At 50.9% G+C, this 57,671-nt stretch carries 54 protein-coding genes (2 of these 54 cut by a window edge); 40 read left to right on the forward strand and 14 right to left on the reverse strand.

The window, feature by feature from the left end; all coding sequences use genetic code 11:
• Nucleotides 1-312, forward strand: the final stretch of a protein-coding gene (hutU, locus tag J6J34_RS07445) for a urocanate hydratase (RefSeq protein WP_301774623.1). Its footprint begins 1,365 nt before the window's first position; the window shows 312 of its 1,677 coding nt (coding positions 1,366-1,677); its start codon lies beyond the left edge, outside the window; it ends in the stop codon at nt 310-312.
• Nucleotides 312-1,847 (forward strand): histidine ammonia-lyase, encoded by a 1,536-nt coding sequence (gene hutH, locus J6J34_RS07450; protein WP_301722117.1) that lies wholly within the window; start codon nt 312-314, stop codon nt 1,845-1,847. Before hutU ends, hutH begins: the two co-directional genes overlap by 1 nt.
• On the opposite strand, the gene J6J34_RS07455 is transcribed toward hutH, so the two are convergent.
• The 4 genes from J6J34_RS07455 to J6J34_RS07470 are packed head-to-tail and all read right to left on the reverse strand — an operon-like array spanning nt 1,844 to nt 4,310.
• Nucleotides 1,844-2,092: a TraR/DksA family transcriptional regulator gene (locus tag J6J34_RS07455; RefSeq protein WP_301722118.1), complete on the reverse strand. Its 249-nt coding sequence runs from the start codon at nt 2,090-2,092 to the stop codon at nt 1,844-1,846. The genes hutH and J6J34_RS07455 overlap by 4 nt on opposite strands.
• 12 nt (nt 2,093-2,104) lie before the next feature.
• Complete coding sequence (locus tag J6J34_RS07460; RefSeq protein WP_301722119.1) at nt 2,105-3,007, reverse strand: bifunctional GNAT family N-acetyltransferase/hotdog fold thioesterase; 903 nt, start codon at nt 3,005-3,007, stop codon at nt 2,105-2,107.
• A gap of 3 nt (nt 3,008-3,010) precedes the next feature.
• Complete coding sequence (gene dtd, locus J6J34_RS07465) at nt 3,011-3,457, reverse strand: D-aminoacyl-tRNA deacylase (RefSeq protein ID WP_301722120.1); 447 nt, start codon at nt 3,455-3,457, stop codon at nt 3,011-3,013.
• Entirely contained in the window at nt 3,417-4,310 is an 894-nt protein-coding gene (locus J6J34_RS07470; protein ID WP_301722121.1) for a virulence factor BrkB family protein, read from the reverse strand. Before J6J34_RS07470 ends, dtd begins: the two co-directional genes overlap by 41 nt.
• 111 nt (nt 4,311-4,421) lie before the next feature.
• Here J6J34_RS07470 and J6J34_RS07475 point away from each other — a divergent pair, with 111 nt between their 5' ends.
• Genes J6J34_RS07475 through J6J34_RS07490 form a run of 4 tightly spaced genes read left to right on the forward strand, consistent with a single transcriptional unit; the run spans nt 4,422 to nt 6,809 of the window.
• On the forward strand, nt 4,422-5,138 hold the full coding sequence (locus J6J34_RS07475; RefSeq protein ID WP_301774628.1) for an SDR family NAD(P)-dependent oxidoreductase: 717 nt from the start codon (nt 4,422-4,424) through the stop codon (nt 5,136-5,138).
• Between the two features lie 11 nt (nt 5,139-5,149).
• Nucleotides 5,150-5,794, forward strand: coding sequence for a DUF2959 domain-containing protein (locus J6J34_RS07480; protein ID WP_301774629.1), 645 nt, complete (start codon nt 5,150-5,152; stop codon nt 5,792-5,794).
• Entirely contained in the window at nt 5,791-6,303 is a 513-nt protein-coding gene (locus J6J34_RS07485; RefSeq protein ID WP_301722125.1) for an NADPH-dependent FMN reductase, read from the forward strand. The genes J6J34_RS07480 and J6J34_RS07485 overlap by 4 nt, the downstream gene beginning before the upstream one ends.
• Nucleotides 6,304-6,311: 8 nt before the next feature.
• Complete coding sequence (locus J6J34_RS07490) at nt 6,312-6,809, forward strand: MgtC/SapB family protein (protein ID WP_301774780.1); 498 nt, start codon at nt 6,312-6,314, stop codon at nt 6,807-6,809.
• On the opposite strand, the gene J6J34_RS07495 is transcribed toward J6J34_RS07490, so the two are convergent.
• Nucleotides 6,806-7,429: a TetR family transcriptional regulator gene (locus J6J34_RS07495; RefSeq protein ID WP_301898769.1), complete on the reverse strand. Its 624-nt coding sequence runs from the start codon at nt 7,427-7,429 to the stop codon at nt 6,806-6,808. The genes J6J34_RS07490 and J6J34_RS07495 overlap by 4 nt on opposite strands.
• Before the next feature lie 193 nt (nt 7,430-7,622).
• Here J6J34_RS07495 and J6J34_RS07500 point away from each other — a divergent pair, with 193 nt between their 5' ends.
• From J6J34_RS07500 to J6J34_RS07510, 3 genes are read left to right on the forward strand one after another with little or no spacing between them, the layout of a single operon-like run.
• Nucleotides 7,623-7,919 carry a DUF3081 family protein gene (locus J6J34_RS07500; RefSeq protein ID WP_301722129.1) on the forward strand — a complete coding sequence of 99 codons (297 nt, stop codon included), beginning with the start codon at nt 7,623-7,625 and terminating at the stop codon, nt 7,917-7,919.
• Complete coding sequence (gene trhA, locus J6J34_RS07505; protein ID WP_301722130.1) at nt 7,916-8,587, forward strand: PAQR family membrane homeostasis protein TrhA; 672 nt, start codon at nt 7,916-7,918, stop codon at nt 8,585-8,587. Before J6J34_RS07500 ends, trhA begins: the two co-directional genes overlap by 4 nt.
• A gap of 2 nt (nt 8,588-8,589) precedes the next feature.
• Nucleotides 8,590-10,158 (forward strand): sensor domain-containing diguanylate cyclase, encoded by a 1,569-nt coding sequence (locus J6J34_RS07510; RefSeq protein ID WP_301898770.1) that lies wholly within the window; start codon nt 8,590-8,592, stop codon nt 10,156-10,158.
• Here J6J34_RS07510 and typA read toward each other — a convergent pair.
• Together typA and J6J34_RS07520 are read right to left on the reverse strand one after the other, a co-directional pair.
• Nucleotides 10,155-11,999 carry a translational GTPase TypA gene (typA, locus tag J6J34_RS07515; RefSeq protein ID WP_301722133.1) on the reverse strand — a complete coding sequence of 615 codons (1,845 nt, stop codon included), beginning with the start codon at nt 11,997-11,999 and terminating at the stop codon, nt 10,155-10,157. The genes J6J34_RS07510 and typA overlap by 4 nt on opposite strands.
• Nucleotides 12,000-12,102: 103 nt before the next feature.
• A complete protein-coding gene (locus tag J6J34_RS07520; RefSeq protein ID WP_301898771.1) occupies nt 12,103-14,811 on the reverse strand; it encodes a putative bifunctional diguanylate cyclase/phosphodiesterase in 2,709 nt (902 codons plus the stop codon).
• Between the two features lie 150 nt (nt 14,812-14,961).
• Here J6J34_RS07520 and J6J34_RS07525 point away from each other — a divergent pair, with 150 nt between their 5' ends.
• The 9 genes from J6J34_RS07525 (at nt 14,962) to J6J34_RS07565 (ending at nt 27,072) form a co-directional block, all read left to right on the forward strand.
• On the forward strand, nt 14,962-15,948 hold the full coding sequence (locus J6J34_RS07525; RefSeq protein ID WP_301898772.1) for an efflux RND transporter periplasmic adaptor subunit: 987 nt from the start codon (nt 14,962-14,964) through the stop codon (nt 15,946-15,948).
• Nucleotides 15,938-19,096, forward strand: coding sequence for an efflux RND transporter permease subunit (locus J6J34_RS07530; RefSeq protein ID WP_301898773.1), 3,159 nt, complete (start codon nt 15,938-15,940; stop codon nt 19,094-19,096). Before J6J34_RS07525 ends, J6J34_RS07530 begins: the two co-directional genes overlap by 11 nt.
• Nucleotides 19,097-19,342: 246 nt before the next feature.
• Nucleotides 19,343-20,755, forward strand: coding sequence for a glutamate--ammonia ligase (gene glnA / locus J6J34_RS07535; protein WP_301722139.1), 1,413 nt, complete (start codon nt 19,343-19,345; stop codon nt 20,753-20,755).
• A gap of 47 nt (nt 20,756-20,802) precedes the next feature.
• A complete protein-coding gene (locus tag J6J34_RS07540) occupies nt 20,803-21,384 on the forward strand; it encodes a hypothetical protein (protein ID WP_301774634.1) in 582 nt (193 codons plus the stop codon).
• Complete coding sequence (glnL, locus tag J6J34_RS07545) at nt 21,371-22,486, forward strand: nitrogen regulation protein NR(II) (protein ID WP_301898774.1); 1,116 nt, start codon at nt 21,371-21,373, stop codon at nt 22,484-22,486. The genes J6J34_RS07540 and glnL overlap by 14 nt, the downstream gene beginning before the upstream one ends.
• Nucleotides 22,473-23,876: a nitrogen regulation protein NR(I) gene (gene ntrC / locus J6J34_RS07550; protein WP_301898775.1), complete on the forward strand. Its 1,404-nt coding sequence runs from the start codon at nt 22,473-22,475 to the stop codon at nt 23,874-23,876. The genes glnL and ntrC overlap by 14 nt, the downstream gene beginning before the upstream one ends.
• Nucleotides 23,877-23,951: 75 nt before the next feature.
• Nucleotides 23,952-24,629: a response regulator transcription factor gene (locus tag J6J34_RS07555; protein ID WP_301722143.1), complete on the forward strand. Its 678-nt coding sequence runs from the start codon at nt 23,952-23,954 to the stop codon at nt 24,627-24,629.
• Nucleotides 24,630-24,646: 17 nt separating this feature from the next.
• Nucleotides 24,647-26,026 (forward strand): HAMP domain-containing sensor histidine kinase, encoded by a 1,380-nt coding sequence (locus tag J6J34_RS07560; RefSeq protein ID WP_301835234.1) that lies wholly within the window; start codon nt 24,647-24,649, stop codon nt 26,024-26,026.
• 26 nt (nt 26,027-26,052) lie between these two features.
• On the forward strand, nt 26,053-27,072 hold the full coding sequence (locus J6J34_RS07565) for an alpha/beta fold hydrolase (protein WP_301774637.1): 1,020 nt from the start codon (nt 26,053-26,055) through the stop codon (nt 27,070-27,072).
• Here J6J34_RS07565 and fieF read toward each other — a convergent pair.
• From fieF to J6J34_RS07580, 3 genes are read right to left on the reverse strand one after another with little or no spacing between them, the layout of a single operon-like run.
• Nucleotides 27,008-27,949, reverse strand: coding sequence for a cation efflux pump FieF (gene fieF / locus J6J34_RS07570; protein WP_335342633.1), 942 nt, complete (start codon nt 27,947-27,949; stop codon nt 27,008-27,010). The two genes, J6J34_RS07565 and fieF, sit on opposite strands and share 65 nt — an antisense overlap.
• Nucleotides 27,950-28,414 carry a tRNA (cytidine(34)-2'-O)-methyltransferase gene (locus J6J34_RS07575; protein WP_301898776.1) on the reverse strand — a complete coding sequence of 155 codons (465 nt, stop codon included), beginning with the start codon at nt 28,412-28,414 and terminating at the stop codon, nt 27,950-27,952. It abuts the gene before it with no gap.
• A gap of 40 nt (nt 28,415-28,454) precedes the next feature.
• Nucleotides 28,455-29,909, reverse strand: a complete 1,455-nt coding sequence (locus J6J34_RS07580; RefSeq protein WP_301898777.1) for a type 2 periplasmic-binding domain-containing protein — start codon at nt 29,907-29,909, stop codon at nt 28,455-28,457.
• Between the two features lie 147 nt (nt 29,910-30,056).
• Between J6J34_RS07580 and J6J34_RS07585 the strand changes: the two genes are divergently transcribed.
• Nucleotides 30,057-31,742 (forward strand): type 1 glutamine amidotransferase family protein, encoded by a 1,686-nt coding sequence (locus J6J34_RS07585; RefSeq protein ID WP_301898779.1) that lies wholly within the window; start codon nt 30,057-30,059, stop codon nt 31,740-31,742.
• Nucleotides 31,743-31,751: 9 nt separating this feature from the next.
• Here the strand turns inward: J6J34_RS07585 and pyrE are convergent, their stop codons facing one another.
• The 3 genes from pyrE to J6J34_RS07600 are packed head-to-tail and all read right to left on the reverse strand — an operon-like array spanning nt 31,752 to nt 33,550.
• On the reverse strand, nt 31,752-32,396 hold the full coding sequence (gene pyrE, locus J6J34_RS07590; protein WP_301898780.1) for an orotate phosphoribosyltransferase: 645 nt from the start codon (nt 32,394-32,396) through the stop codon (nt 31,752-31,754).
• A gap of 38 nt (nt 32,397-32,434) precedes the next feature.
• A complete protein-coding gene (gene rph / locus J6J34_RS07595; protein ID WP_301722152.1) occupies nt 32,435-33,148 on the reverse strand; it encodes a ribonuclease PH in 714 nt (237 codons plus the stop codon).
• A gap of 54 nt (nt 33,149-33,202) precedes the next feature.
• Nucleotides 33,203-33,550, reverse strand: coding sequence for an HVO_A0114 family putative DNA-binding protein (locus J6J34_RS07600; protein ID WP_301774641.1), 348 nt, complete (start codon nt 33,548-33,550; stop codon nt 33,203-33,205).
• A 239-nt stretch (nt 33,551-33,789) separates the two neighbouring features.
• Here J6J34_RS07600 and J6J34_RS07605 point away from each other — a divergent pair, with 239 nt between their 5' ends.
• From J6J34_RS07605 to yjjJ, 16 genes are all read left to right on the forward strand, one after another.
• Nucleotides 33,790-34,653, forward strand: a complete 864-nt coding sequence (locus tag J6J34_RS07605) for a YicC/YloC family endoribonuclease (RefSeq protein ID WP_301722154.1) — start codon at nt 33,790-33,792, stop codon at nt 34,651-34,653.
• A gap of 192 nt (nt 34,654-34,845) precedes the next feature.
• Entirely contained in the window at nt 34,846-35,907 is a 1,062-nt protein-coding gene (locus J6J34_RS07610) for a DUF5906 domain-containing protein (protein ID WP_301898781.1), read from the forward strand.
• Between the two features lie 158 nt (nt 35,908-36,065).
• Nucleotides 36,066-36,302, forward strand: coding sequence for a hypothetical protein (locus J6J34_RS07615; protein ID WP_301898783.1), 237 nt, complete (start codon nt 36,066-36,068; stop codon nt 36,300-36,302).
• A gap of 25 nt (nt 36,303-36,327) precedes the next feature.
• Nucleotides 36,328-36,840: a hypothetical protein gene (locus J6J34_RS07620; RefSeq protein WP_301898784.1), complete on the forward strand. Its 513-nt coding sequence runs from the start codon at nt 36,328-36,330 to the stop codon at nt 36,838-36,840.
• A 488-nt stretch (nt 36,841-37,328) separates the two neighbouring features.
• Nucleotides 37,329-40,454 (forward strand): anti-phage-associated DUF499 domain-containing protein, encoded by a 3,126-nt coding sequence (locus J6J34_RS07625; RefSeq protein WP_301898785.1) that lies wholly within the window; start codon nt 37,329-37,331, stop codon nt 40,452-40,454.
• A gap of 18 nt (nt 40,455-40,472) precedes the next feature.
• Entirely contained in the window at nt 40,473-41,543 is a 1,071-nt protein-coding gene (locus tag J6J34_RS07630; protein WP_301898787.1) for an anti-phage-associated DUF3780 domain-containing protein, read from the forward strand.
• 87 nt (nt 41,544-41,630) lie between these two features.
• A complete protein-coding gene (locus tag J6J34_RS07635; protein ID WP_301898788.1) occupies nt 41,631-44,660 on the forward strand; it encodes an anti-phage-associated DUF1156 domain-containing protein in 3,030 nt (1,009 codons plus the stop codon).
• Nucleotides 44,661-44,693: 33 nt separating this feature from the next.
• The gene (locus tag J6J34_RS07640; protein WP_301898790.1) at nt 44,694-47,444 is read left to right on the forward strand and encodes a phospholipase D-like domain-containing anti-phage protein; all 2,751 of its coding nucleotides are present in this window, start codon (nt 44,694-44,696) and stop codon (nt 47,442-47,444) included.
• Nucleotides 47,445-47,605: 161 nt separating this feature from the next.
• Nucleotides 47,606-47,980: a hypothetical protein gene (locus J6J34_RS07645; RefSeq protein WP_301898791.1), complete on the forward strand. Its 375-nt coding sequence runs from the start codon at nt 47,606-47,608 to the stop codon at nt 47,978-47,980.
• A complete protein-coding gene (locus tag J6J34_RS07650) occupies nt 47,973-48,389 on the forward strand; it encodes a helix-turn-helix domain-containing protein (RefSeq protein WP_301898792.1) in 417 nt (138 codons plus the stop codon). The genes J6J34_RS07645 and J6J34_RS07650 overlap by 8 nt, the downstream gene beginning before the upstream one ends.
• Nucleotides 48,390-48,399: 10 nt before the next feature.
• Nucleotides 48,400-48,870: a hypothetical protein gene (locus J6J34_RS07655; RefSeq protein ID WP_301898793.1), complete on the forward strand. Its 471-nt coding sequence runs from the start codon at nt 48,400-48,402 to the stop codon at nt 48,868-48,870.
• Between the two features lie 262 nt (nt 48,871-49,132).
• The gene (locus J6J34_RS07660; RefSeq protein WP_301898794.1) at nt 49,133-49,720 is read left to right on the forward strand and encodes a hypothetical protein; all 588 of its coding nucleotides are present in this window, start codon (nt 49,133-49,135) and stop codon (nt 49,718-49,720) included.
• A 9-nt stretch (nt 49,721-49,729) separates the two neighbouring features.
• Nucleotides 49,730-50,098: a hypothetical protein gene (locus J6J34_RS07665; protein WP_301898795.1), complete on the forward strand. Its 369-nt coding sequence runs from the start codon at nt 49,730-49,732 to the stop codon at nt 50,096-50,098.
• Between the two features lie 24 nt (nt 50,099-50,122).
• Nucleotides 50,123-50,695: a hypothetical protein gene (locus J6J34_RS07670; protein WP_301898796.1), complete on the forward strand. Its 573-nt coding sequence runs from the start codon at nt 50,123-50,125 to the stop codon at nt 50,693-50,695.
• On the forward strand, nt 50,685-51,077 hold the full coding sequence (locus tag J6J34_RS07675) for a hypothetical protein (RefSeq protein WP_301898797.1): 393 nt from the start codon (nt 50,685-50,687) through the stop codon (nt 51,075-51,077). The genes J6J34_RS07670 and J6J34_RS07675 overlap by 11 nt, the downstream gene beginning before the upstream one ends.
• A gap of 576 nt (nt 51,078-51,653) precedes the next feature.
• Nucleotides 51,654-53,030 carry a type II toxin-antitoxin system HipA family toxin YjjJ gene (gene yjjJ / locus J6J34_RS07680; protein WP_301898798.1) on the forward strand — a complete coding sequence of 459 codons (1,377 nt, stop codon included), beginning with the start codon at nt 51,654-51,656 and terminating at the stop codon, nt 53,028-53,030.
• A gap of 65 nt (nt 53,031-53,095) precedes the next feature.
• On the opposite strand, the gene J6J34_RS07685 is transcribed toward yjjJ, so the two are convergent.
• Complete coding sequence (locus tag J6J34_RS07685; RefSeq protein ID WP_301898799.1) at nt 53,096-53,287, reverse strand: hypothetical protein; 192 nt, start codon at nt 53,285-53,287, stop codon at nt 53,096-53,098.
• 239 nt (nt 53,288-53,526) lie between these two features.
• On the opposite strand from J6J34_RS07685, the gene J6J34_RS07690 reads away from it, so the two are divergent.
• The 5 genes from J6J34_RS07690 to J6J34_RS07710 form a co-directional block, all read left to right on the forward strand.
• On the forward strand, nt 53,527-53,823 hold the full coding sequence (locus J6J34_RS07690) for a hypothetical protein (RefSeq protein WP_301898800.1): 297 nt from the start codon (nt 53,527-53,529) through the stop codon (nt 53,821-53,823).
• Between the two features lie 128 nt (nt 53,824-53,951).
• On the forward strand, nt 53,952-54,929 hold the full coding sequence (locus J6J34_RS07695) for a glutathione S-transferase family protein (RefSeq protein WP_301898801.1): 978 nt from the start codon (nt 53,952-53,954) through the stop codon (nt 54,927-54,929).
• A 43-nt stretch (nt 54,930-54,972) separates the two neighbouring features.
• Complete coding sequence (locus J6J34_RS07700) at nt 54,973-55,767, forward strand: SDR family NAD(P)-dependent oxidoreductase (RefSeq protein WP_301898802.1); 795 nt, start codon at nt 54,973-54,975, stop codon at nt 55,765-55,767.
• A gap of 899 nt (nt 55,768-56,666) precedes the next feature.
• Entirely contained in the window at nt 56,667-57,314 is a 648-nt protein-coding gene (locus tag J6J34_RS07705) for a nuclease-related domain-containing protein (RefSeq protein WP_301898804.1), read from the forward strand.
• A 150-nt stretch (nt 57,315-57,464) separates the two neighbouring features.
• On the forward strand, nt 57,465-57,671 hold the 5' portion of the coding sequence (locus J6J34_RS07710; protein ID WP_301898805.1) for an SOS response-associated peptidase. Its footprint extends 369 nt past the window's final position; only the first 207 of its 576 coding nucleotides appear in the window; the start codon lies at nt 57,465-57,467; the stop codon falls past the right edge of the window.

The following is a 57,671-nucleotide window of genomic DNA, read 5'->3' on the forward strand; positions in this document are numbered from 1 at the left end:
GAAACCGAAAGCATGCAGGACGGCTCTGATGCAGTATCTGACTGGCCGCTGCTGAATGCTCTGCTAAATACCGCAGGCGGCGCTACCTGGGTAAGCCTGCACCATGGCGGTGGGGTTGGCATGGGCTACTCGCAGCACGCTGGAGTGGTGATCGTGGCTGACGGTACTCCGGCGGCGGGCGAACGCATTGGCCGCGTGCTCTGGAATGACCCGGGTACAGGCGTGATGCGCCATGCGGATGCAGGCTATGACATTGCAATCAATTGCGCTCGTGAACAAGGTTTGGATTTACCGATGGTGGAGGACAAGTAATGGCAGTATTTACCTTACAACCCGGCACGTTAACACGCAGCCAGTTGCGCCAGTGGTGGCAAGCGCCACAACAGCTGGCGCTGCATGACGACGCTCTGGTCGCCATTAAGCGCTCGTCAGAAACGGTCTCAGAAGTGCTGGCCAAAGGCAAAGTGGTGTACGGCATTAACACCGGCTTTGGCCTGTTAGCCAATACCCGTATTCCGCCCGAAAAGCTGGAAGATCTGCAACGCCGCATCGTGCTCTCCCACGCCGCAGGAACCGGTGAATTGATGGATGATACTGTAGTACGGCTGATGCTGTTACTGAAAATCAATTCCCTGAGCTGTGGTTTCTCTGGCATTCGTCAGGTCGTCATTGACGCACTGATGAAGCTGCTGAACGAGCAACTCTATCCATGTGTACCCAGTAAAGGCTCAGTAGGTGCTTCAGGCGACTTAGCGCCACTGGCACATATGGTACTGCCTCTGATCGGTGAAGGTCATGTGCGTTATAAAGGCAAGATTTACCCGGCGAAGGAAGGCCTGGCAAAAGTAGGTATGGAGCCACTGGCATTGGCACCCAAAGAAGGTCTGGCGCTGCTGAATGGCACCCAGGCATCGACCGCACTGGCGCTACATGGACTGTTCCAGATCGAACGGGTGTTCCAAAGTGCCATCGTAGCCGGCGCGATGTCGGTCGAAGCGGCGATGGGTTCACGCGCACCTTTTGATGCGCGTATTCATAAAGTACGTAACCAGCCCGGGCAAATTGCGGTCGCCGAGAGCTTCCGTCAATTACTCACCGACAGTTCGGAAATCGCCCGCCACCATGAAGAGTGCGAAAAAGTTCAGGACCCCTATTCCTTGCGCTGTCAGCCGCAGGTGATGGGTGCTGTCTACGACCAGTTGCAACATGCCAGTGCGATTCTGACCCGCGAAGCCAATGGCGTCACCGACAATCCGCTGGTGTTCCACGATAATGGCGACATTATTTCTGGTGGTAACTTCCATGCCGAACCGGTGGCCATGGCGGCAGACATTCTGGCCATCGCGGCAAGTGAAATTGGTGCATTATCCGAGCGTCGCAGTGCGTTGTTAATTGATCATCACCTGAGCAATTTACCGCCGTTTCTGGTCAACGACGGCGGCGTTAATTCAGGCTTTATGCTGGCGCAGGTCACTGCCGCAGCTTTGGCTTCGGAGAATAAGACGTTGGCACATCCGGCCTCGGTCGATAGTCTGCCGACCTCAGCCAATCAGGAGGACCATGTCTCCATGGCAACCTTTGCTGCACGCCGGCTGACCGATATTGCGCAAAACATTCGTGATATTGTCGCAATTGAGCTACTTGAAGCGGCGCAGGGCATCGATTTCCGTCGCCCACTGCATGGTTCAGAGTTGATTGAACAAGCCTATGGTCGGGTGCGTGAAAAAGTGGCCTATTACGATCAGGATCGCTTCTTTGCGCCGGACATTGAAGCCGCGGCGACCTTGATTTATAGCGGTAAGTTGGGTGAGTTGATTACAACTGGAGCAGTGCTGGAGGACGTTTAAACGTCCTCGTCTTCATCCTGTAAAGCCTGGCAGTCGACACACAGAGCGACGTCAGGCTTTGCTGCTAAACGGGCGGCGGAAATCTCGTCGCCACATTCCACACAATAACCATACTCACCACTGCGAAGACGCTGTAAGGCCGCCTGGGCTGCGTCCACGGCGGGACCTTCGGACTGCCCGTTTACCACGGTCTCAAGTTTACTGCGGATGCGTAACAACTGCTGGGCGGATAAGGATTCACTCATGTTCACGTCCTTCTAACTTTTCTTGGCAAGTACCACAAACTGCCCGGTAAACTCGGCCACGGGTCGTTCCCCGTCAAAGACCTGGGATTTGAGATTCACACGCGCATTGTGCCCACTCTCCAGACTGGACAGGTCGCCGTTCATCTCGATTAAGCGCGCCACCGCTCTGGGTTCGCGGGTGATGGGTTTGTGGTAGTGGATGTTACCATCCGCCAGCACCACCGCTCCTTGCAGTTGGCGTTCGCGCAATTGTAAATGCAGTAACCCCCAGCACGTCAAGGTGGCAAGCGAATAAATACTGCCTGCAAACATGGTGCCATGCACATTAATATTGCGCGATAGCAGGGCGTGGGTCTCAAATTCGCGGCCGGTATACTGGCTGATGCGAATGCCCATGGTCTCGGAGATGGGGATGTCCTCATGCCAGGTGGCCTGCAGTTCCTGGCACCAGTCCGGGCGGTAAATGATACGGTTATGTTCGGTCAAGGTCTTACGCAGCTGATGTTCAGCGACCGGGTTGGCGACGGTGTCGGCTTCTTCTATCAGCTGATAGCCACATTTCTGATAAAACCCCAGCGTGTTGTCACGGGAATTGATGACAATATGCTTAGCGCCCTCATTGCGGGCCAGCTGCTCCAGCGCGTGGACGATGGCCACACCATGTCCTTCGCCGCGATGCTCAGGCGCTGAGGCCATAAAGCGGATCTGGCCTTCGTCAGGGTTGTTAAAGTGCACACGACCCACGGCAACGGCAGTGCCGGCGTCATTGACGACCATGCGATGGTAGCCGACCTGATCGTACTCATCCTGTTCCGAGCCACGCGGGCGCTGGAAAGGTTCACGCAAAACGCGATAACGCAGATCAAAATAGGTTTGCCAGTCGTGCTCGCTGGTCGGCGTGATCACCTTATACATAGGCTAGCTTTTCTCCGTATCAAGTAAAAAGGTGACGGGACCGTCGTTGGTCAGCGACACTTGCATGTCGGCCCCAAATTCACCGGTGGCCACGCTAATCCCTAGGGCTTTGAGCTCCTCCACGAATGCCAGATAAAGCGGTTCTGCCTGGGCAGGCGGAGCAGCACTTGAGAAGCTGGGGCGACGACCGCTATTGGTGTCGGCCGCCAGGGTAAACTGTGACACCACTAAGGCTTCGCCATTATCATCGCTGAGGCTGAGATTCATTTTATCGTCGGCATCGCTGAACATGCGATATCCGGCGACCCGGGCGGCCAGCTTGCGGGCCACCTGCTCGCTATCAGTCGGGCTGATGCCAAGCAGAATAAGCAATCCGTGTTGAATGCTGCCGACGGTATTTCCATTTATTTCAACTTGTGCTTTCGTCACCCGTTGCAGTAGCGCTTTCATCGCTGTCCTCAAAAAACTCTTCAATACTGGCGGTCAGTTCCGCTCCGATTAAAACAATGGTCCAAGATAAGAAAATCCACAGTAACAGAATCGGTATCGCCGCCAAAGCGCCATAAATTGCCTGATACGAGGGGAATGCTGCAATGTAGGCGGCAAACCCTGCTTTACTGACTTCGAACAAGATTGCCGCAAGCAAGGCGCCCCAGAAGGCATGGCGGACTTTAACGACGCGATTCGGAAGCATGACATACATCAGCATGAACGCAATCACTGAGGTCACAACGGGAATAAAGCCAAGTAAGGTGGTACGAAATCCGGACACATAAGTATCGGCGAAAGTGGCCAGAGAAATCAGATAAGAGCTGACCGCCATGCCGGAACCGATGAGGAGTGGGCCTAAGGTCAGAATCATCCAGTACACGGCCAGCGCGACTGCCACCCGGCGGCGCTTGGTATTGCGCCAGATACGGTTCATGGTGGCATCAATGGTGGAGATCAGGTTAACCGCCACCACGAACACAAACACCACACCAATGGCAGTCATGTCCGAGACGTTACTGACGAACTCGTTCAGGTAACCGGTGATCTCATCGCCGGAGGTCGGTAGCAAGTTGGCAAACAGATAGTCTTCCAGTTCCTGACGCAGGGTATCGAACATCGGAAAGGCCGAAAATACTGAGAACATGACCACCAGCAAGGGTACTAGCGCGAGCATGCTGACAAAGGTCAGATGGCCCGCGATGATGGTGACTTTGTCATCCAGACAGCGTTTTACAAAGTACTTGGCAAACTCGAACGCACAGCCAAGGCGCTTGCGCCAGCGTGGCGGTTTTACAGCAGGTTCCTGACTCATCGGTGTCCCTAATTTGCTTTCATTTGATACTACTATAATCCCAAACCGCTGCTCTTGCGTAAAGCTAGACAAGGTATTTATGTTTTCGCCGCAATGATTTAAGGAGAAAAAATGACCACAGACGAACAGTCGCATGTGCTTATCATTGGCGCTTCCGGAGGTGTGGGAAAGGCACTGGTCGAGCATTACCTCAATCAGGATTGGCGCGTCACCGCCTGGAGCCGCAACCCCATTGAGGTGACACATGATGCGCTGAGCTGCGTGCAAGTACAAGGTTATCAGCCCGCACAGATTAGCGACGCTCTGGCAGAGCTTGACGATGTGCAGGGCGTGATCAGTACCCTGGGGGTGCTGCACAATGACGACTTCATGCCGGAAAAACAACTCGATGCAGTGAATGCTGAGCAGCTTCAGGCCTCGTTTCAGGTGAATGCGATATTACCTATCCTGTTGCTGCAACAGCTGCTGCCGAAGTTGCCGCGCAAACAGCCCGCCTTTTGGGTGCAGCTGAGCGCCAAAGTGGGCAGCATTACCGATAACTATCTGGGCGGCTGGTACAGTTACCGGGCCAGCAAAGCGGCGTTGAATATGTTGCTGAAAACGGCGTCCGTTGAATTGGGCCGGAGTCACAAAAAGCTGGTGATTGCCGCCATCCATCCCGGCACGACGGATACGCAATTATCCAAGCCGTTCCAGGAGCGGCTGCCGCAAGATAAGCTCTATAGCCCGGCCAAGTCCGCCAGTCGCATCGCTGCGGTGATTGCAGATTTAACTACGGACGATAGTGGCAAACTGCTACACTGGGACGGAACCGAATTACCCTATTAGGAGGATCCGCCATGCGATGGTTAGCAGTAGCAGCGATGGTATTGACTGTGGCCGGTTGCCAGAGTGCGTATTACGGCGCAATGGAAAAAGTAGGTGTACACAAACGCGATATCTTAGTCGACCGCGTGGACGATGCGCGTGATGCCCAGGCGGATGCGCAGGAAGAATTCAAATCGGCATTGCAACGGCTGGATGAAATGCTGCAGCTTGATGGTGGCGAAATCGAAGCCCAGTACAACAAGCTTAACGACGATTATGAAGCCAGTAAGGCAGCCGCGGAACGGGTTTATGACCGCATTGAGGCCATTGACAGTGTCGCTCAGGATCTCTTTGATGAGTGGGCTGATGAGCTAGACGAATACAGTAATGATAGCTTGCGCAGGCAGAGTGAACGCTCACTGCGTGAGACGCAACGGCGCTACGCGAGCTTATTGCAAAGCATGGAGCGCGCCGCTGCCACCATGGATCCAGTATTGGACAAACTACAAGATAATGTGTTGTATTTGAAACATAATCTGAACGCTGCAGCAGTGGATGCGATTCGCGGTGAGTACCGCAGCTTGCAAACCGATGTCGCCGAACTGATCGAAGAAATGGAAGTCGCCATCGCAGAATCTGATGCCTTTATACAAGCTATGCAGGAGGGACGAGAATGAGTTTATTGATTATTGCTGGAAGCAGCCGTAAGGCTTCAATCAATCGCCGTTTACAAGAACGTTTAGCTGAAGTTGCTGAAAGTAATGGTGTGCAATGCTACATGTATCCACCAGCAGAACTCGACGCACCCATTTATAACGGTGATTACGAAGACGAGAACGGCGTGCCGAGCAATATACAGAAGCTGGCAACGGCGGTGAAAGAGGCGAGTAAAATCATCGTGGTCACCCCGGAGTATAATTCTTCAATCCCGCCGCTTCTGAAAAACGCGATCGACTGGAGCTCGCGTCTGGATACCAATCCATGGGCCGGCAAAACCGTACTGTTAGCTGGCGCTTCGCCGGGTCAGTTCGGTGCGATTCGCTCGATGAACGATTTGCGCGGCGTGTTCTGTAATCTGGACGCGTGGGTTGCCCCTGCGGTCGCCAGTATTGCGAAAACCGATGCCGATAAAATTGCCGAACTGGATACTGATTTTCTCAGTAAGTTTATGCGTCAGGGAGACTGAAAATGACCATGGATTGGGCTGCATTGCTGAACATCACGCCTTACAGCTGGGATGCCATCGGGACTGCGTTGTTTTGCGGGACCCTGGTTGGGCTTGAGCGGCAAATGCGCGGCAAGCCCGTGGGCATCCGCACCTCTTCTTTGATCACCTTAGGTACCTATTTATTCATTGTGGGTGCCAGTTCCATCATGACTGACGCCACTGATCCATCGCGTATTATCGGCCAGGTCATCACTGGTATCGGCTTCCTCGGCGCTGGTGTCATGCTGGCCCGCGACGGCATCGTGGTTGGCGTCACCTCGGCGGCAACCATTTGGGTGTTGGCCTCCGTTGGCGTGGCTATTGGCTTAGGTCATTTGGCAGTGGCGATGAAGCTGTCGGTGGTGGTGGTTGGCGTGTTATTCGGCGTCGACATACTGGAAGACTATTTTCAATCGCTCACCAGGGGTGTGCATCATAAGTACAAAGGTTGGAAAAAAAGCATTCGCAAGGACAAGCAGGGCTAAGCACCCTGCTTGCTAATCCCGCGCAGATAATTGTCGAGTCCACTGCGCGCAGCCGTCATCAAATCAAAGTACTGGGTATCCAGTAGCCAGTTATAAAACAAACCATCAATCAGTCCGAACATGCTGATCACCGTCAGACGCGGGTCAAGATCAGCAGCGACCGAACCCTGCGCTTGCGCCTGCTCGACCAGCTTCACGCACTCATCAATACACTCATTGCGACCACTCAGATGGCGCAAGTGAATAGGTAGTGTATCTTCAACGTATTCGCACTTATGGCAGAGAATATTAACCAATGCCTGCATGTGCGGATCGTTTTGCACCTGATGCACGATATTTAGACAACGCTCACGAAGCTGGTGCAATGGAGCGTTTTCGTGCTCCTTGCGCAATTCATCGCGCATCTCATCCACGGGTAAACTGACCCGCTCCATCAAGGCATGGATCAGGTCCAGTTTGTTCTCAAAATGATGGTAGATCGCCCCACGCGTAACCCCCGCGGCTTCTGCGACTTGCATCATCGAGGTATTGGAAACCCCGCGCTCACTGAATAAACGCTCAGCCGCATCAAGCAACTCGTTACGAGTCGTTAGCGCATCCGCTTTTGTACGTCGAACCACATTCCACCTCAACTTAGACAACTCGCCCACATTATACCCGATCACAATCAAACATTCATGTATGTATGTATAAGAAAGGGCAGCCCTTAAAATAGGAAGGGCTGCCCTTTCTTTGGGTGGGGATTGCGGTTGTAATTGGCGGGCAAAGGCCGCACATTATGGGTATACTGAAAAAAAACCGAGGAGTACGCTCATGAAAAACGAAATCGATCAAAGATTAGTTCTCGACGCTTATGAGAAAATCCACGAGCACGGCAAGGCCGAGCAGGGTAAGCACTCGCTGGAAGGTATCACCGCCTATACAGATCACGACGGCTACACGGTCTTCCTCGAGGGGCATAACGTGCAAATGCGTCTGGAGTTCCATAACAAATACCATTTAGATTACAGCACAACCCGTGATTACGATTTATTCATGCGCAAGCTGGAACAGATCAGCCGGGATTATCATAAGCCTGGGCGCGCTGATCCAGAGGAAGAGCATCATTGAGTACTAAGCCAGTTAGTCGCAAGAAAGCCTACAGTATTGCCGAAGAGGTCGCGCACGCCATCACCCACGGTGTTGGCGCCGTGGCCAGTATCGTCGGTCTGGTCGTGATGATCTTATGGTCAGCGGCTTACGGGGACACCTGGCACATCGTCAGTGTCAGCATCTACGGTGCTAGCCTGATTTTGCTGTACACCGCATCAACCCTTTATCACGCCTTTCCGTGGCCGCGAATTAAGTCGTTCTTCCAACACATCGATCATGCCGCAATTTATTTTCTAATTGCCGGAACCTACACGCCTTTTGCGCTCATTAATTTGCGTGGGCCCTGGGGTTGGACCCTGCTTGGGGTGGTCTGGGGCATCGCGATTGTTGGTGTTATTCTCGAACTGTCGTTAAGCGAGCGCAAAAAGTGGCTCTCATTAAGCCTGTATCTCGGCTTAGGCTGGATGGCAGTCGTCGCCATTAAACCTATGATTACCCATGTCGAAGTGGGCGGTTTAATGCTGCTTCTGGCGGGCGGACTGGCCTATAGTCTGGGCGTCATTTTCTACGTCTGGAAATCCTTGAAATACCACCACGCTATCTGGCATATGTTTGTACTCGCCGGCAGCGTGCTGCATTTCTTTTCCATCTTCTATTATGTGTTGCCCCATCCGGATCTTATCTAGTCATGCTGGTCCCGGTTAATCTGAAACTGCGCTGGTTTGCGATTTACGCGGGATTTGGCTTGCTGCTATCGTTGATCATCACCGCGGTTTTGACTCAGGTCGCGACCCGACAGATTGAGGAACAGGTAGGTACCAGTCTGGCCCACGTCGCCGAACAAATGGCGCACCAACTGGAAGAGGGAATGTTCGAGCGCCTGCGGGACTTGCAAACAGCCGCCAAACTCATCGAAGTACCGGAAACGGGCGCGCAGCAAGAGCGGCTGGAACAACTGATTCAGGCGCTCTATTCCAGTTATGAGAATTACGCATGGTTGGGTATTACCTCAGCCGACGGCGAGGTCTTGATTAGCTCAAACAACGTTCTGGAAGGCGCTGATGTTAGTGCCCGCCCCTGGTTTCAGGGCGCCATGCAGAATCCGTACTTTATTGGCGACGTCCACGGTGCGTTGCTACTGGAGAGCATTCTTAACCCTGATGGCGCGGAGCCATTGCGTTTCGTTGATGTTGCGGTGCCACTGAAACGTCCTGATGGCAGTATCTGGGGTGTCTTGGGTAGCCATTTGAATTGGGCTTGGGTACAGGAACTCGAACGTGTGGCCAAGCGTGGCTTATTCGATTTGCCAGAAGCCGAGATTATTATTGTGAGCTCTGAAGGTCAGGTGCTGCTTGGCCCAAAAGTTAACGATGACGGCCGGTTGCAACTGCGGCTCAGTGAGGCGGTAGCACGGCAGGGTCACGGCCTGCAGCAATGGCCAGACGGTGCAGAATATGTGGTCGGTTTAGCTGTTACCCGGGAGCGGCAGGCTTATAAAGGGCCAGAGTGGCAAGTCTGGGTACGCGAGCCAGCAACTGAGGCGTTTAAACCCGTGCGCGAGTTGCGTTGGCAAGCGGTTTGGATTGGCTTAGCGGTTGCTCTTTGTTTTGCTGGTATTGGTTGGCTCAGCGCCGGACGTATCGCACGACCTTACGCCGATATCAGCTCAAAGTTGGAGCACGAAGTCGCCAGTCGCACCGAGGAATTACGACGCACCAATGAGAAACTCGAACGGCTGGCAACCACCGATAGCTTAACGGGTTTGTTAAATCGACGGGCGTTGATTAAGCAAGCAAAACAGCTGCGAAAGCGCGCTGATCGGCACGGGCAAAATATTGCCGTAGTGATGATAGATCTGGATAACTTTAAGAAAGTGAATGACAGTTATGGCCACAGTGTTGGCGATAAGGTTTTAAAAAAACTGGCGAAGCTGGCAGGGAAACTGGTTCGCGAGGTGGATATCGTCGCACGATCTGGCGGGGAAGAATTTACCCTGGTGCTCGACGGCAGCGATGAGAAAAATGCCAAAGCGGTGACGCAACGGCTCGCAAAACAGTTACGGGAAGCTGAATTCAGCGCTGATGGAGAAACATTTACCGTCACCCTGAGTGCGGGCGTGGCCAGTTGGTCCTCAGACCAGGAGTTCGAAATCGTCATGGATAAGGCGGACGAGCTGCTTTACGAAGCGAAAGAAAAAGGCCGCGACTGTGTGGTCGCGGCCTTTGAATCTGAGTTGAACACCGAGGAAGCAGATTAAGCTTCTTTGCTGCGCCCAGCACGCTTACGATCGTTCTCAGTCAGCAAACGTTTACGGATACGAATCGATTTTGGCGTGATTTCGACCAGCTCATCGTCATCGATAAACTCAAGCGCTTGCTCAAGGGTCAGACGAATCGGTGGTGACAAGGTCAAGGCATCATCGGTACCTGAAGCACGTACGTTGGTCAGCTGCTTACCTTTCAAACAGTTCACCGTCAAATCGTTGCCACGGTTGTGGACACCAATGATTTGGCCTTCGTAAACTTCATCGCCGTGTGAGGCCATCAGTTTGCCGCGCTCTTGCAGGTTAAACAAAGCATAGGTCAGTGCTTTACCGGTCGCGTTGGAGATCAACACACCATTCATACGCTGGCCAATCTTGCCACCTTTATGCGGACCATAGTGGTCAAAGGTTTTGTACATCAGGCCTGAGCCTGATGTCAGTGTCATAAACTCTGTCTGGAAGCCAATCAAACCACGGCTTGGAACCATAAAGTCGATGCGCACGCGACCTTTACCATCTGGCGTCATGTTGGACATTTCAGCTTTACGGATACCCAGTTTTTCCATTACCGAACCCTGATGGATTTCTTCAATATCAACGGTCAGGTTTTCGAAAGGTTCAAGGGTAACGCCGTCTTCTTCTTTGATGATAACTTCCGGACGTGAAACGGCCAGTTCAAAACCTTCACGACGCATGTTCTCGATCAAAATACCTAAGTGTAATTCACCACGGCCCGAGACGCGGAAGCGATCCGGATTGTCGGTTTCTTCAACACGCAAGGCAACGTTGTGCATAAGCTCGTGTTGCAGGCGCTCAAGGATTTGACGCGAGGTAACGAATTTACCTTCTTTACCAGCAAACGGCGAGGTATTGACCTGGAAGGTCATGGTCACAGTTGGCTCGTCAACAGTCAGCGGAGGCAGAGCTTCAGCACTACCGGTCGCACAAATGGTGTCTGAAATTTTCAGTTCGCCTAGGCCAGTAAAGGCAACGATGTCGCCAGCGCTGGCGCCTTCAGTTTCGATACGGTCCAAACCAAGGTAACCGAAAACTTTACCTACTTTGCCGCTACGCTGTGAGCCATCAGCACCAATAATGGTAACTTGTTGGTTCACTTTCAACGTGCCGCGCTTGATACGACCGATACCGATAATGCCCAGGTAGCTGGAGTAATCGAGCTGCGAAACCTGCATCTGCAATGGACCGTCACGGTTCGCTTCAGGCGCTGCAACACGTTCGATAATCGTTTCGAACAATGGTGTCATGTCTGAGCTGGCATCCGCTGGATCCAGCGTTGCAAAGCCATTTAATGCTGACGCATAAACAATTGGGAAATCCAATTGCTCGTCGCTGGCGCCAAGGTTATCAAACAGGTCGAAAACCTGATCCACGGCCCAGTCAGGACGTGCACCCGGACGGTCAATTTTGTTGATAACAACAATGGGTTTCAAACCGTGCGAGAACGCTTTTTGCGTTACGAAACGCGTTTGCGGCATAGGACCGTCAACGGCGTCGACCAACAGCAATACTGAGTCGGCCATCGACAGTACGCGCTCAACCTCACCACCAAAGTCAGCGTGCCCTGGGGTATCAAGAATATTGATGCGGTAATCTTTGTAATCGATTGCGGTGTTCTTCGCCAAGATGGTGATGCCACGTTCTTTTTCCAGATCGTTGCTGTCCATTACGCGCTCTTCAGCGCCACCACGGCTTTCTAAAGTACCGGATTGCTGCAACAGCTTATCGACCAAAGTGGTTTTACCATGGTCAACGTGCGCGATGATCGCGATGTTGCGTAACTTACTGATTTCTGTGCTATTTAAAAACTTACTCATGAAGTAGATCTCAATGACAGGCCAAGCCTGTTGATTGGGGGGTGAAAAATGGGGTGGATTATACAGGTTTTTTGTACAAATAGCAGACGAAATATAATTCCGGCTAATTATTTAAAAGTTTGAGCAGGTCAGGCAGTGGCATGGGCCGGGCAAAGTAGAATCCCTGCAGCCGTTGCACGCCCATGCCGGCAAATATTTGCAACTGAGCTTCAGTCTCAATACCTTCTACAACAACCTTCTTACCCAGATAGGCGCAGAGATCAATAATCCCTTTGACCACGGCCTGAAGTTCAGTGTCTTGCGTCAGGCCTGCGGTAAAGGCACGATCAATTTTAATGACGTCGGCAGGCAGCCGGTTGAGGTACGACAGGCTTGAAAAGCCCGTACCGAAATCATCAATGGCGACACAACAGCCTAAGTCCCGTAAAGCCTGCAGTGATGCGATGGTGGTCTTGCCTTCACCGACAAAAATTCCTTCAGTAAGCTCAAGCGCCAGATTATCCGGTGCAATCTGATGATGGGTTAAGCGGCTTTGCAGGAGCTTAGCAAAGTTATAGCGCTGCAGCTGCGGCGCGGAAACATTGACCGAAACCTGTAAGTCGCGTAGTTGTGGGTGCTCATGAATATCGCGCAGCACCAATTCCAGTACCTGCTCACCCAATGGGATGATTTGCCCGGTATTTTCCGCAATCGGAATGAATTCGGCGGGGGAGATAAAGTTGCCATCATCCTCACGCCAACGCACCAGACTCTCCACCGCAACGATGGCACGGGTCTGGGTGTCGTAAATGGGTTGGTAATGAACTTCCAGGCCGTTGCGATCAAGGGTAAGCTGCAATGCATTTCGCAATTGCACCTGGCGTTGGTAGTCCTGTGCCATTTGTTCGACAAAGTGGCAGGATAAATTGCCGCCTAGTTGCTTGGCCTCATTCATGGCGATTTCCGCATGCTGCATCATGTTGGCCGCGTGGCGATCCTCGCCGTTACTGCGGACGGCTCCAACGCTGGCAGTCAGGTGCACCTCAATATTGTTAATATGATACGGCTTGCGCACCACCTCGATGAGTTGCTCGGCAATGACGTCGGCTTGCGGACTGGCCGAGCTTTCCAGATAAATCACAAATTCATCACCGCTAAAACGTGCTAACTGAGCGTTGCCTGGCGCAACTGTGCGGATACGGGCAGCGGTTTCCGCCAGAACCCGGTCACCCAGTCGGTGGCCGAGACTATCGTTAATGGGTTTAAAACCATCCAGATTTAGGAAGAATATCGCGCGGTGCAAGGCTGTGCTATCACGATCCCGCTGCTGCAGGTAGGCATTAAAGACATCGCGACGGAGTAAGCCGGTAATGTCATCGTGGCGTGCCAGATGACGCAGTTCATCTTGTTTTTCGCTCAGGCGCTGCGCGCTGTCTTCGGCCAGCGCATAGATAAGCACAAAGGCAAAGGTCAACCACAGCATTAACTGGTTCAACTGAGAACCGGTCTGGATCTGGGAATAATCACTTAACACACTGTAAAACCGAGCTTCACCGGCACCGGCAATCATTACGCTGTCAACAACGTGATGGGGAAAGCGTTGTATCAGCTGTTGTTCGGTTAGTATCTCATTTTTGTCATGCCCCATGGGTACCAGCAGGTCAGGCGCCAGTTGTAAATAGGTGCGCATGTCTGAGAAAGGATCCAGGTACTCGGTATGAATGACGCGATTGGCGTCGAGTAACATCACCACCCGAACAAGTTCGCCGGCAGGATGACGTACAGGAACGCCCTGCATAAAAATCGGATTGTCAGTGGTCAGCGAGGCTCCGCTGATGATGAGGTTGATGGAAAGGTCAATGGACTGTAACCACGCGTTAAAATCCGCCGATGACAGGAAGCCCCCGGCAAGGAAAGCGCTGCCGTAACCAACGGTTTCAATGGGCTGCAACTGCTCATTGTAAATGACAAAGCCACGAATAATGGCGAAGTCTTGCTGATAGGCTTCGGTGTCTTTGCGCAATACCTTCTGAAAGGTTTCGTCGTCCTCAACCTGAAGCAAGCGTTCACGCATGCGCTCTGCCAATTTACGTTGCTCGCTAAGCGTGGACTCGATCATGCTGCCGGTCATGGTAATTCGCGACCGAGCCGCATCACTGGCGGTGGCTAAGTCACTCAAGGTCAGTGCATACCAGACGCCGAAACCGGTTGCGGTCATCATAGCCAAGGTCACTATGGTGCGCTTGGACGTGCAATTACGATGCGTTGGGCCGTCACCGCGCCAATAGAGAATCGCCAGGGTCAGCGCGCCGAACAAAATCAAAATTGCGACCAGAGTTAAGGTCGGAAAACTCGCTTGCAGTGGGTCGAAGTTCGGCAGCAAGGGCAGCCCCCACAAACGTGCCTGTAAAAACACAAAAATAAGCAGGTCAAAAGCGACTACTGCGGGCCACAGGAAACGGGCGACCCGGCTGCCTGGGGGGAACAGGAACAGCGAGGCGGTGCTTGCCAGAGTTGCCAGAACCAATTCAATAGGAAGCGCCACCAGGCGTGCAGCAACAACGTAGTCGGCTATCCATAGTAAGCCCGCCAGCAGCACTAGCAACGCAGCACCCAAAATTCGTGCCATCAGCACGTTGCGGTACAGAACGGCTACCAAACCACAGCCAATTAAGGTGCTTGCCACAGACATAGCACCAGGGATCAAGGCCATTAAAAGCTGGTCTTGATAGGCTAGAAATTCGACGATACCGACGAGGCCAATAATGATGAAAAAGCTAGCGACGGCAATAGCGAATTTAGTGGCTGCTGAACGACTAAATAAGGTATACATGAGCTTTTCTTATAGGGTTGTTAAGGCAAAACTAGCACAGGATTCAGGGCTTGGGAATCGTTAGCAGCAAACAAACCTCACGCCGAGCTGGATCTTTAATTTAGAACATCCTAAAATAAGGCCATATGAAATTGGGTTGAGGATAACTAAATGAATAACTTAGCGCGCACGGGCCTGCTGGCCATCATCGCGGTCGCCGTTGGTTTGGCAGCGATAACACCCTTACAGGCTGAACCGGCACTGACCAAGGGATCAGCAACCGCCACCGAGCAACGACTTGCTGACTATCTGCAGTTGCAGGGGGTGGTCGAGGCCACGAACGCGGCCACCGTCTCGGCGCAGGTGTCCGGACGGGTTGAGCGGGTGTTGGTTGAGGTGGGTGATGAGGTTCCCGCTGGCGCGACTATTGTGACGATCACCTCCGTTGAACAGTACCAGCTGCTCAGTCAGGCTCAGTCGCAGTTCGCTGCCGCCAAAGCGAATCTTCTGGCTGCTCAGCAAGAGTATGACCGCGTGGAACGCTTGGTTACGCAAAACCTGTTACCTAAAGCCGAAGAAGATCGGGTGAAAGCCGCACTGGATACCGCTAAAGCGCAGCAAAAGAGCGCCGCCGCCGCGGTTGCCCGCGCCCAGGAGCAACTGTCCTATACGGAAGTCAAAGCGCCTTACGGGGGGCTGGTCAGTGAACGTCTGGTCGAGCCGGGTGAACTGGTGCAGCCGGGTACGCCGCTGCTGAGCGGTTTCGACCCTGAACAACTGCGTATTCATGTGGATATCCCCGCTACCTATGCGAGTGCTGCGGCAGAGTATCAGTGGGCGCGCGTGGCCGGCGTCGAACCGGTGGATTTTCAGGTGTTCCCAACGGCACATCAACAATCGGGCACCCAGCGCATTCGCCTGAACCTGCCGGCCAATACCGGCTTTTTGCCGGGCCAATGGCAGAGCGTGCAGGTGCAGGTGGCCGAACATCAGGGCATTGTTGTGCCGGCCAAAGCGCTGTACCGGCAGGGTGAGATGACATTAGTCAAACTTGCTGATGGCAGTTGGCGTGCGGTACGCACGGGCGATACCTACGGTGATCAGGTTGAAATTGTCGCTGGTTTAGCAGCCGGTGAGGTGGTCCAGTATGGCAACTAAGATGGGCATCGCCGGACGTCTCGCGGCCTGGGGTGAGCGCTCTCAAATCACGCCGTTGCTGGCGCTATTTGGCCTGCTGCTGGGACTGATGGCAGCCATGATCACGCCGCGGGAAGAAGAGCCACAAATTGACGTCACCATGGCGGATGTCATGGTGGCCTTTCCTGGCGCGCGCGCCGAACAAGTTGAGCAACAGCTGACTACACCACTGGAGCAACATTTTTCCCGCATGCAGGGCATTGAGCATATCTATTCAATGTCACAAGCCGGACAAGCACTGGTCACGGTGCAGTTTGCCGTGGGGATTCCCCGCGATCAGGCACTGGTGGAGTTGTTTGATACCCTGGCCGCCTGGCAACGAGAGCATCCGCAGACCAGCCAGCCCCTGGTGAAAGCCCGTGGTATTGATGATGTGCCTATTCTGGGGCTGACCCTGACCTCAACGGAGCTGGATTTAAAAGCCGTTGCCGATACCTTACGCGCGCCCCTGCAAAACGTTGCCGGTGTGCGTGATATCGAGGTCATTGGCGCCGAGCCCGAGCAGCTAAGTGTCACCCTGGATAATGCCGCGCTGGCGAAAGTCGGGCTCGATATTTCCCGGGTCGCGCAAGCGCTGGCCAGTCAGAATGTCAGTGCGCAGGCGGGCTACCGACTGGCGCAAAATCGTCAGGTGGCAGTGCAGGCCGGTGGTTTTATTGCCAGCGCACAAGAATTACGCGAGCTGATTGTGGCTGTGGTTGATGGTCGCCCGGTGCGCTTACAGCAGGTGGCTGAAGTCAGCAGCGGCGGCAACCGGCCCTCACGTTACGTCTGGTCCCGCTCCAAAAACGGCGAGGCGCAGCCCGCGGTCACCATGACGGTGACCAAAAAAGCTGGCGAGAATGCCGTCGATGTGGCGGCGCGGGTGCTGGATCGTTTAGCGACGCTCGAGCAGCAATGGCTGCCGCCAGCGCTGCAGGTTGAGGTGACCCGTAATTACGGCCAAACCGCAGACGACAAAGCCAGCAAGCTGATCCAAAAGTTGATCTTTGCCACCATTTCAGTGGTCGCGCTGGTGCTTTTCACGCTGGGTAAACGCGAAGCTGTGGTAGTAGGGAGTGCTGTGGTGCTGACGCTGGCGACGACGTTGTTCGCGTCCTGGGCCTGGGGCTTCACCCTGAACCGGGTATCGTTGTTCGCGCTGATTTTTTCTATTGGTATTCTGGTCGATGATGCCATTGTGGTGGTCGAAAATATCCATCGTCATCTGGCGCTGGGCAAGTCCCTCAAAGAGGCCATTCCCCCGGCCGTCGACGAGGTGGGCGGACCAACCATACTGGCAACCTTTACGGTTATCGCAGCGTTGCTGCCGATGGCATTTGTCAGCGGCCTGATGGGACCGTACATGAGCCCGATCCCGATCAACGCCTCGATGGGAATGCTGCTGTCGCTGCTTATCGCATTAACGGTCACGCCCTGGCTGGCGCGGCATGTGTTGCGCGATCCCGCTCCTCCTGGGCAGAGCGCTCATGGCCAGCCAGAGTCTGACCACCAGTCGCCGGCAGACAGCCGCTTACAACGGCTGTTCACAGCGGTGATGCAGCCGCTACTAGAGAGCCGTAAGCGCCGTTACTTGATGGGCTTTGCTCTGATCGCACTGATTATTGCCGTGCTAGGCCTGGCCGTGGTGCAGGCAGTGGTGATGAAAATGCTGCCCTTTGATGACAAGAGTGAAATTAAGCTGGTGCTGGACATGCCAGAAGATACCAGCCTGGAGCGGACGAATGCAGTACTGCTGCAGCTTGCGCAAAAGCTCGACGAAGTACCCGAAGTCACGGCGACGCAGATCTACGCCGGGACCGCCTCGCCGATTGGCTTTAACGGCCTGGTGCGGCAGTACTATTTACGCAGCGCCGCCTATCAGGGCGATATTCAGGTGACCCTGGCGGCGAAAGGTGAGCGTGAGCGGGCCAGCCATGAGGTAGCTCTGGCACTGCGGCCATTGCTTACACCTATTGTGACTGCCGCCGGCGGCCAGCTGAAAGTGGTGGAAGTGCCCCCGGGCCCACCGGTGCTGGCGCCTATTGTTGCTGAGGTGTATGGCCCCTCGGCCGCCGAACGAGAGGCCGCGGCCCGGCATGTGCAGCAGCAGTTGCAACAAACTGACGGTGTGGTGGATGTCGATACCACCCTGGTGGCTGCAGGTACCGAAGAGATCTGGCAAATCAATTATGCCCGCGCTACCCAGCTAGGTGTCCGGCCGCAGCAGGCCACGCAGGCCTTGCAAACGGCTTTGCATGGCTTGCCGGTGACCTATGTGGCAGTGCCGGATCAATTGCAACCGGTGCCGGTACAGCTGTATCTGCCAGCTGCCTGGCAGGGGCAACTGGCCCAGCTTGAGAGCCTCACCGTGACCAGCGAGCAGGGCGCTAGTGTGCCGCTGACCGCCTTCATTGAGCGGGTTGAAGTGCCACTGCAGCAGCCTCGCTTGCACAAAGACTTGCGCCCGGTGGTCTATGTGACCGCGGACATGGCCGGTGAACTCGATTCGCCTTTGTATGGCTTATTCGCTGCCGCAGGGACCATTGATCTGCCGCAGAGCTACATCACTCAGCCCAGTGAGTGGGATCAGGCCGCGGTCAAATGGGATGGCGAATGGCAAATCACCTATGAAACCTTCCGTGATATGGGGCTTGCCTACGCGGTCGGGCTGTTGCTGATCTACCTGCTGGTGGTCGGCCACTTTGGCAGCTACGGTACACCGCTGGTGATCATGGCGCCGATTCCGCTGACCCTGATTGGCATCATGCCGGGGCATGCGCTGCTCGGCGCGCAGTTTACCGCGACCTCGATGATCGGCATGATTGCGCTGGCCGGTATTATTGTTCGCAACTCAATTCTGCTGGTCGATTTTGTCCGCGAAGCAGTGGCCGCCGGCAAGCCGTTGAACGAGGCGGTCATTACCGCCGCGGCCGTGCGCACCCAGCCGATTGTACTGACTGCTATTGCCGCCATGATGGGCGCCTTCTTTATTCTCGATGATCCCATCTTTAATGGCCTCGCGGTGAGCTTGATTTTCGGTATCGCGGTGTCGACGGTACTGACGCTGATCGTGATCCCACTGCTGTATGCATCACTGCTGAAACGGCGTCTGGCAAAACAAAGCTAGACCCACCCCCGGTTTCAGCACTAAATCAACAGCTGCACTGTTCTAGTGCAGCTTTTTGCACTACAATGGTGCAAAAGTTAATGAAAGACCCGTCTGAGCCGCTACGCTAACCGGCACCCTTCACGGACGTAGAGTTAAGTGCCTGAATTAACGGGATAATTTAGAATTGGCATGGCGATTGCAATCTTTTTGGCCAGACGAACTATACTTTTTTGTTAACTGACATTCGCGATTCCGGAGGAACACATGTCGACACCACAAGACGTAATGAAGTTTATTGAAGAAAACGAAGTCAAATTCGTAGATATGCGCTTTACAGATACCAAAGGTAAAGAGCAGCACGTCACCATCCCGGTGTCGCAGATCGACGAAGACTTCTTCCAGGACGGTAAAATGTTCGATGGTTCTTCAATCAGCGGTTGGAAAGGTATTAACGAATCCGACATGGTGTTGATGCCAGACTGCGGCTCAGTGGTGCTGGACCCGTTCACTGACGAAATGACCATGAACGTGGTCTGTGACATCCTTGAGCCAGACACGATGCAAGGTTACGACCGTGACCCGCGCTCGATCGCACGCCGCGCTGAAGCTTATCTGCAAAGCGCAGGTATTGCGGATACTGCATTCTTTGGCCCGGAGCCAGAATTCTTCCTGTTCAACGACGTACGTTTCCACACGGACATGAGCGGCTCGTTCTACAAAATTGAAGCCGACGAAGCCAAGTGGAGCTCAGGTAAAGAGTACTCTGAAGGCAACATGGCACACCGTCCAAGCGTGAAAGGCGGTTACTTCCCGGTACCACCAGTGGATTCTGCACACGACATCCGCAGCACCATGAGCACCGTAATGGAAGACATGGGCTTAGTGGTTGAAGCGCACCACCACGAAGTAGCAACCGCTGGTCAGAACGAAGTCGCCACCCGCTTCAACACCTTGACCAAAAAAGCGGATGAAATCCAGGTTTATAAGTATGTGGTGCATAACGTAGCGCACTCTTACGGTATGACCGCAACCTTTATGCCGAAGCCACTGGTGGGCGATAACGGTTCTGGTATGCACGTACACATGTCACTGGCAAAAGACGGTAAGAACCTGTTTGCCGGCGACAAGTACGGCGGCCTGAGCGAAACTGCACTGTACTACATTGGCGGTATCATCAAGCATGCCCGTGCTATCAACGCGTTCGCAAACCCGGCCACCAACTCGTACAAGCGCCTGGTACCTGGTTTTGAAGCACCCGTGATGCTGGCTTACTCAGCGCGTAACCGCTCAGCTTCGATTCGTATTCCACTGGTTTCAAATGCCAAGGGCCGTCGTATTGAAGTACGTTTCCCTGACCCGGCAGCGAACCCGTACCTGTGCTTTAGCGCACTGCTGATGGCGGGCCTTGACGGTATCAAGAACAAGATCCACCCTGGCGACGCCATGGACAAAGACTTGTACGACCTGCCAGCGGAAGAAGCGAAAGAAATTCCGACGGTATGTCATTCATTGGAAATGGCATTGGAAGCACTGGATAAAGACCGTGACTTCCTGAAACAGGGCGGCGTTATGAGCGACGAAATGATTGATGCGTACATTGCGCTCAAGCAAAAAGAAGTCATGACCCTGAAGATGACCACACATCCAATTGAATTTGATCTGTACTACAGTGTCTAATTCACAGGTTGTGATGACCCACTAAATCTCTCTAAGGAGGCGAAGCGATGCAACCGTTCTTACGCACTTTACTAGCCGTACTAACGTTCGTGAGCCTCCTGTTGGTGGGCACAGACAGCGAAGCTCAGGTTTATCGTAAAGTATTAGAAGACGGCACCGTGATCTACACCGATCAGAAGCAAGAAGGTGCCGAACGTATCAACATCAATACCGTCACCAGCGATTTTGCGCCAGTGACGCGTACCCAAACTGAAACCTCTGACGACGAAGCCAGCGATGCTGAGCAACAGGTCGAGGCCAGTGTCGAAATTGTCAGCCCCGAACATGAAGCCACCGTCCGCGACAATCGTGGCCGGATGAATGTGGCATGGGCGGAAAGCGTACGTAATGTTCGTGGTCGCGTCAGCTTCAAGCTCTTCGTCGACAACCAAGTGGCCTACGAAGGTCCTGCCTCCGGGGTTAGTCTGGAAGGATTAAACCGCGGCGAGCATCGCCTGCAGGTACGTATGTACAGTGAGCAGGGCGCAGAGCTGGCACGTTCTGACACCACAGTGATCTATATGCATCAGGCTAGTATTTACAATCCAGCCCTGAATAACAACGCGGGTGGCACGAGTGGCCAAAACTGATTGCACCAATGTGGTGCAACCAGATTGGGATCAGCTGCTCACCGGTATTGTGCAGCTCGATGAGCAGCTGCATATTCGCTACATGAACGCTGCGGCCGAGACCATGCTCGATGGTAGTCGCAAACGCTTACTTGGTACCCCTTTATTCAGTCTGTTCAGTTACAGCTCACTGGAACCCGAAGTGTTACGTCAGGCGTTACGTGATCAGCAAAGCGTTTCCGATAGCGACGTTACCTGGATTTTCCATGATGGCCAGCGCGTCACCGTCGAGTTTGTGGCCCAACCCCTGACCCGGAAAAGTGATACGGGACAGGTACTGGTTGAATTGCGTCAGGTGGACCAAATCCGTCGCATCAACCAGGAAAACTCGCAGCAGCAACAGTTACAGGCGGCCCATAGTATTGTCCGCGGGCTGGCGCACGAGATTAAAAATCCCCTTGGCGGCCTGCGCGGCGCAGCGCAGCTGCTGGCGGGCGAACTCGAAGATAAACAGCTGCACGATTACACCGATTTAATTATCAGTCAGGCCGATCGGCTGCGCAATCTGGTTGATCGCATGCTCGGCTCGCACGAATTGCCCGAGCGCACCGCGACCAATGTACATGAAATTATCGAGCGGGTGATTGCCGTGGCGCAACTGAGCGCCCCTCCGAACATTAGCTTCCGGCGTGATTACGATCCCAGTTTGCCGGAACTGACCATGGCCGCTGACGGCATTGAACAGGCGCTACTGAATGTCGTAATGAACGCCAGTGAAGCCATTGCCGATGACGCTGCCCAGACTGGTGGAGAGGTCATCGTGCGCACCCGTGTGCTGCATCAGCAGACGCTGTACGGGCAGCGCTACCGGCGCTGTGCCGTGATTGAGGTACAGGACAATGGTCCGGGCGTGCCAGCGCAACTGAAAGACACGCTATTTTACCCCATGGTCAGTGGTCGTGCCGGCGGCACCGGGCTTGGTCTGGCCATCACCCAGAACGTGGTGCACCAGCATGCCGGCAAAATAGAAGTTTTATCCGAGCCGCACTGTACGCGGTTCCTGTTGTATTTACCTTACATTGAGACGCGTTACAGTAACGGAGCAACCCATGTCACAAAGTGAGCAGCCGGTCTGGGTACTTGATGATGACAGCTCGATCCGCTGGGTGCTGGAGCGGGCGTTGCAGCGGGCCGACATTGACAGTCGCAGCTTCGCCGACGCCGCGAGTTTGTATGAAGCGCTGGAGCAGAGCCAGCCCCAGGTGCTGTTAACAGATATTCGGATGCCCGGCGATGATGGCCTGGCGGTGCTGCAGTACGTGCAGGATAAGTTTCCGCAATTGCGGGTGGTGGTGATGACCGCGCACTCCGATTTAGACTCCGCCGTCAGTGCCTTTCAGGGCGGTGCCTTCGAATACTTAGCTAAACCTTTTGATCTCGATGAAGTGTTGCGGACCTTGCGTCGCGCCATGCAGGCTCCGCAGCAAAAGTCATCCACAGAAGGGGCAGCCCCTGCCGGATTAGTCGGCGCGGCCCCCGCCATGCAGGATGTGTTTCGTGCCATCGGGCGGTTGTCGCAATCCAGCGCCACGGTGTTGCTGACCGGAGCCTCGGGGACAGGTAAAGAACTGGTCGCCCGTGCCCTGCACGAACACAGTCCACGTAAAGGTAAGCCCTTTATTGCATTGAACATGGCGGCGATCCCCGGTGATTTGATTGAGTCTGAGTTATTTGGCCATGAAAAAGGTGCCTTTACCGGCGCCACCCAGCGCCGCCGCGGGCGTTTTGAACAGGCAGACGGCGGCACGCTGTTTTTAGATGAGATCGGTGATATGCCCCTGGCCGTGCAAACCCGTCTGTTGCGGGTACTGGCGGAAGGGCAGTTTTACCCAGTGGGCAGCTATGAGTCGGTGCGCGTCAATGTACGCATCATCGCCGCGACCCATCAGCAGCTGGAACAGCGCGTCGAAGAGCGCAGTTTCCGTGAAGATTTGTTTCACCGGCTGAACGTGATCCGCCTGCAATTACCCACTCTGGCCGAGCGTCGCAGCGATATTCCGCAACTGGCTCAGCACTTTTTGCAAAAAGCCGCTGAGGAGCTCAATGCCGAGCCCAAGCAACTGACCGCCGCCGCTGAGGCACGCTTGCAAGATGCCGACTGGCCGGGCAATGTCCGCCAGCTCGAAAATACCTGCCGCTGGCTGACGGTGATGGCACCCGGGCGCTGGGTCGATGTTGCGGATTTACCCGCAGACATCAGTTCAGTACCGGCAGTCAATGCAACAGAGGCGACCGCAGACGACTGGGAAGCTGCCGTACGCAGCTATTTGCAACAGCGCCTGGACAATGATGAAAACGACATTCTGACGCAGCTGACCGAGACTATCGAACGGATGGCGATCGATCTCGCGCTTACCAGTACCAATGGCCATAAACAGCGGGCTGCAGAAAAATTAGGCTGGGGTCGAAACACCCTTACCCGGAAGCTCAAAGAGTTGGTAAAAGAAACGTAAATACACTATCTATTTAAGTACGTCTTTACATAATGCTTAGTCTGTAAAGCTAACAATAACAACACAGGGACACTTATGAGCAAATTGCTACTTGTTGATGACGATGCTGAACTGAGCAGTATGTTGGAGCAGATCCTCACCAAGGAAGGTTTTCAATTAACGCTCGCAGCAGACGGGGAAACCGGTCTGGAACGCGCGTTAAGCGGGTCTTACGACCTGATATTGCTCGATGTTATGTTGCCCGGAATCGATGGTTTTCAGTTGCTGCAACGACTGCGCCAACAAGCGCGCAACACCCCGGTACTGATGCTGACCGCGCGTGGTGACGACGATGATCGGGTGGCGGGACTGGAGCTAGGGGCCGACGATTACCTGCCCAAGCCGTTTTATCCGCGTGAGCTGGTGGCCCGAATCAAAGCCTTGCTGCGCCGCACTCCGGCAACCAGTGTACGACAGGAAGCCACAGAATTTGCTGGTTTCTATGTCGATCCGACCCATAATAAAGTCACCTGCGATGGCACCGAGCTGGAGCTGACCCCAACGGAATTTGATATCCTGCGCACGCTGGTCCGTGGCGCCGGTGAAGTGATCAGCAAAGACCAGCTATCTGTGGCAGCGCTGGGTCGCTCGCTGGCCCCTTTTGATCGCAGCCTGGATGTTCATATCAGTAATATCCGCAAGAAACTTCCAAGCGAGCCGGAGCGTATTCAGACCGTACGTGGCCGTGGTTATCGCATTCTGCATAAGTCTTAACTCAGGGCACTTTTTAAATGCGTTGGTACCACTCGCTCTCACTGCGACTATTGTTGCTGTTTTGGGTGCTACTGTTCGCAGTGGCCAGCAGTGGTTACCTGCTGGCCTTGTGGTTTAGCAAACCCATTGCGCCTGAGCCGGTGCCGACCGCAGTGCAGGAGTCACTGGCACCACTGCTGTCAGAGGTAGCGACTTTTCGGTCGCTGACGCCGGGTCGTCTGCTGGCCGGCGACTATCGGGTGGCGGCAAGCCTGGCCCCCTCAGGCAAGGAGCGGCTGCAACTGGATCGCACTCTGGGCATGAATTACCGTGCCACCCTGATGCGTCAACTCGAAGCCGAGCAACCGCAACAGCTGCCGCTGGGCAACCTGATGTTGCTCGGTCCCTTCCAGCTGGAAGACTATCGGATTCTGATCACGCGTCCCATTACCCCCGGCGAACGTCAGGAGCAAGTGCTGACTGAACGCGAGACCCAGCGGGTGCAAACCCTGGCATTGCTGGTCGGAAGTTTGGCGATCTCAATTTTACTTGGTGCCTGGCTGGTGATGCCGCTGCGGCGTCTGACCCAAGCCACCCGCGAAATTGCTAAAGGCAGCGAGAACCCAGATTTACGACGGTTACCCAAACGTAATGATGAGCTGGGCGAGCTGGCGCGGGCGCTGGCGACCACCGCCTATGATCTGGCCGTATCCCGCGATGCTCAGCGGCGCTTATTGTCGGACGTCTCCCATGAGCTGCGCTCGCCGCTGGCGCGGATGCAAGTGGCATTGATGCTTAGTCAGGAGCAGGATTCGCCGGAGCAACAAGCCAATCACATCGACCAGCTGGGGCGTGATCTGGAGCGACTCAGCACGATTATTGAGCGCATTCTGTCGTTGTCACGGCTGGAAAACGGCTTGGTGCAGCTGCAAACCGAGCAGGTGGACATCCGTCGTCTGGCGACGCAGCTGATCAAAGACTTACGTTATGTGAACGCCAGTCAGGGTCAGCGCGTACAATTTCAGGGCGATGGCGTATGGCCGGTCAGCGAAAGCGATCCCGAGTTACTGCGGCTGGTGATCGAGAATCTGGTGCGCAACGCTTTGCAGTACAGCGATGACGATGTCGAAATCAGTTGTCAGACAACCAGCAATGACTACACTATTATCATTCGCGATCACGGACCAGGCGTTCCGGATGATCAACTCAGTCAGTTGTTTACGCCCTTCTACCGTGCCGATCTCTCCCGCAACCATAAAGCCGGTGTGGGCCTGGGAATGGCGCTCAGTTTGCGCGCCGCAGCAGTATTAGGTGGCACCATCAGCGCACGCAATCACCCTGAAGGGGGCCTGGAAGTGGCAGTGAATTTGCCGCTATCAGAGCCGGGAAATGGTACTGAGCAGAACGGTAAAAGCTAGGCAAGTCACCGCTCAGGAGCACAGCAGTGCATGACGATAATAAAACAGCGTGGCAGTCGTTCTATGACGATACGGTCATGCCGTACTGGTATAAATATGCCGAACAGCGCTATCTAAAGCGTCCGCATGAGATCAACTTATGCTATTACCTGGTCTGCCCACCTGATGCAAAAGCGTTGGTGCTGATCAGCCCGGGCCGCATTGAAGGTGCCATTAAATACCCGGAGCTGGTGTGGGAGCTCGGCCAGCAAGGCTACGCCGTGGCCATTCTTGATCACCGCGGACAGGGCTTTTCCGATCGTTTGACTCCCAACCCACACAACGGCCATGTGCATCACTTCGATGATTTTGTCGATGACTTCGCCGGCTTTGTGCGGGCGACGGAACAACAGCTGCTGGAGCATTACGGCAAGCCTTTGCCGCTGTATCTGATCGCCCACTCGATGGGCGGCGCCATCGCGGCACTGTATCTGGCGCGTTACCCGCATGAGGTGAAAGCGGCGGTGCTGTCATCGCCCATGTTCGGAATTCAGACCGGTTGGATCCCGCACTGGCTGGCCGTGGCCATCACCCGCACCGGAGCCGCGTTGAACCAGCTTATCGCTCCGCAAACACCCTGGTATTTTCCCGGAACTGGCGACTATGTGGAAACACCCTTTGCCAAAAATGAGCTGTCGCATAGCGAAGCACGCTACCAGACCTTTCGTGCACATTACCGTGAGCATCCGGAAGTACAATTAGGTGGGCCCACCTTTCGCTGGATCGCTGAAGCGCTGAGTGCGGCGCGACGCGCCATTGGCGAGGCCGGGGATATTCATATTCCGGTGCTGGTGGTGCAGGCCGGCGGTGATACGGTCGTGGACGCCGCGGCGCAGCGCGAATTTGTCTGTGCACTCTCCCATCCGCAGAGCCAGGTGATGGTGGTCGCTGACGCCAAGCACGAGATCTTTATTGAAAGTGACGCCTACCGCGAGCCTGTGGTCAATCGCTTGTTGAGCTGGTTCGCCGGCGAGCGGGCACCACAGAAAGTGGATCCATGTGAATAATCACATCGGTCTCGGGAAACAGCTCGTGTAGTTCGCGTTCGGCGCCATCGGCAATATCGTGGGCTTCGCGCAATGATAAATCATCGTCTAACTCAACGTGGCATTGGATAAAGCGCATCGGGCCGGAAGCGCGGGTGCGCAGATCGTGCCAACCATGAATGCCCTTGGTCGACTTTAGCACCGCCACGATTTTGTCTTTGTCCGGCTCCGGTAACTCCCGATCCATTAGCCCCTGAAAGGCTTCCCAGCCAATGCGAATGGCGCCATAGGCCAGATAAATGGCAATTAAAATGGCAAACAAACTGTCCGCCCAGTACCAGCCATAAGCGCTTAATCCCAAAGCGACAATAACCGCACTATTGAGCAACAAGTCCGATTGAAAATGCAGGTGATCGGCGGCGATGGCCTTGGACTCGGTATGCTTGACGGCAACCCGCTGCAACACCACTAACGCCAGGGTCAGGGCAATGGCGAAAATCGACACGTAGATACCCAGGGTGGGTTTGCTCACACTTTCGCCTTGCCACCACTGCTGTGCGCTGTGCACCAGTAGTAGTAAGGCAGAGCCGGTGATCAGTGCCGACTGCACCAGCGCCGCCAGCGATTCGGCTTTGCCGTGGCCAAAGCGATGCTCGTGGTCGGCGGGTTGCAGGGCATAACGAACCGAGAAAAAGGTAAACAGCGACGCCAGCGTATCGAGCATGGAGTCGGTGGCCGAGGCCAGCATACTTGAGGCATCGGTGCTGATCCAGGCCCAGAGCTTCACAATCACCAGGGTCAGAGCGACGCTGACCGACGCGCGGGTGGCAAGCTTGACCCAGAAACCATAATCGCGGGTTTTACCCATCGGCGGCTGGGTGTGCTTTGGCTCTATCACCTAATCACCTCCGGCGAAATCATGTTGGCGCCAGGCCTCGTAGCTGATGATGGCCACCGCATTGGCTAAGTTTAGTGAGCGATTGTTGGGCATCATCGGAATACGAATGCGGTGCTCACTATCAAACTGGGCCATCACGTCATCGGGCAGGCCACTGGTTTCCGAACCAAACAACAGAACCGACTCGTCCGCATAACTGGCATCGGTATAGCTGCGACTGCCTTTGGTGGTACAGGCAAACATCGGGCGGGCGCCCATCGCTGCTTTGAAGGTGGCAAAGTCGGGATAACGCTTCACATTACTTAAATCATGGTAATCGAGGCCAGCGCGGCGCAGCTTCTTCTCTTCAAAGTCAAAACCCAGCGGTTCAATCAGGTGCAGCTGGCAGCCATTATTGGCGCTCAGACGAATGATATTGCCGGTATTGGCCGGCATCACCGGCGTGTGTAAAGCAATGTGAAACATGCAACAGCGTCCTTGTAAGGGTTCTTCAGCAGCCGCTCGGTTATCTGGCGGCGCGCACCGGATTGGGTTCAGGTGGCAGATTAAGATGCAGATAACCCCGCCGAATCATTTCCTCGGTATAGATGTCGCGAATGGCACCCGAGGTGACCAGTTCGCGAAATTGCGCATCAAACCAGTCACGCAAACGAAAGCCGCGCGGCGTCTTCTGAAATGCCACGTGTACGGGCAGCGCGTCGCGTAATTTTACCATGCTATAGGGAGAATTGGTCCAGTCCGGCACATTCTCGAGGTAACCTACCACTGCCCCCATACGGCCCATATCCAGCATGGCGAAGCAATCCAGGTGGCTGTCAGCAGAGTAGTAGCTTAAATCCGGCGACAGCATTTGCTCATATTCGTAGCCGGCGACATGACACACGGGGCGCTGCAACGTACCCGCCTCGACCGCTTGCATGTCTTCGGCAGTGGCGGTGAACACGTACAGCGGGTTGTCAAAATCCAGATGATTGCGCGAGACAATGGTATTTTCAGGTGTCTGCTGACCTAAGGCCCCGACCAGTGCATCGAACTTGTTGTCGTCCAGCCCACGGTAGGCACGACTAAAGGTATTGGCATGCAGGTCAAGCTCGGAGGCCACGGGGGCGAAAACCTGCTCCATCACCTGCCAGTAGGCGCCTGAACCATCGGCTTCGGTGTATTCTGGCCACAGACCTGCGGACAAACGCACAGGACCGAGCTCCGGGCTTTCGTCAAAGCCGAGAGTGGTGCGAATTTGCGCGTTATTTTCCTGTAGGATCTCCAGTATCCGGCCGCTGTCGAGCATGTCCTCTAGAATCGCCTCCAGTTGCGGCACCAAAAAGGCGTACTGCTGATGCAGGAAGTGATAGCCAGTATTGCGCTTATAGGGCACGAAGATGGTGTAGTCGTTGATGGAAGCGAGCTGTTCGGCTTCAAAGTCATTCAGCAAAATGGCATCGACGCGGTCGTTGTCATACAGCAGTTCAAGCTGGGCGATATCCACCGCCTGAATGCTGGGCATGTCGATGGCGCGGTCTTGCAGAACCTCTTCTACGGACTGCGTGCCCGCGATGTACGCGAAACTATCGATGTTATTAAAGCCACACAGACCGCACTCGCGACGATCGGCGACCATCACCACTTCGGAATCAAACAGTGGAAAGTCGACCCGGACCAGGTTGGTGTACTCATCATGCAAGCGTGGGATCCGACCCAGTTCGCCGGCAATACGGCCCTTGTTGGCCTCGGTTAAGCTACGATTGCGCGGCATCGCCTCAAAGCGCAGCTTAATGCCCAGGCGAGCGTAGGCTTCAGTGAATAGCTGCACCACAAAATTTGCCGTTGGCGAGGGATCCGCAGCACGGAAGATAAGCTCATCAGGCATCTTGTGTGGGTCATCTTGCGCCGTGAGCTGGGGGCTGTAGAACGCGCAGGTGGCGGCCAGAAAAATAACGATGGCAAAGCGAGAATAGTGCAACTTTACGGCCTCTACAGGGGTCTATTAAGTACGATCGTACGTGCAACGATGCAGAGCACGGCATATGACAAAGAGTATAGCAGCTCGGTTGCTGATGAAAAGGTGTTACAATGCCGCGCACAACGCAAGTCAGTTAGGAGTAAGTACATGCGGACATCTATTTTAACCACTTGTCTGGCGCTGGTTGCCGGGGTAAGTGCCAGTCTTTCTTCGGGCGCAACAAGTGCTCAGGAACAAAGCGACAGTGATTTTTTCCCGTTCATCGCCATCGGTGAGCCGCTCGAGGTGTGCTCGAGCATGGCATGGCAGCGTTGTAACGAGACTGATTGGATCGATACCGACGCCATGCGTTCGGATCGCTATGTCAATCTGAGCTCGGCCTACGTCGAGCGCTTACTGGATGATAAAAACTGGACGCCGATGCGTCGGGATGTGCGCGATGACTTGCGCGAAGCCCTGGATCTGCTGCATCAGCGCATGAAGCAGGACGTGATCTCTGAACGCGTGTTTCTGGAAGAGTTTACCCGCCGGGCCACACGCTACATGTACGATCAGCTGTCCGAGCGCGAATGGAACATGATCATTGATTATCTCGAAATGCGCGTGCCAGATGATGTCAGCTATGGCGTGAATCTGGCGGCCACCAAGGACGGCGTGCAGCCGGAGTTGCTGCGTCACGTCGTGTCGCAAGCACGCAAAGTGAGCGCTGGCGAGACGCCCCATGTACTGGTACTTACCGCAGGCCAGCGCGACAGTCTGGATAAGGTCAATTATTACCTGCAGAGCTTTGCCGCAGCCGGTGCGGATGCCTCATGGCTGCCACTGGATGCTGCCGTATTAGCGGCACGTGGCGCAGACGCTTGTGAAGAGTTAGATGATTACCGGGAAACGGTGATGGATAGTTACCGCCGGGATATCGTGCATGCCGACCTGCATCTGCGTCAGCTGGCTTTCTGTGAGGCCGATGACGCCGTAGACGCGGTGCGTAGTGCCGACGCTATCTATATTGCCGACGGCTCGCCGGATCTGTTGCGGCCGTTGTTTGTCACGCAACTGAATGAGCCGAACAGCTTCGCCATTGGCATCGCAGAACGTGTTGCCGAAGAGCAGCTGGTGGTCGCCGCGGCCGGTGCAGCGGTGAACGTGATGACCAGTAAAGCCATGATTTCAGCAGGCACCAGCCGTGAAGCCTTAAAAGATGGCGCCCACTCGGCGCGGATGCCGGGCTACGGTTGTGGTAAAGACGATACCTGTCCGCGCGGCTTAAATGAAAACAGCACCACTTATCATCCACTCGGTGGCGCCGGCCTATTCCGCTGGGCGACACTGGATAACCAGGTGGGTGAGGAAGGTCGCCATGGACGTTTGTTGCGCGTGGCCGCGACGAATCGAGTGCCGATGGCCGTGGGAATTGACGCGTCGACGGCGCTGTTGGTGAACCTGAAATCAGGCGACTTTAAAGTGGTCGGTGAGCGTGGTGTGTTTTTTGCCCTGGGTGCGCAGCAGAATGAACGCGCGGTCGCGGCCAGCTTTCATTATCTGATGGCAGGCGCAACGGGTACCCTGAGTGGCAACGAGCTGACCAACGTCGAGCTGGCCGATAGCGCCAAAGTAGTGCAAGAAGACCCAACCACCAACTTCCTCGATGGCCGCGGCATGTACGATGCCTTGCGCTTATTGTGTAACGAGCGTGAGAGCATTGAAGTGAAGCAGGAGCAGTTCGTGCTGACCTTACTCGGTGGCGAGAGTGTGACCACGCAAAAAGCCGGTGCTGAGTGTCAGGTCATGAACGCGCGCATTGGCATGCAATACGCGCCGTCCAAATCGTTCTAAGATGCGTGCTTAACGTACACCGTATTTAGCGCGATACGCCGTAACAGCCTCGAGATGCTCAGCCAGCTCGGGGCTTTTTTCTAGGTAGCTGATGACATTGTTTAGCTTAACGATACTGATCACCTTGGTATTAAAATCCTGCTCAACTTCCTGAATGGCACTGAGTTCGCCCTGGCCTTTTTCCTGGCGATCCAGCGCAATCAACACGCCGGCGAGTTCGGCATTGTTGGCGCTGACGATGTCCATGGATTCACGGATGGCGGTGCCAGCGGTGATCACATCATCCACCAACATGACTTTGCCGGACAGTGGAGAGCCCACCAGATTACCGCCTTCGCCGTGGTCTTTCTTTTCTTTACGGTTGAAGCAGTAAGGCACATCTTTCTGGTAGCCATCGTACAGGGCAATGGCCGCCGCGGTGGCAATGGGAATGCCTTTGTAAGCCGGGCCGAAGAGCACATCATAGTCGACTGTGCTGTCCTGCAACGCGGCAGCATAAAAGCGGCCGAGCTTGGCGAGGTCTGAGCCATGATTGAACAGGCCCGCATTAAAGAAATAGGGGCTGGTGCGCCCGGATTTCAGGGTAAATTCACCGAATTTCAGCACGCCACGGGAAATGGCGAACTCAATAAAGTCTTTTTGGTAGTCTTTCATTCGTGCCTCTTATGCCTCTCTTATGCCTCTTATACAAGTTATGCCAGCGCTTGCTTTTGCAGGTCCATAAGTTCGCGGATGGCGTGACGCGCCAGTTCCAGCATTTCATTCATTTCATCGAACGAGAAAGGTTCGCCTTCGGCGGTGCCCTGAACTTCGATCAGTTTACCGGCTTCGGTCATGACTACGTTCATGTCGGTTTCAGCTTTGGAGTCTTCCGGGTAGTCCAGATCGGCAACGGGGTGGCCGTTGTACATGCCAACGGAAATTGCTGCGACCAGACCTTTCAGCGGGTTGGTTTTCACCATGCCCTGCTTACGCATCCAGTTCAATGCATCGACCAGCGCCACGCAGGCACCGGTGATAGATGCAGTGCGGGTACCGCCATCGGCCTGCAACACATCACAGTCGATGGTAATGCTGTTCTCACCCAGTGCCGCAAGATCAACGCAGGAGCGCAGTGAGCGACCGATGAGACGCTGGATCTCGACCGTACGACCGCCTTGTTTGCCGCGTGCGGCCTCGCGATCCATTCGCGTGTGCGTGGAGCGTGGCAGCATGCCGTACTCTGCAGTGACCCAGCCCTGGCCTTTGCCCTTAAGGAACCGTGGCACACCTTTCACCACGCTGGCGGTGCACAACACCTTAGTGTCACCGAATTCAATCAGCACTGAACCTTCGGCGTGACAGGTGTAGTTGCGGGTAATGGTCACCGGACGAATTTGCTGGGCAGTACGACCACTTGGACGCATAGGCTGGCTCCTTTAACTGGGAATAAGCTGTAAGTAATTTGGGCGGCGATTATATCAGATGTGGATTTGAAATTCTGTTGCTACTGCTATTGGCCTTACAGACTTCTCATGCTTTTCCATTTTCACTAAGCCGTAATGTGACATGGTTTTCAACGAGCGCGAGAGATTGCTGGGTGCGCGGCCTGAGAGTGTAGCTAGTTCTTTCAATGACTGAGGTTCTTTATCAGCGATCATTTTAAGCAATTCGCGATTTTGATCAGACAAAACCTCGGCAAGCGATCGAATTGAGGGAAACCACACTCGCGGTTCATCTTCGGTTGGCTTAACTTCGCCCTTTGCAATAGCAATGAGACGTGCACGAATTTCAAGCTGTGGTTTAACACCAATATGTAGGATTGACATTAATGCATCTCCTTTATGAACGCGTCAGCCAAATCCAACAACGTATCTAGAGTATAATCCACATCCATGCGAATATCACCTGATGATAATTATTTATAACTGATCCATTCAATCACTTTTGCAGAGAAACACCGAACGTCAAACTTTATAGGTCTTTTGCTAATGTTGTTGCGAGCTAAATTTTGCCTTGCGCCAAACAATGCTAAACTAGCGTCAATTCAAGTTAAGAGAGCATTATTATGATCCAAAGCATGACCGGATACGCGCGCCACGAACTGAAAGCCGAATGGGGAACAGCGACGTGGGAACTGCGATCAGTGAATCAACGTTTTTTAGAAACCTACTTCCGTTTGCCTGAGCAGTTCCGTTCGATGGAGAACATGCTACGTGAGAAGCTGCGCAAGCAATTGCAGCGCGGCAAAGTCGAGTGCAACCTGCGCCTCAATATCGAACAGAAAGTCGAGGGCGGCTTGCAGCTGAACGAAGAGCTGGCGAAAAGCGTGATCTCCAGTGCCAACTGGGTGTCCAACCAAAGCTCATCGTCTTACCTGAACCCGCTCGACGTGCTGCGCTGGCCAGGTGTGGTTGCGCAAAGCGAGGACGACGTGGATGCGATTCAGGCGGACGTCATGGCCGCCTTTGATACAGCCGTTGCTGAATTTATCGATAATCGCGCCAGCGAAGGTAAAGCGCTGGAGCGTCTTATTGAAGAGCGTCTGGAAGGTGTCTCTGAACAATCTGCTTTCGTGCGTAAGCGTATGCCAGAAGTGCTCGAGTGGCAACGTGAGCGCTTACTCACTCGTTTAGAAGATGCCAAGGTTGAACTTGACCCGCAGCGTCTGGAAAGCGAAATGGTGATGCTGGCGCAAAAAACCGATGTCGCTGAAGAGCTCGACCGTCTCGACACCCACGTCGTCGAAACTCGCAAAATCCTGCGCAAAGGCGGAGCCTGCGGCCGTCGCCTCGACTTCATGATGCAAGAGTTCAACCGCGAAGCCAACACCCTTGGCTCCAAGTCCATCAACACCGACATCACCACCGCCGCCGTCGAACTGAAAGTGCTGATTGAGCAGATGCGGGAGCAGATACAGAACATCGAGTGATGTACTGACCGGCGGGGTGACCTTATAAATCAGTAGGATACCAGGGAACAGTTGACTTAAAATACCCCAAGTTCACTAGCGTAAACAGTCCAGTTGGATACAATTATGTATTCAACTGGAGTTCTCACTTCATGTTTCTACGTTCGCCACTTGCCACAGATTGCTGGTAAGAATGTCGGAAAAGCGTGGTTAATGTGGCCCGGTAAATCATTCAAGCCCGATGGCATTGGCTTTTACCCCAAGCCCGAGAAGTGCCTTGCGAGCGTATTTAATACCTATACCGCCTCGCATGTGGTGCCGTTACCGGGTAGCTGCGAGCCGTACCTGAATCATTTGAAACACGTGATATGTGCAGGCGATGAACGAGCCTACCACTATCTCATTCAGTTTATGGCGCACCTTCTGCAAAAGCCGGACGAGAAACCAACTACAGCGATTTTATTACGCTCGGTAGAGGGAACGGGGAAAGGAACTATGGTGAAGCCTTTGTTGGCGATGGTAGGCGCTCAGGGAGCACATATAAACGGGCATCATCACATCACCGGCCAATTCAATAGCGTAATAGCCAACAAGCTGCTGATATTTGCTGACGAAGTAGACCTTTCATCGAGCCAAGTAGCTGACAAGCTCAAGGCGCTCATTAGCGAACCCATTGTGCAATTGGAACGCAAAGGACTCGAACCGATAGCGATACCCAACTATGCCCGGTTGATATTTGCCAGTAACCGCGATTTCGTGCTGAAAGCTGGCTTAAAAGAACGGCGTTACTTGGTGTTGGAGCCTTCGGCTGAATACGCACAAGACCAGCGCTATTTCAGTAAGCTGCACCAGTGGTTAGAAAATGGCGGAACGTCGTTTCTGATGGATTACTTGTTAAAGCTCGATATTAGCGCGTTCAACCCATACAAAGCACCGACCACATCCGCACTAATGGAGCAAAAGCTGCAAGCCATGCCGTTGATATACCAGTATGCGTATCAGAACCTAAGCAGTGAGGCACCCTTTGCAGGCCGAGCACGAATCTTGTCGACCGATGCCATCAATGACTTTATGCACTGGTGTGAGAACCACAATCATGATGTGAGTTATGGCAGTGCCAGCAGCTCGGTGGGCAAGCTGTTCAAAGAGATCGCAGACCAAGTTCATGGCCGGTCAGATCGAGGTGGCCGGTATTTTGAACTCGGTAGTGTTGATGGTATGCGCGAGCGATTTGCAGGACTTATCGGAGCTGAACCACATGACCTCTTCGACTAGTTGACTAGTGCGCGTTATTGATAATGATGTAGTTGGAACACCAATACCTGGAACGCTGCATCGTTTGAGGTAACGCGTTTTTTCTAAACCCTTCAAACGATAGTAATACTCCTAGATCTCGGTGTTCGTGAACGCATACGCAAAGAAGGAGAACAAATATGCCGCACATTTTAGAGATGTCAGAAGAGCACATCGAAAATCATTTAAGAATGACAGGTCAAACCCGAGAGGAGCTCGAAGCGAGGTTCAAATCCGAGCGTGAAAGAGACATGCGAGAAGGCTTTGATGAATCAGATTGGGTGCAGGACTGTGATCCAAGCCAGCGAGACAAATTCACTATGCCGATTGCATTTGAAATCGTCGGTGATGACAACGAACAAGAGAACAAAGAGTAAAAGAAAGTTAATACGGAGAACGCTCATGAGAAAAACAATGATAACAATGACTCTAGCCACTCTTCTAACCGCATGTTCAACCACTTCTGGAACAGGACCCGATATATACACAAGTGGATTTGATAACAGCACATTAGTCGAAATTGCCCCTCATGGTGCGGCTTGCACGACCGCCTGTCTTGGATTGGGAGCACAATGGAACGAGGCGCACGGAGATGAAGCCTTTCTGATTGTGGCCAACTTTATGGACTTGGTGGCTATTCTGGACGCCCAACTAAACATTGACGGTAAAATTGTAGATCTTGAGTCAGCGGACCTGCTTACTGGTCAAGAAACTAACTCAGGCGTTCGAACATCGACAAAAGGGTTTCGCACAAACCTTGAAACGATTGAAGCGATAATCAATGCCAAGCGCGTGTGGTTGCGGATCGAAACACCAACCGGAACGCGAGAAGACCGCATTATTGATGCTTCCGGTGATAGTACGGCCTATCATGCTATGAAGCGTTTTATAAGCGCTGTAAAAAGTGCTGATTGAGGAGTCCCACCTCTACCACAAGCACTGGTTTTGATAAGAAAGCACTCTTCCGTTGGGGAGGGTGCTTTCTCACTTAAAACCTACCGTACCCATCTAGTAGCTAATAAAATACGGGACTTTGCTCATCTGGTATAGGTGGGCACCGTTCGTTATGAGATTTTACTAAGTATCCTTTGATGCGAAGATCGCTGCTCCTTTGGTTGGTCGTATTCTCTCGACTTAATAAGCACTTGTGACACATTAATCAGTAATGTAATCTGCAGTACATTTGCAAACATTTATCGGGATAGTGTGATGGCTTCCACAAAGACAGCAACTCTCACGATTCGGGTCGAGCCGGACATAAAAGAAGCACTTCGTATAGCTGCGCGAGAAGAGCACCGCTCTATTGCGAATATGCTTGAAGTTCTCATACGAGAGCATTGTGAAAAAAATAGCATTGCCATCGGAAAATCGACGACAAAAGAACAACCTAGGGAGCGTTCGGAATGATAAAAACGGTAAAGCAATCCTGTCGTTTTAACCCTGTTATTCAAGACTACAGAATGAGCCAGGGCATAGAAAACCTTGCAGATTTAATTACTGATGAGGGAGATGGTCAGGAGTTCTTTTCACGAAATTACGTGACTCACGGTATGGAGCAGCTTTTTAGAGAGGGTATGCTTCGCCTTTCTGGTAAGTCTGATCAAGCCGTGTTTGAACTGAACCAAGCGATGGGTGGCGGTAAAACGCACATGATGATCGCGCTTGGATTGCTAGCTAAACACGCACATTTGCGTCCTAACGTGCTTTCTGAGGATATAAACGGCCGGCTCGACTTTGGCAACGCGCGAATCGCGGCGTTCAACGGTCGTAATTTTCCAGATAACTATATTTGGGGGGACATAGCCACTCAACTTGGTGCTGGAGAAAAAATAAAAGACCACTGGGTAAACGGACCAAAAGCAGTTGATCAGAAGAAATGGAAGGAAATCATCGGTGACGAGCCGACGTTAATTATGATCGACGAATTGCCTCCATATCTTGATAACGCTACTACGCAGCAACTGGGGTCTGGAACGTTGGCAAATATGGTTGTTTACAGCCTAAGTTCATTGATGAGCGCTGCCTTAGAACTTCCTAAATGCTGTATCGTTATTGCGAACCTTTCAGGAAGTTATGGGGCACAGACGAAAGCTCTGAAAGAAGCAATTTCCAATCTTCAGCAGGAAACGCGACGTCAAGCAATGACGATAACACCGGTACAGTTATCTGGTAACGAAATATACCAAATACTGAAAAAGCGCTTAATCGATGAACTTCCTGATGAGCAAACAATAAATGACATTGCTGAGGAATATGCTCAGCAGATAAAGAAAGCCGAAGATGGTGGCTACATCATTGCATCAAGTATTGAGCAAATAACCGAACAGGTTAGAGAAACGTACCCATTTCACCCATCATTTAAGCATCTAGTTGCGTTATTCAAAGAAAATGAAGGTTTTCGACAAACTCGAGGGCTAATGCAATTTACTGCGCGCCTTCTAAAGAGTGTTGAGCAACGAGATGCCGATGATGTGTTTCTTATTGGCGCGCAACACCTGGATCTTAATGATGAACAAGTGAAAGATGAGATTGAAAGAATTTCTCCACGTCTCGTACCTGCTATAACCAGAGATATTGCAGATAAAGGTGATGCAATCGCAGAGAATATCGACTCCGAGTTGGGAGCCGATTCAGCACGCCAACTAATGACGTTATTGCTCACGTCATCATTATCCCGAGCTGTAGGTGGTCGAATTGGTTTATCCGAGAGTGAAATCATTGAATTTTTGGCGGCTCCGCAGCGCAAGGCAGACGAGTTTTTAACGGCACTGCAAAAACTTAAGGAACAAGCTTGGTACCTTCATCGTGAAGATGAACGCTATTTCGTTAAAGAAACGGAAAACCTTTCTCGCCAAATTGAGAGAAATGCTCGAGAGATTCCGCAACCAAAAATCGATAGTGCGCTTATCAACAGATTATCTGGAATTCTTCAACCTACGCGTAAAAACGCTTATCAAGATGTTCAGGTTCTCCCAAGACTTGATGATTTGAAGTTAAGTGGGCCGAGGGTACTTATTGTTGTGAAACCTGATGGTAAAGTCCCTCCTAATGAACTTCAAAATTTCTTTGAATTTCAATTAGAAAAAAACAACTTCCTCGTTCTGACTGGGCAGGACAGTACATTTGCTGATGCTGTTGAGGACAGATTGAGAGAATTATACGCAATAGAGCAAATAGAGCGACGGTTGAAGCCTGGCGACACATTATTTGAAGAAGCTCGCGATCGAAGGGAAGAGGCTGAGGGACGCTTCATAAAAGCATTGTCTGCTGCTTACAACACCTTGTTGTTCCCAGGAGTAGAAGAAATGGACGGCTCTGATCGTTTATTAAAAGTTACCATTGATAATGGGCTAAGAGTCGGAGATGGTGATCAATCCGCAGAAGCCCAAATTGAAGCTTTACTGAGTAGTCCGAGAGCGAATTATAAACTGGTGCTGGATTTAAAAAACGACTTTACGACATACTTTGCAATGGCTGAGGCTGAACTATGGGCCGGCGGGGCTGGTAACAGAAGAATGCCATGGAAAGACGTGGTAAGCCGAGCTAAAACAAACCCTGGCTGGCCGTGGATGCCTGGTAGCAGCGGAATGGACACGCTTCGAGCGGAGGCAATGAAGCAGGACCGTTGGAGAATGGGTGAAGACGGGTACATTGAAAAAGGGCCATTCCCAAAAGAGAAGACGACAGTTAACGTCTCTTTGATGCAAGTTAAGCCTGAAACGGGTGAAGCTATAATAAGTCTGACCCCTCGGAACGCCGGTGAGAGTCCAGTAGTTTATTACTCGACCTCGCAAAACGTCTCAACCGCAGATAAGAAAGTTGAAGAACTTGAAAACTTCGTTACGACAGAGGGAACCCTTTATTTTTATGTAGTTGATCCTTCGGGCAAATTTGAGCCAGGCCAGCCAACACGCTGGACAGCTGAATTGAAGATAAGACATCAAGTCGAACCTCATGGTGACAAGCGAAAAGTTAGCTTGCAGTGCACCCCCAAGGGGGATATGTATTACACCCTAGATGGCTCCAATCCTAAAGACGGTATTAAGTACGAAGGAGCCTTTGAGATTGGTTCTGAAGCGGCACGGTTGTTGGTTTTCGCGAAGTCAGGAGAAGCGACAAAGACCGTAGATTTTCAGATTCCGAATAGTGGTGATAGAGAGGTTCAAATTGATGACGCGAAACCTGCACGTCTCTCGGCGGCCAAGCGAGTTTCTATGGACAACACGCAACAAGTGTTCGCCGTTATCAATAAATTTAAAGATCAACCCAAAATTCAGTTTAAAGGTGTCCGCATCGAAATCGGTGAGGGCGAGAATACAGTCGCTATTCGCTTTGGCGAACGTAAAATTACAGCAGCAATTATCGAGTCTACTGTGAACAGCTTGAGAGATGTTCTTGAGGAGCAAGATGCAAACGTTACAGTAGCAGTCAAAGACGGAGTCGAATTCGAAACCGGATTCGAAGCCAAAGAATTCGCTAAAACTCTGGGTTTAGAGTTACGACCTGGCGACATCATACAAGATGATTAACCCTATAAAGGGATTAAAATGAGAAGCGGTAATAAAGCAAGTGCAGGTGTGACAGTGCGTATCGGTACACTAGGATTCGGTGTGCCAACTACAAGCGATCCACATCACTTCAAAGTAGTTATTCCAAAAGCAAACTCTGGAAAAGTCCTCATCAGTGAACATCTTGGCTTACAGGCCCAAAGTGACGAGGTTGCGGTAATAGAGCGTGTGCTTTTAGAACGTTCACGTTGGACAGCAATTCGTGCTGAAGTGCAGCGAGCATTTAACACTCGATTGAAGGGAAATGGATTACCATCTAGCACTTGGAAGGTTGGAGAGAACCCTGTTGATCGATTGCTCGGTAAAGAACTTTGCGTTTTAGCTTGGGCAATTGAAACCATGGATGTTGAGAATATTCCAGTTGCTATCCGAAATTGGCTAGCACTGCGTCAAGAAGAGCGTTGGTGGTTATTTGGAATGACGGCTAAAACTTCGGGAGGGGCAGAAGACCGTGATGTGGGGTGGCGAATCGCATTGCGTCATGCCCTGGGTGATATTGTTCAGACAGACCAGCTTGAGAGTGAAAGCAGTAAGCTCCCAAGTGAGCTAGAGAAACTACCCAAACCACACTCGAACGCAGAAGCACAACCGGTTGATGAGAAGCAATTACCGCTCAGCGAAACTAGCGATGAAGATTCACAAAGAGAAAGTCACCCTGATGCACCGGTACTCGATGAGTCAAATAACGATCAATCACAAACAGAAGAAACTTTGTTTTTATTTGAAGCGAAGAAAGCGAAGGCAGTTGGGCTTCCTGTCGGTGAGATGAGTAACCCCGAATTTCTTGTAAAAAAAGGCTCTACAGCAAATATTGCACAAGCCAAATCATTGCGTCCAGCGATTAGAGAGCTCCGTCAAAAACTATTGGAGGAGGGAACTCTTGAAAAGCAAGGAGAGGTTTATTCTTTTATTCACGAACATTTATTTAAAAGTCCTAGTGCTGCAGCATGTGTAATTGCTGGTAACCCAAGGAGTGGTATGGATGCATGGCGAGATATGCAAGGGCGTAGTCTCAAAGAGTTAGGTTACGGTAAAAAGGTTAATGTGTAAGCCAGAAAGTATAGTTTCTCACGAAGTTAAAAGTGGTAGTGATAGAAGCGACTGCCTTACAGGGCACTTATTTGGAGCGAAGTTCTCATGGAAAATTTGACCCCGTTTCGTTTAAAGGATGAGCCTGCTCTGATAGAAGCGGTTTTTCCGGCACAAAAAATATCATACGAAGCTCAAGCTGAGCGAAAAGCTGTTGCTGCACAGACTTTGACTGGCTTGGGTTCGTACTGGAAAGGGCGTAAACCACTGATTCTTGTGCGAGCAATAATTCTTGGCTCCCTTCTACCGCAAACAGATGATCGTAAAAAAGATCTCGAAATTTTTGAAATGCTAATGGGATTTGATAACGTTAGTTTAGCCAAAAGAGCTCTAATAAGTAATACAATTAGGCCGGCTCAGATTGCTCAAACAATATCTCTATCAAACCCCTGGAAATATTTTTCTCATAATATTTCCAAAGAGGATCCGAAATATCCAGAAGTAAGAGATTCATGCCTTCCCATTAAGTCAGATAATGTTGCGTTTAAGTTAAAATGGCAGCGAGGAATGGATGAAAGTGATAAGGTAAAAATTATTTCTCTTTATTTAGAGACTCTTTCGACTTATGAGGAAAAAGCCAGTTTATGCAAACGCCCAGAAGAAGTTAATCAAGAGTGGTTGAGCTCTCATATCTGGGACGGAGTTAATAACCATTTATCTTTTATTGGAGTTTCAGCAACCTCTATTAACTCATTGGTTGAACAGTTAGGAATACTTAGATTCGGACATAGACCTCAAGTCGGAGATGCTTTCTGTGGAGGGGGCTCAATTCCTTTCGAAGCGGCTAGAGTTGGCTGTCATGCATATGCATCGGATTTAAATCCCATAGCATGTATGCTGACTTGGGGTGCATTTAATATTGTTGGTGGGGAATTAACTGTCCGAGAAGAGATTGAGCAAGTACAACAAAATATAAACGAGAGGATTGATCAGAAAATTAAAGCGCTGGGCATTGAAAATAATGAAAATGGCGATAGAGCAAAAGCCTATTTGTACTGCGTTGAAGTTACCTGTCCGGAGACAGGCTGGAAAGTCCCCTTATCTCCTAGTTGGGTTATCTCACCGAAGCAGAAAACAATAGCAATACTTGAGCCTGATTATGAAACTAAAAGCTTTAAAATAATTGTTGAAAGTGGCGTTTCTAACCAAGCTCTTCGAGAAGCTGAAAAAGGAACCGTTCAATCATCGAATATGGTTTTTTCTCTTGATGGAAAAACTTACCGTACGCCTATAAAAACTTTACGAGGGGATTACCGAACTCCCGAAGGGATATCAGCTAATAAACTTCGAAAGTGGGGTGTTTTGGATTTTAAGCCTCGTGAAGATGATATCTTTAGAGAGCGTTTATATGCGATACAATGGATCAAGAAAGAATCTGTGAATTCACCAAGACAGTCATACTTCTTTACTGGAGTGAGTCCGGCTGATCTAGAGCTCGAAAAAGCTGTAGATGCACTAATCAAAGAAAACATAGAGAATTGGCAAGTAGCTGGACTTGTTTCAAATATGGAAATTGAAACGGGATACAATACCGAGCAACCGATCCGAGAGCGTGGCTGGACTCATTGGCATCACCTGTATAATCCGAGGCAGCTTTTATTGATGGCGATGGCCAAAAAAGAATGGCTAAGCTCACCTTTTCCCCAGTTCGGAATGTTAAATATTGCAAAAATGGCTGACTTTAATGCTCGTTTGAGTCGGTGGAAGCCCAGTCAAGGCGGTGGGCTTGGTGGGCCGGTGGGTGTTTTCTCTAATCAAGCATTGAACACATTCTTTAACTATGCAACTCGCTCTTGGGCTGGGTATGGTGCGAGCTCTTTCAAGATAGCTGAACAGCCTCTAGGTTCGGACATCCAGCGAAAAGTATTTTCTGTTTCTGCAACTGAACCCAAGGCTACGTGCGACTTTTGGATCACGGATCCACCTTATGCTGATGCGGTCAATTATCATGAAATAACTGAATTTTTTATTGCTTGGTTAAGGAAAAATCCGCCGGCTCCCTTTGACGAATGGACATGGGATTCGAGACGTGCTCTGGCTATAAAGGGGAATGGCGATGAGTTTCGACGCAGTATGTCAGAAGCTTATTCAGCTCTCAGAGCTAACATGCCAGACAACGGTATGCAATGCGTAATGTTTACTCATCAGGACACCCGAGTATGGTCGGACATGATAGGAATCTTTTGGTCCGCAGGGCTTCAAGTAATTGGGGCTTGGTATATAGCAACGGAAACAACTTCAGAGCTCAAGAAAGGCGGGTACGTTCAGGGCACAGTGATCCTGATGCTTCGTAAACGGCCGGAGTCGGAAAAGTCAGGTTTTAAACAACGTCTACTTCCAGCAGTTCGCGCAGAAGTAGAACAGCAAATTCGAACGATGTTGAATTTGAATACTGAAATCGAATCGATGGTAGGCGAGTCTGTTTTTAATGACTCTGATCTTCAAATGGCAGGCTATGCCGCAGCACTCAAGGTCTTGACGTCATATACTCATATAGGCGGTGAGGATGTTCGGGGCTTTGCTTTGCGCCCACGCCAGAAAGGAGAAGTGACAGTTGTTGATGAGATTGTTCAACAGGCAGCTGAAGCAGCAAATAGTTTGCTTGTTCCCGATGGGCTCCAGGCAGGAACATGGCAGAAATTATCAGGTATTCAGCGTTTTTATTTAAGGATGATGGACATAGAAACAACCGGGGCATCTAAATTAGACAACTATCAGAACTTTGCTAAAGCTTTCCGTGTTGAGGATTATACCCGAGTTATGAGTAGCCTGGTTGCAAATAAAGCAAAGCTTAAAGAAATTTCCGAATTCTCGTCTCGTGATTTAGCGGATTCAACAGAGATCGGAGCGACGTGGTTGGGTTCAATTATAATTGCAATTCAACAGTTGCAAGCAGATGTTGAGCCTCAAGTTGCAATAATCCAGTTGAGAAATGATTTGCCCGATTTTCTTGAGGCTCGCCCGGTGCTGCTCGATATTTTGCAATTTATTGAACGCAAAGCGCCGGAGCAAAAAACGCGCGATGCAGCTGAAGTTCTGGGGTCGCGATTCAAGAATATGAGAGCCATCGGTGATTAAATATCGCCTAGCAACGGAGTTGCGTAATTAATTATGACTATCAGACGCTTTTCATCACGAACGCACCGATTAGACTCAACATTTTTGCTCGAGCAGTTGAAAGGTGCGCGAAGCTACAAACGAATTGCGGGTTACTTTACAAGTTCGCTATTTGAAGTTGCTAATGAGCTCATTGAATCAATTCCTGATGTGAAGATTGTCTGTAATGTAGATATCCATCCTGATGATTTGAAAGTCGCTCAGTTACGAGAGGCGAAAATGATTGGGCGCTGGAACGAAAGAGATGTAGAGGCCGAAAGCCTATTAAATCGCGAACGATATCGGCGTTTAGATAGTTTCCTCGCAAAACACGGCCAGGTTATTCGTGTTGCGCCGGATAGTGTGTGCGGTTTTCTTCATGGTAAAGCGGGCGTAATTGAGTTAGCTAGCGGTAAAAAAATTGGCTTTATGGGGTCAATGAATGAAACCAGCAGTGGCTGGCAGCGACACTATGAAATTCTTTGGGAGGATGAATCTCCGGAAGGCGTAGCTTGGATCGAGGAGGAATTTGAATTCTTATGGAATGCGGCTAAGCCCATGCCACAAGCCGTTATCAAAGAAGTGAAGCGCCGAGGACACCGACATGAAGTTTCATTTGATGATATTGAGGACGAGGAAGATTTAGCTCCAGCGGCGCTGATTGAGTCACCGCTATATCGGCAAGGTTTTTCTCTTCAACCATGGCAACAAGGTTTCGTTACTGAGTGTATCCGTCACTATAAAAATAACGGAATTGTTAGACTTCTAATTGCGGACGAGGTTGGCTTAGGAAAGACACTTTCGATGGCAACAGCTGCTTTGTCACTTTGTTTATTGAGTGATAAAGAGAGTAAGAAAAGAAAACCGGTCATTATTTTTGCACCCGCTACGCTATGTGAGCAATGGCAAACAGAGATGATCGACAAGCTGGGTATTCCATGCGCTCGCTGGCACACTCAGAAGAAAGCGTGGATAGATCCAGATGAACGGATCATCTCGCCTCAGGGACAAGAACATATTGCAAAGTGTCCGCTCCGTGTCGGCATAGTATCAACGGGTTTAATGCTTCGAGACTCTCTTGAGAAGCAGTATTTACTCGGCTTACGTTACGGTGTCGCAATTTTAGACGAGGCCCATAAAGCACGAAGTCGACAAGGTTTTGGTAAAGACGCTGGGACCTTTAATGAGTTACTCTCATTTATGCGTGAAATTGCCGCTCGCTCCGAACATGTAATTTTAGGAACGGCGACCCCAATCCAAACTCGACCAGAAGATCTCTGGGATTTGATGGGAATTCTTCATCAGGGAGATGGTCGTTTTGTTCTTGGTAATGAGTTATCCAAATGGCATCGACCAAAAGACGTACTTCCTATTTTATCGGGCATTGAAAGAGTTACAGAGCCGAGTTTCGCATGGGAGTTATTACGCTCTCCTCTACCGGTCGTAAATTCCACAAACGATCCAAATGCCCGGCGTTTATTTAGTGCCATAAGACAGGATCTTGGTTTAGCCGATCGGAATGATAAATGGGATATCCGCAATTCTCTATCAGACTGTTCAGATGACACGCTGGACTATCTCGAAGATGAGCTTCACCGTGATATTGCTGGGGCAAGCTTTTTTCAGCGAGAAAATCCATTTATACGCCACATTGTTCTGCGTAAACGCACCACATTAGAGGATGCGGGACTTTTAGCTGCAATCGCGGTTGATGTTCATCCGAATCCTGAATTTGCTAAAGAGCTTCACCGCTTTAACAGTCTTTTTGAAGGCAAAGCGCTCCGCACAACAGAAAACTTCCGACAAGCATATTCGGAAGCACAAAGCTTTAGCAAGGCCCTTTCAAACACTGGCAAAGGCGGCGGGTTCATGAAGAACCTGATGGAGCAAAGAATTTGTTCTAGTATTGCCGCTGGTCTCAATACTGCTCGAATGTTACTAGAGGGTAGAACGATAGAGGAAGAAAACGATGATGGAATTATTGAGCTAAAAGCATCGAGTCCTGAAGAAATAGCTGTACTCGAAAGAATGATAGAACGCCTTGAAAATATTGAAGAAGATCCAAAGCTCAATGCTGTTATCCATTATCTTGAAAAAGAGAATTGGCTTAAACATGGTGTGATCATATTCAGTCAGTACTACGATACAGCGAAGTGGGTAGCCGACTCTTTGGCAAGTCGATACAAAGATCGGGCAGTTGGTTTGTATGCTGGTGCTGGCAGAAGTCGCCTATATCAAAATGGTGATAGTGTTTCGATTGAAAGGGAAACATTGAAAAAAATGGTTGCCGAGCACCAATTAGAAATTATGGTTGCAACCGATGCTGCTTGTGAAGGCTTGAACTTACAAACTCTCGGAACCTTGATAAACATAGATCTTCCCTGGAACCCTACTCGTTTAGAACAGCGAATTGGTCGCATCAAAAGGTTTGGGCAAGTTCGCGAAAAAGTTGACATGTTGAATCTTGTGAACGAACAGACTGTCGATGAGAAAGTGTACGATAAGCTCTCTGAGCGCATGCAAGACCGCTATAACTTGTTCGGCTCTCTGCCAGACACTATTAGAGATGAATGGATAGAAGATATTGAGCACATGGGCGAGAAAATGGACGAGTACATTAACGCTCAAAAGCAGGCTAATGGCTTTGATCTGCGTTACACAGAGACAATGGCTCCTTCTGAAAAAGACTGGCGAGATTGCGCAAATGTGCTCTCTAGAAGAGACTTTACCGAGTTAATGATGACCGGTTGGAGTGGTGGTGAATAGTGAATTGAAACAATGTGTTTTTTATAGCACTAACTCCAGACTTTTCAGCCCCGTCGGCATCACCATTAAAGAATAATGATGTTGAGTCTCAAGCAGAGCTACTAGCGATTAGCTATTTAACTTGAAATCTTTTAACTTATAAGTAAAATGAGCTACCCTTAATGGCGCAGACAAGGCAAATTCTTCAAGCTAACGATAATGTTCAAGACTCCTTGAGCGAAGCTATGAGACATGTCCCTGCACACATGCGGACCAAGGTAGCCCTTAAGTTTCAAGCGTTGTTTGAGATGTATCAAGAAGGAACTGACTGGCGAGTTCCAGCGCAATGCAATGTTGAGGGAGAGCTTGAGGACCGGCGGAAATTTTTGGCGGTCAAGGTACAACAAGTTCGCTGTTACGGTTGGTACCACCGTGGAAATTTTGTGATTAGTCACTATATCTATAAGAAACAGCAGAAGCTGTCGAAAGCTGATACAAGAGCAGTGCAAGAAAACTACAGAGCGTGGTTGCAAACAATTGGAGAAGATAATGAGTAAATTTGACTTTCAGAACGCCTTTTCAGAGTGGACTGACACTGAGAACGAGCAGGAGAAAGCGTGTAAAGTTGCTCAAGAGAAAGCAATCTACCGCATCGCAAATGAGATTTATCATGCTATGAAAGAGGCCGAGATCAGTAACTCCCAGCTTGCCGAGTTAGTTGGTAAGAAGCCTGCATTCATTACTCGAGTTTTCAAAGGTGATCACAACATGACTGTTCGCACAATGGCGAGCCTTGCTTTTGCATTAGGAAAAGAAGTGCATTTCGACCTGCGTGATCGTGCAACTGAAGGATACAGCTGGGAAAACGTCCAAGTGAACATCGGCGATAATGTTGTTGATTTCCCGAATCACCTCCACACCAGCCGACGTGTTGATGTTGATGAATGCGAATATCAAGCAGTTTGAGGCTCAATAAATGAACGAAGCATTGATTCAGCCAGCAGTCGACAACCTCAGCATAGAGAAAGTTGACTTGCTAACAGCCCGAGTTGACTGCGATGAGGTATTCTCATTTAGCAAACCCAAGCCAAATTGTAATGTAAAAGTTGGTCGTGGTTTGGTCAGCTTTTCTGTGTTGGAGCCTGGTGAAGGCGAGGAAGGTAACCCGAAGTATGTTGCCTACGTTTATCAATGTGGCCTTAAGTTCGAGCCGAAAGAAGTCGATGCGGAAGCGTCAGATAGTGATTGCACAACACTTCTTATCGAAGCTCGTTTCAGCGCTATTTATGTGATGAAAGACGACGTAAACGAAGACTCTTTGCGCGAGTTTGGACGTTTTAACGTTCCTTACCATGTATGGCCATATTGGCGTGAATACGCGCAATCAACACTGTCACGCATGGGCGTTGAGCCTGTGCCTATTCCCGTATATCGACTCCGCAAATAAATTTCAAACGAACCATATAGTCTAAAATTTGATCAACCGAATAAGGTGATGTAAAGTCACCTTACGAATTAAAAGCGTCGCCAAGGATATGAGGTAAAGCGCAGTTTGAATTCCCCGCTCAGATAGTTTTCCTCAAGGAAAGAGCCCACCAGTTCAAGTTTCCTCGACTGCATCTGTCTTTGATAATGCGCAGAAGTATTATGCGGTTTCGTCTAGTGAATACGAAAAATAAGATATTAATTTACCAGTGAGATAATAAAGTATGTCTTTCGATGATTTGTTGACTGATACGGTAAGTTTGCTGAAGCAAGATGGAAAAAAAGTAGACGGAATAAAAGCTAGCGTTCAGAAAGGGAAAATTTTTATTCAACGCTCTGACCTGGTAATTGAACCGGATGATTTGATTCGAAGACGGATGAGTAATGGTGCGGAAGAAACCTATAAGGTTATTGACCCTGGTTTTCATGAAGCATTTCATGATATCCCCGCAGGCTACCAAATAGATGTTCGCAAATTAGGTGTACCGGAAGCGGCAAGTGCGGTTCAAAACATAACTTACAATATCTCGGGCGTAAACAACCGTATAAATCAAAATTCAACAGACAACTCGATTAACAGCGCAGTTATATATCCTGAAGTTAAAAGTCACATTGATGCTTTAAGAGAAGAAATTCGGCGACAAAAAATTCCCGAAGAAGAAAAGGTTTCGGCTAATGAAATTATTGATGCGGTCGAGACCCAGTTTGAAAGCGGAGTCCCCAATAAAACCGTAATAAAAACGTTACTGTCAGCACTACCAAATGCGGCAAGCATTGCGTCTATTGGCTCATTTATTATTTCTTGCTTATAGGAGTCACCAATGAAACTTGAACAATTTGTCGAAGAAAGTTTGAAACAAATAATTACTGGTGTTCTCAAAGCTAAGGAGTATGGCGAAAAGAACGGAGCGTACGTCAATCCTGTGAATGCAGCATTTAATAGCAATAGTGAGAACGTTATTTATTGTACAGAAACAGGAATACCTCTTCAGCAAGTGGCGTTTGATGTAGCAGTAACGGTTACCAGTTCGCAATCTGAATTTAGTGATAGTCAAGCAGAAATAGGCGACATAACCGTGTCGGGCTCAACGTCCGAAAGCAATTCATCTAACAGTTCTGCGAGTCGAATAAAGTTCCTAGTACCGGTGCGTCTACCTACTTCCGGTAAACAGGATAGTGATCATTGGTAATCTGAAAAACAGGTAAATTCTCTGATGGAACTAAAATTTGACCTTAAGGAGCTTGATGGCACCGACGTTAGCGAAGAAAAATTAGAGTCGATACGAATATCTCTGAATCTCTCCGATAAAGATGACCTTGAGCCAACGCTTACCAAGCTCGCCAACGCTGGCTTGGCAGAATACTTGGAAATGCTTGCTGGGAAAGGTATGCCCAATCGGGCCGACGAAGCGAAGCAGGACAGACTACTTTACTTGATAAAGAAAGTTTTTTCTCCGAGGTTGCCATCTGAAGATGATATTTCGATTATGTTTCAGCTGACTACAACACAGTCGAGAACATTATTGAGGAACACGCTTTCAAGGTATCGGATAAAATTAAGGGATGAACTGCACACGACTTTAGATGAGATATTTAAAACGGCAGTTTCTGGAAAGAACGGGTGGGATATTACTATTCCGTCTGAGGTCTTAGTTGAGCAGTTTAATTTAATTGTTGCTAAAGAGGGAGCTGAATACAACCCTATCCGAAAGCAGTCTGTGGGAAGTAAAAAATATTTTATGACCGGTGATACACATGTCGCCCTAGGAAATCATTTTGGAAGCTGATGTTTTAAACTCAATTTCTGCTCTCAGTGTTATTTTTGGTGTCGCAGTTTTTCACCTTGGCGCCTCATCAAAAAAAATTTTAGCCGCTTTAGAATTGGATATTCCTGCGAAAACACTGAGATTAGAACGAATGCAAAGTCGTAAGGAAGTCCTTGTGGCTCTTCTGATCGGAGCTTTTCCAAACTTTATGATGTTGTCAGCGATATTCATCGTGATGCTTCCGAGTATGATCCGATATATTAGAATTTACGAATTCAATTTGTTTGCTTTTAGCTTTATGGTTACGTTGTTCCAAATTCTTGGATTTATCGTGATGTTTTATGTAGTGATATCTTTCGCGAACATTCTAAAACTTAGTAAAAAATGGCTAGAATTATTGTAAGAAGGGCATAAGTTGGGGTGCGACGAGAGATAAACGGTGCTCTTCCGTTGCTGTAGTCGAGCTATTTATTTGCTATGTCTAAGATCCAACTGGATCCAAAAATGGATCCTAAACTCAAAAAACGCCACAAACAAACAAGGCAACCATTTGTTTCATAAGAAAATAATATTCACATCATCGATTCAGATCCAGAACATCGAATAACCTGGCCGTTCGTTGGCCACCAGACTGCAACACGCCTGACGGCACACTTGGTAACCCATGTGGTGACCGCAGGTGACCTATTGGTGGCCCGTACTTCCGGTACGGGCCACCCCTCCGCTCCCACCAAAACTCAACTCAAAATTAACTCCACGCTGGCTATACCGACATGTGAAATTAGGAAATCCGCATTCTTTCTGCTATAACATTTAAACAGAAGGTTTTAAACCATGCACAAATACGGTAACTACCTTATTTAATATTAAAAAAGTATCTCAATATTAGTTATTTGCGCAGTGTTCGCGTCTTCATTAATCGATGCAATTTACGCCTCGTTATAAGCCTAACAACTTACTTTTTAGGATTTAAACCACCATGTCTGATTTAATTGATAACATTATTTCATCATTAAAATCAGGACCGATGTCCGCGGCTGAGCTAGCGCGGCGCCTTCGCGTGGATGCAACTACTGTTAGCCGACGACTAAATGCTCTGGGTTCGGGAGTAATTAAGGCAGGGGAGGGTCGCTCGACACGGTGGTATTTAAGGCGTCAATTGCCAATGACTTCAGATATAACCATGTTACCCGTTTATCGTGTCGATGCGCATGGCAAAGCGACTCAAATTTCACGTCTTCACATTGTGCATCCGACCAATAGCTATCTAGAGGAGTACTTTCGTAAAGATGAGACTAGCGGTGAGCAAAAGTCTGAATGGCATTTTTATGAGTCTCTACCATGGTGGCTTACTGATATGCGAGCACAAGGCTTTCTAGGACGCTCGTTTGCTCAACAACTGAGAGCTCAGGGGCAGCCGCTTGATTCCGATCCGAATAGATGGACAGAGGACACCGCGCTTGCGGTTTTAGCCATGTTCCCCCAGGACCAAATCGGGAACCTCTTGGTGGGCGATGGTGCTTACGAGCGTTGGTTACAAACAAATCCGAACCCTACGATGACTGACAACGAAGCCGGTAAACGCGCGGAAGCGATCGCTCGCGGCGAACACTTTGACTCTTCAGCAAAGGGTGAACAGCCCAAATTTACCGCTCGTTTGCCGGAAGGCAACTGTATCGTTAAGTTCTCGGGCCAAGTAACACAACTTGATATTGATTCAGCCGCGAATCGATGGGCGGATCTACTTCACGCGGAGAGTCTTGCAGCGAAAGCACTGAACGCTATCGTTCCGAATATCGCTGCGCCTAGTCGTAGCTTTGTCGTCAACGGTCGAACGTTATTGGCTTGTGAGCGTTTTGATAGAACTCCAGAGGGCGGCCGTCGTGGCGTTATCTCCTGGACCAGTTTGGATCTAGAGTTTGTCGGGCAAGCCAGTGAGCCGTGGCCCGTCATTGCTGATGCGCTGTATCATAAGGGCATCATCATTGAAGCTGCAGTGGTCAACTGCAAAGTGGCTTGGGCATTTGGTCAGCTGATCGCTAATTCAGATATGCACCTTGGAAACGTTTCAAGCATCAATCAATCGGGCAGACCTTATGTGCTGTCACCGATATACGATATGCTGCCCATGCATTACTCCCCCAAAAGCAATGGTGACCTGCCAACAGAGCCGTACACCATTCGGCTTCATCGAAGTGTTCCGCGCATCTGCTGGGAAAGCGCCTATTCAGCGGCAAATGTTTTTTGGCGAAGCGTTCTGGAAAGCTCAGTGATAAGTCAGCACTTTAAAGAATTAGCCGAGCAACAATTCAAAGTCGTGGATGAATTTGCGGAAACGATAAGGAACATGGATTAGCCTTATCATGCCTGGCCGCGAAAACCGCTTCAGCCTGCACACGCATGCAGACTGAGCATTGTGATCTAGTCTTTGGTGTTATTTTTACAGCTTTTATGGCGGCTAAATAAAACCAGACTGATCGAAATCATAGCAAAGCCGATGCTAGCAAAGACGGGGGCAAGATTACTGTCTTCCGTCGTGTAGAAGGCTCCAGCAATAATCAGAAATAAAACGCCTGATAAAAAATAGAGGTAAATAAATTTTACGTTGTTCATCTTATTTTCCTTTGGTAACTCTGCGTATTTGACGAAAGTCTTAACGCAAGTCGTAACGCATAAATAGTGCGCGCGATCTAATTCTCTTGCAAGGTAGTCACGATACCATCAAACGTTCTGTTGACTATTCGCGGTACCCCAAGTTTCACCGCCGGTACTATAAACGGACTGGACAGTGTCTATAGTCTCATAATAGCCTGCACATAAGGTGCTAACCCCGTAATCAAGGACACAACGTCATGCGCAAAACCGACAAAAAGTTAGAGCGTGATATCGTCCGCGAGCTGACCGCTGTCTGTGAAGCGGCGAAACGGACTTGCAGCGGTTTTGAGTGGCTTACTCACACCGTTGACTATACGAGGTTCCCTGAAAGCTTGCGGGTGACTTTGGTGTTTAATGAAACTGTGAACGAAAAAACCATGCTAGGTGAATTTAAATCGCTGATCCCAAAGGTCCAGTTTGCGCTTGAGCCGATGGTCGGTGGCGAGCTAGCTGCGGCACAAATCGAGGCCCGGCGCGAACACCGCATAAATTAGTATCTCGCCTGGCGCGATTTGGAGGTTCAGGTATTCGCTGAAGGTTGCAGATCAAAGATCCCAGAATGGTTTTTGACCTCCGTTAAAACTCACCTAGACTTATTGCATGAGTAAAAAAGGAGGGCGTTATGGCAGGTCTGGTGAATGGCGAATGGGTAAAGGGCGATATTGCTGACAGCGAAACAAAAAGCGGTTCTTTTGAACGCGAAGACACTCAGTTTCGCAACTGGATCAAGCCGCCGGTCGAGTCGGGGCGCTATCAACTTTTTGTGTCGTACACCTGCCCGTGGGCTTCTCGCACGCTGATTTTCCGCAAGCTCAAAGGTCTGGAAGAGCACATTTTGCTCTCGATTGCCGAACCAGCCATGGGCGAAGAGGGCTGGCAGTATGATAAGCCTCAGGATGCCGGAAAGCATTTACCCGAGGTTCACCATCACCATCAACTTTATACCGCGACAGATCCTGACTACACCGGCAAGGTGTCGGTTCCGGTACTGTGGGATCGTAAAGAAGGGTGCATCGTCAATAACGAATCGGCGGATATCATCCGTATCCTCAACAGCGCTTTTGACGATCTCACCGGCAATGATTTCGATTTTTACCCGGAGTCGTTGCGCGACGAAATTGATGCCTGGAACGATCTCATCTACCCGAAACTGAACAATGGCGTTTACCGCGCAGGTTTTGCCAAAGAGCAGGCTGCTTACAACGAGGCCGTAAGCGAGGTATTCGAAGCGCTGGATCGTATCGAGTCGCACCTGGCCAGCCATCGCTATCTTGCCGGCGCTTACCTGACCGAGGCCGACTGGCGACTTTTCGTCACCTTGGTGCGCTTTGATGCCGCCTACCATGGTGTCTTTAAATGCAACATCCGGCGCATCGAAGACTACCCGCATCTGTCGAACTATCTCCGCGAGCTGTATCAGTGGCCAGGCGTGAGCGACACGGTCAACCTTGAACATATTAAGAAGGGCTATTACTCGATCAAAGCTGTCAATCCGACCTGCATCGTGCCCATGGGTCCGGAGCTGGACTTCGAGCGCGCGCATGATCGTGAACGCCTACCTGGAAAAGGCATTTATCAAGGCACAGGTGCTCGGAAGTAAAGCGCCATTTGTCCTACATATAAACGAAAGAAGGAGAGAATTGATGCAGATCGACCTAAGTGGAAAACGTGCGATCGTGACCGGCTCTACCGGCGGAATTGGCCTTGCCATCGTCGAGGGTCTGGCGCGGGCTGGCGCTGAAGTGATCATCAATGGGCGCAAGCAGCGAACTGTAGATGCGGCCATTGAAGCCGTGAAAGAAAACGTACCCGATGCACGTCTGTCAGGCGTTGTCGCCGACCTTTCCAGTGCCGAGGGTACGCAGAAGCTGATTTACGCCGTTCCCGATGTCGATATCCTCATCAACAATCTGGGCATTTACGGTGAGACTCCGTTCTTTGAGCTTGAAGACGATGCCTGGGAGGAGATGTTTCAGGTGAATGTGATGAGCGGTGTACGCCTGTCGCGGCACTACGCGAAGGGCATGCGCGAGCGTGGCTGGGGTCGCATTCAGTTTATCTCGAGTGAGTCGGCACTCAATATTCCCACTGCGATGATGCACTACGGCGTCAGCAAAGCGGCATTACAAGGGCTCTCGCGTGGTCTGGCCAAGGTGTTGGCGGAGACCGGCGTCACCGTTAACAGTATTCTGCCTGGCCCCACGCGCACCGAAGGGGTACAAGAAATGCTGGAGCAACAAGCTGAAGAGCGCGGCGTCTCCGTCGACGAGATGGAGAGCTTATTTCTGAAAGAGAATCGCCCCTCAAGCTTGATTCAGCGCCTGGCGACGCCCGAAGAGGTCGCCAACCTCAGCGTTTATACCGCTTCGTTGCAGGCGAGTGCCACCACCGGAGCCGCGCTGCGCGTCGAAGGCGGTATCGTCGAGAGCATCGGCTGATTAATTTGCCTTAAATTAGCTCCGAAAGCTACATGGAACAATGCGGGAGCGGAGGTGAGGTCGCATAGGGCGGCGGTGAGAATTTAGGTGTTTTAGTTTGTCTATTCGACTTAGTACGTAAGCACGTTTGTGTACTGCTTAACCGATGCTTAGATCTAGACTTGGAGTATATGATCAGAGCTTATTATTGTGTTCGCTTTAACTCAGATCGCCTGCAACTCTTTAGGAGGCAACCGGAGTGCCTGATATATTTTAGATGTTAATATTGCGTAATATTTATTTGTGGTTTAATGTTCGACGCTGTGAATGTAATTACTACAGACATATAAGTCGCTATATCAATACAATCGGAGAATATGTATGAAAGCACTAGCAATAATAGCTCTCGTGTTCGGTGGACTCTCTATCTTCATCCCGGTCGGAGGGGTATTCATTGCCATGCTTTGTAGCGTATTGGCTTTAATATCTTTTCGATCTCAGCCAACCTTGTCGGGGATAACGTTCGGAATAAATATCATTAACACAGCGCTTTTGAGTCCGAGCATCGTATTAAGTGATGCAGCATCATCGGGAGCATTTGATACGGCCCGACATATAACGGAATCTCCAACCGAAACTGGAGAACTATATTGGGCGTACGTAGGCTTTCACATTGTTTTACTAGTTATTGCTGGTGCATGGCGCTTGACGAGAGGCGCTCCTGAAACGGCGAATTTTTGAAGCAGCGTGGGGTGAGACGCAACTGATCAATCACTTTTGGATGATTGTAGATGTTTAAAAATTCAAGGGTTAAAAAGTCCCCATTAAAGTCTAAGCCACTGCGCAATCCTGGCGAGTCATTAGAGAAACGGTTAGCCGACATCCTTTTGGACGATGTACTTTTCTTTTGGATGGTAGCTATGGTCGCCGTTGCCTTGGCCGTAACTGAATGGAGTCGTTGGTATTTTGACACTGCGCCGAATCCAATTTTAGTGTCGGTAATCGCTTCGGTGGTGGTTGCGATTGCTGCCTGGAAGATTATCCGTGGGTTACGTGCTGCGAAAACCGTAAAACTTGGTATTGCTGGCGAAAAAGCGGTGGGACAATTTCTTGAACGGCTTCGCGTACAGGGCGCCCAGGTATTTCACGACGTTGAGGGAGAGAGTTTCAATCTCGATCACGTAGTGATTCACCGTTCAGGCATCTACGTCATCGAGACCAAAACGATGTCCAAACCGGAAAAAGGAAAGCCAGAATTGGAGTTCGATGGTATTCAAATAAAGTATCGCGGGAAGCCGATCAAAGGCGACCCGGTAACACAAGTGAATGCCGCCAGTTACTGGCTAGGTGAGTTGCTCAGCGAGTCGACCGGTCGTAAACTTCCGGTTCGCGGTGTCGTGGTCTATCCGGGCTGGTACATCAATAGCCCCGATACCCGACGAACCAAGGTCTGGGTATTAAATCCAAAAGCGTTGCCGACTTTTATCGAAAGCCAACCTAGTCAGTTTGAGCCAGAAGACGTCCACCTTTATGCTTATCACCTGAGTCGATTTATACGCACCCTATGAATCAGTGAAGGTTGGACTGGAACATGAGCTGTGACGGTTAAGTAACTTAGCTGACTCCGGATAAGGTTATCAAAACCCACTTTGGTGAAGATTGAGCAAGGTGACACTGTAATTCCCCGAAAAGCGGAATTACCATCCCAAGGAGTAGTCATGTGCGGAAGGTTAGACATTAACGATCACCAATTGACGCGGTTTGTCAGCGAGCAGCTGGGGCTCAACTTCACCACGCAAACCAATCATGATCTGCGGCCGACGCAGCAGGTGGAGATTGTTGCATATGAACAAGAGCTACAGCAGCTGAGTTCTACCTGGGGCATTCAGCCGCAATGGGCGAAGCGGCCGTTAATTAATGCTCAG

The organism is Pseudidiomarina terrestris (assembly GCF_030466405.1).
Lineage (GTDB): Bacteria > Pseudomonadota > Gammaproteobacteria > Enterobacterales > Alteromonadaceae > Pseudidiomarina > Pseudidiomarina terrestris.

Coding starts and splice junctions, on each gene's coding strand:
- J6J34_RS07480 (WP_301774629.1), top strand. CDS start 5,150: ATGCGATGGTTAGCAGTAGCAGCGATGGTATTGACTGTGGCCGGTTGC.
- ntrC (WP_301898775.1), top strand. CDS start 22,473: ATGTCACAAAGTGAGCAGCCGGTCTGGGTACTTGATGATGACAGCTCG.
- J6J34_RS07575 (WP_301898776.1), bottom strand. CDS start 28,414: ATGTTTCACATTGCTTTACACACGCCGGTGATGCCGGCCAATACCGGC.
- J6J34_RS07645 (WP_301898791.1), top strand. CDS start 47,606: ATGGCGCAGACAAGGCAAATTCTTCAAGCTAACGATAATGTTCAAGAC.
- J6J34_RS07635 (WP_301898788.1), top strand. CDS start 41,631: ATGGAAAATTTGACCCCGTTTCGTTTAAAGGATGAGCCTGCTCTGATA.
- J6J34_RS07470 (WP_301722121.1), bottom strand. CDS start 4,310: ATGAGTCAGGAACCTGCTGTAAAACCGCCACGCTGGCGCAAGCGCCTT.
- glnA (WP_301722139.1), top strand. CDS start 19,343: ATGTCGACACCACAAGACGTAATGAAGTTTATTGAAGAAAACGAAGTC.
- J6J34_RS07455 (WP_301722118.1), bottom strand. CDS start 2,092: ATGAGTGAATCCTTATCCGCCCAGCAGTTGTTACGCATCCGCAGTAAA.
- hutH (WP_301722117.1), top strand. CDS start 312: ATGGCAGTATTTACCTTACAACCCGGCACGTTAACACGCAGCCAGTTG.
- J6J34_RS07500 (WP_301722129.1), top strand. CDS start 7,623: ATGAAAAACGAAATCGATCAAAGATTAGTTCTCGACGCTTATGAGAAA.
- J6J34_RS07490 (WP_301774780.1), top strand. CDS start 6,312: ATGGATTGGGCTGCATTGCTGAACATCACGCCTTACAGCTGGGATGCC.
- J6J34_RS07630 (WP_301898787.1), top strand. CDS start 40,473: ATGAGAAGCGGTAATAAAGCAAGTGCAGGTGTGACAGTGCGTATCGGT.
- J6J34_RS07460 (WP_301722119.1), bottom strand. CDS start 3,007: ATGTATAAGGTGATCACGCCGACCAGCGAGCACGACTGGCAAACCTAT.
- J6J34_RS07530 (WP_301898773.1), top strand. CDS start 15,938: ATGGCAACTAAGATGGGCATCGCCGGACGTCTCGCGGCCTGGGGTGAG.
- J6J34_RS07660 (WP_301898794.1), top strand. CDS start 49,133: ATGTCTTTCGATGATTTGTTGACTGATACGGTAAGTTTGCTGAAGCAA.
- J6J34_RS07510 (WP_301898770.1), top strand. CDS start 8,590: ATGCTGGTCCCGGTTAATCTGAAACTGCGCTGGTTTGCGATTTACGCG.
- J6J34_RS07520 (WP_301898771.1), bottom strand. CDS start 14,811: ATGTATACCTTATTTAGTCGTTCAGCAGCCACTAAATTCGCTATTGCC.
- J6J34_RS07655 (WP_301898793.1), top strand. CDS start 48,400: ATGAACGAAGCATTGATTCAGCCAGCAGTCGACAACCTCAGCATAGAG.
- J6J34_RS07485 (WP_301722125.1), top strand. CDS start 5,791: ATGAGTTTATTGATTATTGCTGGAAGCAGCCGTAAGGCTTCAATCAAT.
- J6J34_RS07650 (WP_301898792.1), top strand. CDS start 47,973: ATGAGTAAATTTGACTTTCAGAACGCCTTTTCAGAGTGGACTGACACT.
- rph (WP_301722152.1), bottom strand. CDS start 33,148: ATGCGTCCAAGTGGTCGTACTGCCCAGCAAATTCGTCCGGTGACCATT.
- J6J34_RS07665 (WP_301898795.1), top strand. CDS start 49,730: ATGAAACTTGAACAATTTGTCGAAGAAAGTTTGAAACAAATAATTACT.
- typA (WP_301722133.1), bottom strand. CDS start 11,999: ATGAGTAAGTTTTTAAATAGCACAGAAATCAGTAAGTTACGCAACATC.
- J6J34_RS07670 (WP_301898796.1), top strand. CDS start 50,123: ATGGAACTAAAATTTGACCTTAAGGAGCTTGATGGCACCGACGTTAGC.
- J6J34_RS07605 (WP_301722154.1), top strand. CDS start 33,790: ATGATCCAAAGCATGACCGGATACGCGCGCCACGAACTGAAAGCCGAA.
- J6J34_RS07610 (WP_301898781.1), top strand. CDS start 34,846: ATGTGGCCCGGTAAATCATTCAAGCCCGATGGCATTGGCTTTTACCCC.
- J6J34_RS07615 (WP_301898783.1), top strand. CDS start 36,066: ATGCCGCACATTTTAGAGATGTCAGAAGAGCACATCGAAAATCATTTA.
- J6J34_RS07700 (WP_301898802.1), top strand. CDS start 54,973: ATGCAGATCGACCTAAGTGGAAAACGTGCGATCGTGACCGGCTCTACC.
- J6J34_RS07620 (WP_301898784.1), top strand. CDS start 36,328: ATGAGAAAAACAATGATAACAATGACTCTAGCCACTCTTCTAACCGCA.
- J6J34_RS07475 (WP_301774628.1), top strand. CDS start 4,422: ATGACCACAGACGAACAGTCGCATGTGCTTATCATTGGCGCTTCCGGA.
- J6J34_RS07600 (WP_301774641.1), bottom strand. CDS start 33,550: ATGTCAATCCTACATATTGGTGTTAAACCACAGCTTGAAATTCGTGCA.
- J6J34_RS07555 (WP_301722143.1), top strand. CDS start 23,952: ATGAGCAAATTGCTACTTGTTGATGACGATGCTGAACTGAGCAGTATG.
- J6J34_RS07705 (WP_301898804.1), top strand. CDS start 56,667: ATGGTCGCCGTTGCCTTGGCCGTAACTGAATGGAGTCGTTGGTATTTT.
- J6J34_RS07540 (WP_301774634.1), top strand. CDS start 20,803: ATGCAACCGTTCTTACGCACTTTACTAGCCGTACTAACGTTCGTGAGC.
- pyrE (WP_301898780.1), bottom strand. CDS start 32,396: ATGAAAGACTACCAAAAAGACTTTATTGAGTTCGCCATTTCCCGTGGC.
- J6J34_RS07625 (WP_301898785.1), top strand. CDS start 37,329: ATGATAAAAACGGTAAAGCAATCCTGTCGTTTTAACCCTGTTATTCAA.
- yjjJ (WP_301898798.1), top strand. CDS start 51,654: ATGTCTGATTTAATTGATAACATTATTTCATCATTAAAATCAGGACCG.
- J6J34_RS07525 (WP_301898772.1), top strand. CDS start 14,962: ATGAATAACTTAGCGCGCACGGGCCTGCTGGCCATCATCGCGGTCGCC.
- dtd (WP_301722120.1), bottom strand. CDS start 3,457: ATGAAAGCGCTACTGCAACGGGTGACGAAAGCACAAGTTGAAATAAAT.
- J6J34_RS07585 (WP_301898779.1), top strand. CDS start 30,057: ATGCGGACATCTATTTTAACCACTTGTCTGGCGCTGGTTGCCGGGGTA.
- J6J34_RS07685 (WP_301898799.1), bottom strand. CDS start 53,287: ATGAACAACGTAAAATTTATTTACCTCTATTTTTTATCAGGCGTTTTA.
- J6J34_RS07695 (WP_301898801.1), top strand. CDS start 53,952: ATGGCAGGTCTGGTGAATGGCGAATGGGTAAAGGGCGATATTGCTGAC.
- J6J34_RS07690 (WP_301898800.1), top strand. CDS start 53,527: ATGCGCAAAACCGACAAAAAGTTAGAGCGTGATATCGTCCGCGAGCTG.
- J6J34_RS07560 (WP_301835234.1), top strand. CDS start 24,647: ATGCGTTGGTACCACTCGCTCTCACTGCGACTATTGTTGCTGTTTTGG.
- J6J34_RS07640 (WP_301898790.1), top strand. CDS start 44,694: ATGACTATCAGACGCTTTTCATCACGAACGCACCGATTAGACTCAACA.